Origin of the sequence: Hymenobacter lapidarius (assembly GCF_001816145.1) — a bacterium.
Classification (GTDB): Bacteria; Bacteroidota; Bacteroidia; order Cytophagales; family Hymenobacteraceae; genus Hymenobacter; species Hymenobacter lapidarius.
This window is the reverse complement of the sequence record NZ_MDZB01000095.1, coordinates 1-56,309: the sequence shown is the minus strand read 5'-3', so window position 1 is coordinate 56,309 and position 56,309 is coordinate 1. Positions and strand designations below refer to the sequence as shown.

Sequence of the window (56,309 nt, the reverse complement as noted above, 5' to 3'; positions counted from 1 at the left end):
TCTTCGCCGGGGTTCATTCTGCCTACGCTATTGTAAATGACACCATATATCACAGCCCCTAGCGCCGCCGTGGCTCCCCTTCCCCCGGAGGGGAAGGGGCCGGGGGATGGGGTCCTACAGCTGCAACGTCTTCACCGGCTTATCCCCAATCCCCAGCGCCGCCGCCGTGCTCGTGAGCTGCGCAATGGTGCTGCGCGTGGTGTCATCGCCGGCCTTGTTCATCATTTGCAGCAGCAGGGCCGAAATGCTCAGGGTCTTCATGTCGTCGGAGCTCAGCCCAAACTGGTCCACGAAGCGGCGCAGGTTGGTTTTGAAGTCGCCGCCGTTACCCTCGTGGCCGAAGAAGGCGTCTTTCACCGTGCCCAGCACTTCGGAGTTGTGCACGGCGCGGTCTATCATTTTGCCTTTGGTAATGGCGCCGATAATCTGGTCGAAGAACATGGTTTCGCCGCCCACGATGTCGATTTTGGCCGACTTCAGTGCTTCCGAAATAACGCCGGCCTGGGCGCTGGCAATGTCCTTTTGGATGTTGATTTGGGCCAGTTCCACGGCCTTGTCCTTGTCGAGTCGCAGCTTGAATTCTTCGTGGTCTTTGCCCACGCCGTCGAGCTTCTTCATGGCGTCGGCCTTGGCTTCGATGCCCTTGGCTTCCACCGCAAAGCGCTGCTCGTTCACAGTTACTTCGGCCAACCCTTTCTTCTGGTCAGCATCGGCTTTGGCTTCGATGACGCTGGCTTCGGCCAGGCCTTTTTCCAGGTTCACCTTGGCGGCTACCACGCCCAGCTTTTCGTCGGCTTCGGCCTGGGCTGTGGCGCGTACCTGAATGGACTGCGCTTCGGCAGTGGCGGTGAGCTGCATCACGTTGGCCTCCGACTCGCCTTCCTTCTGGCGGGCGGCGGCTTTGGCTTGCATCACCTGGGCTTCGGCCAGGCCCACGGCGCTGGCTTTGCTGGCCTCCGCTTCGGCCAGAATGCGAATGGCCTGTGAGCGGTGCTCAGCTGACGCTTTCTCGGCCTCGGCGTCAATCAGCGACTGCTTGGCCCGGAATTCGGCGGCCTGCTTCTCCATGTCGGCGTTGCCCACCAGCGTAATGGTGTTCTGTTCCGTTTCCTGGCGGGCCTTGGTCACGGCCACCATCTTTTCGCGGTCGGCCTGGGCCTGGGCGCGGGTATCCTTGATTCGCTCTTCCTCAATTACCGTGGCTTTTTCCACCGTAATCCGCTCGCGGATAATGCCCTGAATGTTCTTGCGCTCTTCTTCCAGCGCCTTTTCCTTCTCAATCTGAGCCAGGGCTACGATGCGCTCCCGCTCGTTCACTTCCAGGGCGCGGGCCTGCTCCACGCGCTCGGTTTCGATGGCGTCGGTGCGCTGCTTGTTGCGCTCGGCCACCAGAATTTGACGGTCGCGGTTCTGCTCCGAAACCTTGATTTCCTCGTCGGCCATAATGCGGGCTTTCTCGCTTTTCTGGCGTTCTTCCTGGCGCACCTTCTCGGTTTCGGCGGCCTCGCGCGACTTGATGTTGGCAATTTCGCGGTACTGTTTTTCCTGGGTTTCGGCCAGCTGCTTTTCGAGCTGCAGGATGGTTTCCTGCGCCTCCACGTCCTGCTTCTTGATGGTTTTCTGCTGGTCGCGCTGCAGCTGGTTGGACTGGATTTTCTGCTCCGACGTCAGGGCAATGATTTTCTTGATGCCTTCCGCATCCAGAATATTATCCTGGTTGAGGGCGTGCAGCGGGGTTTGCTCCAGGTAATCGATGGCGCAGTCGTCGAGCACGTAGCCGTTCAAATCGGTGCCGATGATGCGCAGGATTTCCTGCTTGAACTGCTCGCGGGAGTTGTAGAGCTCAATGAAATCGAAGTGCTTGCCCACGGTTTTCAGAGCTTCCGAAAACTTGGCGTCGAATAGGCCTTCCAGCGCTACGGGGTCGGAGGCGCGGTGGGCGCCGATGCTCTGGGCCACGTTCACCACGTCCTCGTGGGTCTTGTTCACCCGAATAAAGAAGTTGACCTTCACGTCGGCGCGCATGTTGTCCTTACACACCAAGCCTTCGGCCCCGGCCCGGGAAATAACAATGGTTTTCAGCTTGATGTCCATCACCTCCAGCATGTGGAGGATAGGCACTACGATGATGCCGGAAAACGACACTTTGGCGTCGCCCATGCCAGTGCGCAATAAGGCTTCGCCTTGCACGGCTTTTTTATACATCCGGGCCACAACCGCCAGGAAACCAAGTAGAAACAGACCGATGATAATCAGGACTGCCCAGGAAAGGGAAGCTAACATGCGAGTAGGGATGTAGGAATATGAAAGGGTTTGATTTGATTTCGAAGGATGTTCTGAGGTCTGCGGGACCAGGAGTTAAAAAGTACTGTAAGGCTCAATCAAATAGCATTTCCGGGCCGCGTCAAAGTCGATTACCAGCGCTTTTTCGCCCTTGCCCAGCGGCTCGCCGGTGCTCCGTACGTTCAGCATGAGCGGGGCGCCGTCAATGTGCACCGCGGCCTGGCCCAGGCGTTCGGTTGTGGCGGGGAGCAGCACGGTGCACACCTTGCCGATGACGACCGCGCCGCCGTCGTGGTCCTTTTCCATCGCCGTAAACAGCTTTACGAAGGGCAGCGTGAGGAATTTGGCCACAAAAAGGCTGCCGATGAACAGGGGCAGGAAAAACGCCAGCCCCAATAGTAGCGACGTGTTGCCGGTGTAGTAATTGACCAGAATGCTGCCGGCCCAGAGCGGCAGAAACACGAAGCTGAGGAAAATCATCAGCGGAATGCGGCCAAGATTAAAGAAGGCCAGCGCGCCGTTGAGCCAGCCGGTGCCCATGCCTTCGTGGGCGCCGTCGCTGTCGAAGTGCAAGTGGCCGTGGTCCTCAATGCTCAGGTCCACGGTTTTCATGTCCAGCAGCCCCAGCAGCACCGTGAGCCAGTACAGCAACACGAAAACCAGCAGACCCGTGGGCAGCAGATTAGGCGGGGAAATGGCGGCTTGTAAAAGTTCGGTCATGGGCATTGGTCGGGCAGCTGAAAGGTAGGCGTATTAGAATGATTCCAGAGCCAGCCCGGCCTTTTTGAGGCTATTCGGCGTAGCCGAGCTTGGCTTTGAGGGCCTTGAGTTCTTCGCTGGCTTTGCCGGCTCCGCTCGCCCCCAGAGCCTTGTCGATTTCGGCGTCGATGCTCTTGGTGGCTTGGGCAACTTCGCCGTACGATTCGGCTAAGGCTTCCTGCACGGCAATTTTTTCCTTCATGCGCTCCAGCAAGCTCACCGTGCCCGAAGAGTCGAGCTGGGCCAGTTGCTTGTTGATGGTGATGGTGGCGGTGCTCACCGTCACGCGGGCTTTCAGGGTCCGGAGCTCGTTTTCCCACTGGCTGATGGTCGATTTGAGCGTGCTCACATTCTGGTCCATCTGGGCGGCCGAGTGCTCAAACTTGGTTTGGTCGGTGGCGGCGCGGGCGGCCTGGGCGTCGTTTTCGGCCTTTTTCAGCAGGGCTTCGCCGGCCAGCCGGTCGGCTTCGGTGGCGTTCAAGTCGCCTTTGTGGGCGCGCTGGAGCAGGAGCACGGCCTTGCTCTCGTAGTCGGCGGCCTTGGTGCGAAAGCTCTCGCCTTCGTTGCGGGCCCGGATGGCCATGGCCCTCACTTCGGCCAAGCCGTGCAGGCTTTTGTCGAGGTCCTGGCGCAGGTCGCGCAGGCCCTGCTCGGTCATTTTAATGGGGTCTTCGAACTGGTTGACGGCGGCGTGGGCTTCCGACTGGCCGATTTTGAAAAGACGATTGAGGATATTCATGGCTGGTGGATTTAGGCGGTGAGGGGCTTGGAAAACTGAATCAACTCATCCGAAAACTCGCTGAGCAGCAGGCCCAAGGAATTAATGCTGGCATCGAGCTCGGCCAGGCTCAGGGCTTCTATTTGCAGCGTGTCGCGGAAGATGAGCTTGCGGCCGGTTTCGTTGAGGGCGAAGGCACCGTGGATGATGTCGCGGTTCTTTTGCAGCAGGCGCTGGTACACGTCCAGCGAGGGAGCGGGCAGGTCGAGCAGGTATTGCTCCAGTATCAGCAGCGGGTCGCCGCAGCCGATGACGAGGTTCTTAATGGCCAGCTCCGGCTTGTCGACCACAAACACGCCTTCCTGTTCGTCGGCGTGGCAGATATCGAAGCCCAGGTCCAGCAGGTAGCCGTGGATGGTAGCGAAGTAGGAGTTGGTCATGTGCAGGAAAAGGTGAGAAAAGCCAGGTGCTCAAAAAAGTAGCGGCAATGCGAGGAGCTTCGCCGGGTTGGTGGTAGATTTACGATACAATAATACACAAAGTTTTGAATATGCTCAAAGTTTGAGCGAAATAATTTTAAGGTAACATGTCGTACGTCGGAAAGAATATTCGCAAGCTTCGTACAGTTAAGAAGCTGAGCCAGGCGGCTTTTGCCGAATTGTTTGGACTGGCCCGGCCCAGCGTGGGCGCCTACGAGGAGGGACGTTCCGAACCAAAAATGGAAACGCTGATTCAAATTGCTCAGCATTTTGGCTTGTCAGTTGACCTGCTACTTACGAAAGAACTGACGGTAAACGAGCTGTACCATTTCGATATTTTCAAGGAGCAGTTGCAGCCGTCCGCGTCCGCTGCCGAAGAGTTGGCCGAAGCCGACCGCCAGCCGCAAGTGACCCCGCTGGTGCACCGCAACCGGGTCCTGGAATACATCGTGCGCCACCACGACCCCGCTTTCATCGACTTGCTACCTGGCCTCCAGTTGCCCCACCAGCTCACCGGCCCCACGCGCGCCTTCGAGGTGTCGGGGGCCGACATGCTGCTGCATCGCCAGGGCCTGCGCCACCAGGACATCGTGCTGTGCGGCCGCATCGACAAAGCCCGGCCCAGCCTGCACAATGGCCGCGTCTACGTCTTCGTCACCCCAGGCAAAATCCTCATTCGCCGCCTCGCCGCGCGCCTGCCCGACGGCCTCACCCTCAAGCTGCGCCCCGATAACCCCGACTACAGCAGCCAGGACCTGGAGCTGACGCAGGCCCTGGAAATCTGGGAAGTGAAGGGCGTGTTCACCACCCACCTACGGGCCCCCGCCCTGCTCGACGAACGAGTGGCCGAGCTGGAACGCCGGGTAGAGGAGCTAGCCGAACGACTAGGCGCCCAAAACTGAGTAGTTGTTATTGTTCAGCAATGCTAGGTAGAGACGCAATAGTTGGCGTCTCCGTGCGCCTCTGTGAATCGTTCGTGCATCCTCGTTCAATAACAAAACACCAACTATTGCGTCCTCAAACCAAACAGCACCATAGCTTTTGAGGCCAGGGCTACCGCAACCACCCTTGACGCCTCAGATAGTAGTGCCAAACCGTGGCCCCAAGCAGCAGGGCCGCACCCAGGAGCATGGTGCTGGTCATTGCGCGCAAGGAAATAGAGTAGAGCAGGCCGCCGCCGATGACCACGGCCGCGCCCAGCCACCACAGCAGCTCCACCGGCAGCGGGGCAGTGGCCAGGCGCTGGGCCAGCAGAGCGGCCGGGTCGGCGGGCGGGTAGAGCAGCCACTTCAAACGCGGGTAGTCGTGCAGCAGCAAGCCGATGGTTAGCACCAGAAAGCCAGTGGTAAGAAAGGGCGTCCCGGCCCAGTGCTGCGACCAGGTGAGGAAAATGATGTTGAGCCACATGGGCACCAGCAGTACCGCCCCGAACAGCGCAAACCGGCCGGAAAGTAGCAACAGGCCAATAAGCAGCTGCGCCATACCAATGAACTGCCCGAAAATCTCCAGCCCGTTTTTGGCCAGAAAGGCATGGTCCATGGGCGGGCCCATCAGGCCGGGAAGGTGGTTGTCGGACAGCTTATAAAGGCCGCCGCCCAGCATGAGGGCCCCCAGCAGCAGGCGGCAGCCCACCACGTACAGGCGGCGCAGCCGGCCGCCCACTACGAGCGCCACCGCCGTCGCCACGGCCGGAAGTGCAATGCAGAGTCCGTAGAACAAGTTGGGCGAGGGGTTCATGCAGAAAAAGGTGGAATTGGGACGGGATTTTCAGACGCGTAAAGTAATTGGCGTTCTGAGCCGGCGAAGGAAGACAAATGGATTGGATTAATTGGGTTGGGCAATAAATATAAAATGCCCTGTCCACGAAAAAGCCCCGTCAGTAACTGACGAGGCTTTGGGCTGTCGGTGCTTCTCAAAAAAGCCCGCACGAAAAGTTAACCTTCCTTAAAAGGTGAAGCGCAGGCTCACGGCGGCGTCGTTGTAGAAACCGGTGTAGCCATTAAAGACGTCGAAGAACGGCTTGTAGTCCACGGCCACCACAAACGGCAGGTCGGTCAGCTTGTACTCCAGGCCCAGAATAAGGTCGGCCCCGAAGGCGACGTAGGTTTCCTCGTCGGCGCGGTATTCGCGCACCAAATACCTGTCGCCCTTGCGGCCTTTGTAGTAGTAGCGCTCGTCGGCGAAGTAGTAGCGGCCCTGGTACGACCCGGCGTGGAAGCCGGCGCCGTAGTAAAACTGCAGGCCTTTCACGTCGGCCACGCCGTGGTGCTTCTCGCCGAGCACAGTGAGCCGGATGCCGCGGGCTTTGTACTCTGTCGTGAGCAGGCCTTCGATGGCCACGCCCTTGCCGCTGCCCACAAAGTGTTTGACGGTAAGGCCCGAAGAGTATCCGCCACCGCGCAGGCCGATGCCGGTATTGTGCCCTGAGCTGCCGCCGCCGCCTTTTTTGGATTGGGCGCTGGCTGTGAAACCTGGCAGGGCAAGCAGGATGATAAAAAGAATAAACGGTATGCGTTTCATGTAACGACGAAATAGGTGAGGCTAAAAGTTGGACAAAATTAAGCGACCAGCGCTGAACTCTGGCCGGGCCTACCTAACCCGCCGCAATTTCATCGGATAAGTGGATGCAGACGCCGCCGCCATCCTCCCCGGCTGCCCGCAGCATGGCCGCGGCCACGGTAGCTCCCGTCACGGGCCGGTACTTTTCGAGCGGGCCGCGCATGAGCGGCTTCAACACGCCCAGCACAGCCGCCCCAATGCGCTCCCCGAGCCGGGGCTGGGGCCGGTCGCCCAGTAGCAGCGAAGGCCGGAAAATATGAACGGCCCGGAACGGCAATTGCCGTACGGCGGCCTCCATTTCGCCTTTCACCTTGCTGTAGTACACCCCCGATTCGGCATCGGCCCCCAGGCTGGAAACTACCATGAACTGCGAAGCGAAGTTGCCGGCTGTGAGGGCCGCCACCTTCACCACGAAGAGGTAATCAACCCGGTAAAAAGCTTCCTTCGAGCCGGCCTGTTTCATGGTGGTGCCCAGGCAGCAAAATACGTCGTCGGCAATTAGCTGCAGGCGGACATCTTCCAGCTTATCAAGGTCCGTGACCACCTGCGTGAGCTTGGGGTGTACCGTCGGCACCGCCTTTCGGCCCACCACTATCACCTTGGCGTACCGTTCCGATTCGAGCAGCAACGGCAACAAGTGCGAACCAATAAGGCCTGTGGCCCCGGCGAGTAAAGCTGTTTTGCGCATGGAAAAGGGGATATAGAACGATAAACTCCCCTCATTACTAAGGAGGGGATGTTCGAGCCAAGGGCTCGGACGGGGGTGGTTGTGGGCGTTGAAAGATGTAAAAAGAACGACTTGCTAAGAACGACGATTCAAGCTCAGGGTTGACATAGCTGGCCCAACCAGCATCTGCAGAAGTATGGGCTGCTTCGTTCAACGGCACAACCACCCCCGTTCGCGCTGACGCGCGAACATCCCCTCCTTGTTAAGGAGGGGAGCTTTACCATGCTACTTTAGCACCGTGGCTTCCGGCTCCAGCACCACCAGGCCCTGCCGGAACAGCGCGCCAAGGGCCTTCTTGAACACCTTTTTGCTCATGCCCACGCGGCGGTACACGTCTTCGGCCAGGCTTTTGTCGCCGAGGGGCAGGCGGCCGCCGGGGGCGGCCTGAATGGCTTTCAGGAGGGTGTCCGTGGCCGATTCTACCTCACCGTAGCCGTCGCGTTGCAGGCGCACGTCGAGCTTGCCGTCTTCGCGCACCAGGCGCAGGAAACCGGGCAGCTGCTCGCCTACGCGCAGGGGCCGGAACACTTCGTTGTGAAACAGCAGCCCTTGGTGCGTGCCGTTCACGATGACAGGGTAACCCAGCTCGGTTTCGTCGGCCACGAGCAGGCGCACGGCGTCGCCGGGCTCGCCGGGGAAGGGGGAGTTGCCAAGGAACTGCTTCCATTTGGTGGAAGCCACCAGCCGGTCGCTCTCCTCGTCGAGGTACACGTACACAAACACCCGCTCGCCGATGCGCAGGTCGCGGCGCTGGTTGCGGTAGGGCAGGAGCAAGTCTTTTTCGAGGCCCCAGTCAAGGAACGCGCCGGCCGGCCCGTGGTCGCGCACGGTGAGGGCGGCAAAGGAATTGACCAGCGCCAGCGGCCGCAGGTTGGTGGCGATGAGCCGGTCTTCGGAGTCGCGGTACACAAACACGCGCAGCACATCGCCCACGCGGGTGCCGGGCTCCACGTACTTATTGGGCAGCAGCAGGTCGCCGTCGTCGGAAGTGAGGTACAGGCCGACGCTGGTTTCGCGGGCTACTTCGAGGTCGTTGTAATCGCCGAGGAGGAGGCTGGCCATCGGGTAAGGGTAAAGAAGGTGGAGGGCAAAGGTCGGCCCGGAACCGGGAATCCCACGTACGCTTTAGTTCTGCGCGGGCAAGCTTCAGCAAATTGGAGCATTCGCCGGCAACGGCCACCCGGCCACTGCCCCGTGGCCGCGAACCTACCCCAACGGCTCCTCCGCCAAAAAAGCCTTTACCTCTTCCACCGTGGCGCGGGCCGAGCGCCCCACGCCGATGAGCGTGGCGGAGGCAAAGCCCGTCCAGCTGCCGTAGCCCACCAGCCACAAACCCGCCGCAGCGGTGGCGCGGGTGCCCGCGGTAGCCACGCGGCCGTCTAATCTCACCACGCCCAGATTCTCCAGAAAAGACAGCGCCGGCCGGAAACCCGTGCACCAAATCATGGCATCAAAATCTTCGGCGCGGCCGTCGGGCCAGACCACGCCGGTAGGGGTAAATCGGGCAAACGGCCGCACGCTGTGGAGCACGCCGCGGGCGCGGGCTGCTTGCACGGCTTCCACCATCACCACATCGCCGAGGGTGGGCGGCCGGGTGGTGGTTTCGCCCGCGTGGTAGCGCTGCGTGGCCTGCGTGAAGAGCACCCGGCCGTCCACGTCATCGGGCAGAAAGCGCGGCTCCCGCTCCGTGACCCAGACCGTTTCGGCCACCTGCGATACCTCGGCCAGCACCTGCGCGCCGGAATTGCCCCCACCCACAATCAGCACGCGCTGGCCCACGAAGGGCTCGGGGCTGGTGTAGGCACCGGAATGCACCTGCCGGCCCGCAAATGCCGCCCGGCCGGGATAGTCCGGGATAAAAGGCCGCGTCCAGGAGCCCGTGGCGCAGACAAGGGCCCGGCATGTCCACTGGCCGGTGGAGGTGGTGACCACGAAGCCGGCCGGCGTGGCCGCCACCTGCTGCACCTGCACCGGCCGCTGCACGGGCAGCGCGTAGCGGCGCTCGTACTCGGTGAGGTAGTCCATTACCTGCTGCCGGGTGGGATAGCCATCATCGGTGGGACGGGACATGAGCCAGCCGGGCAGGGAACTAGCATCGGCCGGCGAGAAAAGCCGCAGCGAATCCCAGGCGTGCGGCCACGCGCGCCGGGCCCGGCGGCGGCATCCAGCATGGCAAAGGCCCGCCCCGACCGCCGCAGATAATAGCCCACGGCCAGCCCGCTTTGCCCGGCCCCAATAACCAGCACATCGGTGGTGAAAACCTCCATGGTTTAGCAGGTGGCTTTAGCTAAAATACTGGCGCTGGAAATTCTGGGCGTAAGCCTTCACCTGGTCGCGCACGACCCGGAACTGCGCCATGATTTCGGCCTCGGTGCCGGTGGCCTTGGCGGGGTCGGGGAAGTTGTGGTGCAGCTGCGTGGCGCTGGACGGGAACACCGGGCAGGCCTCGCGGGCATTGTCGCACACCGTCATGACGTAGTCGAACGGCACGGCGGCGTACTCGTCTACGTGGTTGCTGGTGTGGTGCGCAATGTCTACGCCGTCTTCCTGCATCACGGCCACGGCGTTGGGGTTGACGCCGTGCGTTTCGATGCCGGCGCTGTACACGACGGCTTTATCGCCCAGCAATTGGGTCAGGTAGCCGTGCATCAGCTGGCTGCGGCAGGAGTTGCCGGTGCAGAGCACCAGCACGTTTTTGGGGTCGGGCATGAAGTAAAAAAAGAGGATTGACAGGAATGGAGCGAGGTGTAGGGAAAAGGCAGGGGCAAACCCGATTATGCCGGCTGCGCCACGCTGCGCCCGCCGTACCAGCGCCGCCGCAGCCAGAACGCCACGTTCACCAGCGCAATCAGGGCCGGCACCTCAATCAGCGGGCCGATGACGCCGGCAAAGGCCTGCCCCGAGTTCAGCCCAAACACGCCGATGGCCACGGCAATGGCCAGCTCAAAGTTGTTGCCGGTGGCCGTGAAAGCAATGGAGGCATTCTCGGCGTAATCGGCCCCCAGCCATTTGCCAGCGGCGAAACTGATGAAAAACATAAGGCCGAAATACAGCGCCAGTGGCAGCGCAATGCGCAGCACATCCAGCGGGATGCGCACAATGAGCTCCCCTTTTAGGCTGAACATCACCACGATGGTGAGCAGCAGGGCAACCAGCGTAACCGGACCGATGGCGGGCAGGAATACCCCTTCGTACCAGGCATCGCCCTTCAGCCGCCGCAGCACCAGCCGCGACAGAAACCCGGCCGCGAACGGAATGCCCAGGTACACCAGCACGCTCTGCGCAATGGCCCCAATGCCGATGTTCACCGCGTAGCCTTTCAGCCCAAAGTACGGCGGCAGCACGCTGATGAACAGCCAGGCCAGCACACTGTAGAAAAGCACCTGGAAAATGGAGTTCAGCGCCACCAGGCCGGCGGCGTACTCCCGGCTGCCGTCGGCTAGGTCGTTCCACACCAGCACCATGGCAATGCAGCGGGCAATGCCAATGAGAATCAGCCCCATCATGTACTCCGGCTTGTCGGGCAGCAGCCAGATGGCCAGGAAAAACATCAGCAGCGGCCCCACTATCCAGTTGAGAAAGAGCGATAACCCAATGATGCGCGTGTTCTTGAAAACCCGCGGCAGCTGCTCGTACTTCACCTTGGCCAGCGGCGGGTACATCATCAGGATGAGGCCCAGGGCCAGGGGTACGTTCACGGTGCCCACCGAAAAGTAGTTCACCGCCCGCTCGACGCCGGGGATGAAATAGCCCAGGCCCACGCCCAGCGCCATGGCCAGGAATATCCACAGGGTAAGGCCGCGGTCGAGGCCCGACAGCTTCTTTTGCGCCAGAACCGTGGGGACCGGCGCGGGCCGTGAGGCCGGGGGATTAATCGTTGACAAAGGAAAGAGTATTTAGGATTTGAACGAGGACGAGACTGCGGCCGTGGCAGCACTACGCCCACCGTCGCGCTCCAGCAACAGGGTGTCGCGCCACACGCCGCGCAGCTGGCCCTAACGCAGCTTAGCAGCAGCCACCACCGGGCGTGCACGCCACCTGCAGCTGGGGCAGCACCGCGAAGGCGCTTGGGATGCCGCAGGCGTCCTGCGCCAGGCAGGCCGTTTGTTTGGCGGTCAGGCTGAAATCCTGGCCATCGAAGGTCAGGCCAAACTTGCCGATGGTGGCCTGCTGGTACTCTACCTCAATGTCCAGGTCCTCGCGGCCCAGTATTTTATCCGACAGGTTGAGGATGTGCAGGAATTTCTCGGGCGCGAGCCGGTGGTCGTAGTCGCCGGCTTCCCACAGTTGGAAGTTGGCCACGGTTTCGCGGCGCTCCACCCCGCCGCAATCAACAAAATGCTTCGTCACCAGCCCCACTTCCGTCACGTGGAAATGGGCCGGCAGGTAGCGGCCATCGGGCAGCTTGAAGTTAATGGCCGTGAGTCCCGCCAGGGATTGCTTCATCTCAGATATTTTCATGGTTTCCGGGTTTTAAAGGGAGTATTCAGCAGGCGCAAGCAGCAGTGGGGGCGGGCAATTCGACTAGCAGGCCGCTCAGCAGGTGGCGGGCGCGGGCCCAGCCGGCCCGGTCAATGCAGTAGCACACCCGCGGGCCGTCTACTTCGCCCTGCACCAGCCCGGCGGTTTTCAACTCCTTCAGGTGCTGCGACACGGTGCTTTGGGCAATGGGCAGCTCCGTCACCAGCTCGCCGCACACGCAGGACTGCCGCTGCGCCAGCAACTGCAGAATGGCTATGCGCGCCGGGTGCCCCAGGGCTTTGGCGATGACGGCCAGCTGCTGCTCGCTGGTGGTAAACTGGTCGCGTTTGTGCAAGGCCATGGCAGTATGTTTCGTTTATCGTCGATTAACGATTGTAAAGATAGCAGTCACATTCATTTGAGCAGCGTGTTTCTGTATAACATTGTTATTATGCAATAAATAATACAAAAAATCAGTAGGCAAAAGAACAGCCTAAGTGCAAAAGCAACAAAAACATAATGTTGCAAAATGCGTTTCTGCCCTATATATTGCATCATCACCAGTGCCAAACGGGCTAAAAGGTGCTTTCATGGTGCTATTAGTCTATTCTGTCTTCTTATTTGGCTATTCCATCGAAAAGACAATTTGTATAAATCCGTTAAGCGGATATACTCGTTATTAAATTTCAGCGTCTTCCGCTTGTTTACTCCTGATTCGTTCACGTAATCCTCTACTGCCGTGCTTAAATCCTTACGCTATCAAGCCGTGCTGGCTTTCGCCCTCTTCACCGGGGCCACTGCTCACAGCCAGACCCTGGCGCAAGCCGGCAGCGAACAGGCAACGCCAGCTACGCCGCGCACGTCGATACCAGCCAGGCCACTGGTTTATCCCGATTCGGTGTACATCAACCCGGAGGTTCGGCCCCAGTTCACGGGCGGCGACAAAGCCTTTGCCGCGTATCTGAGCAAATCCATTCGCTATCCGAAGCAGGCCTTGCAGCGCAACATCTCCGGCCGCGTTTTCGTCAATTTCGTGCTGAACGCCGAAGGCAAAGTACAGGATGCCCACGTGGTGAGCGGCCCTGGCAACGGCCTGAACGACGAAGCCCTGCGCCTCGTGTGGCTGATGCCCCCGTGGCAGCCCGCCCGCGTCAACGGCCTGCCCGTGCGCGTGGCCTGCACCGTGCCCATCTCCTTCAACACCCAGCGCTAAGTGGTAAGAGGTGAGGTGGTGGAATAGTGGGTTTGATGTTCTGTTTGCGCAAGTGGCGCAGTCACAACATCAAACTCACCATTTTACCACCTCACCTCATTGGTAAAGGCCCGTGCCGGGCTGGCCCAGACCAAAATCGGTGAAAGTCACCGTTTCGCGGGCCGTTTCGAACAGGCGTATCCCGTTGGCGGCGGTAATGCCCCGCGGGTAGTAGCCCACGAGTATCTGGAAGGTGCGCAGGGCCGTGAACTCGTTGCGGAACCGCAGGCCCAGGCCAAATCCGGTGTAAGGCGAACCCGAGAAGGGCGTGCCCCCGCGGGGGCGCTCACTCACCCAGGCGGCATCGGCAAAGGCCACGCCAGCCAGCCGGAAGCCCAGCAGCGAGAGCGGCGTAAACAGCGTGGTTTCGTAGTTCACCACAAAGCGGCTGGTGGCCTGAATGGGCTGGCCCGGCGAAAAGCCCCGCAGGCCCCGCTCGTTGGTGATGCCCTGCAGGAATTCGCCCGGCAGGCGGTTGAGTCCCACGGTGGCCTTGCTGCCCAGAAAGTGCCGGTACTGCCAGTTGCCCGCGTTGTAAAGCTTGGTAAACGAGGTGAGCTCGGTGGAAAGCACGCCCTGCTCCCAGCGGCGCGAGGAGTTCAGTAGCTGATAAGCGCCCAGGTCCACGGCGCCGTACAGGTAGCCGCTGCGCGTGCTGAAGCCCGCTGCCGCCAGGCGCACGTCCACGTAGCGGCGCGGCACTGCGCGGTTGAACTCGTAGCCAGCCGTGAAGCTCAGCAGCGTACCCGTGGGCACGTCCTCGGTGCGGCCAAAGCCGAACAGGTACCGGTCCTTATAATAGCGGCGCACGGAGTAGCCCACCGTGCCCAGCGCCGTGGTGCCGTCTTGGAAAGCGGTGGGGGGAAGGGGCACGCCCGCCTCGGGCTGCGGCACGGCGCGGTAATTGGTGTTGAACACCCGTGCCGAGACGATGACGCGGCCGGGGTTTTCGTAGCCCAGGTCGTAGGAGCGCAGCCGCAGGGCCCGGCCCACCCAGGCATCCTGCACCGAGTAGCGCAGCGGGTAGTATACGTAGGGCTCGCCGGGCGCTGGAGCTTGCAGGGCCACGTTTTGGTTGAAGGTGTTGACACTGACGGACCCGGCGTAGCGGACGCTGGGCGAGTAGAAGTCGCGGCGCACCGTGAGGCCACCCGCGCGGTAGTTGTACTCGTTGCGGTAGCGGGCCTGGGCGTAGATAAAATGCCGAAAAGGCGCCGTGTAGCTGCCTTCGTACGACCACTGCTGGGGCTCCTGGTCGTTGCCGCTCTTCAGGCCGCGCCCGTAGCGGTAGGAGTTTCTCAACTGGTGGCCCAGGCCCAGAAAGTTCTGGTCGCCGAGAGTGATGCGCCCCGCGGTGGCCGACCCCAGCTCGAACCCGCCCGTGGTGCTGAACACGTCGGTGGTGAGCACATCAATGTCCACGCTGTCGCGCGTGGTAGTGGCTTCGTTTACCAGCACGCGGGCATCCAGCAGCTCGGGCGTTTGGCGCAGCAGGCGTTCCGACTCCGTCAGGGCCTGGGGCTCCAGCGGCTGGCCGGGCCGGAACAGCAGCACCTGCCGCACCCGCGAGCGGGCCGTTTTGATGTGAAACGTATTGCCCGACTTATCCAGGAAAGAGCGCGGCGCCTTGGTCGAGTCGGTGAGGCTGTAGCCGAAGGCGTCCAGGGTGCGGATGTTCACGCGCCGCACTATTTTGAAGTTGTGGGCGTCGAACTGCCGGTCCAGCAGCACGGCGTCGAGGCCGGCGCGCTCTTCCTGGCGCTTCGTGAAATTGAACAGGGCCGAAACGGCCCGCCCGGCCAGGGTTTTGCGCCGCGAGTAAGCCTTGAGCCGGTTGAGCATCCGCTCCTCGTCGAAGCGCTGGCGCAGGGAGTCGGCCCGGTGGGGCAGGATTTCCCGGCTGGCTCGCAGCGAGTCGGGCGGCACCGCCGAGCGCGGGTCGAACGCCTGCGCCTGCGCCGGCCGCACCCCTAGTCGGAGCAGCACCAGGACCAACAGAATACAAAAGCGAAAGCTCATAATGGGGCGCAACGCTGCAAATTACGAAAAGGAGCCTGCAGCCCATGCGCGCCCTCTCAAAGCGCCCGCCAGCCCGCCAGGACTAGGCCCGGTCCCACGCCGGTGCAGAACAGGCTGCCTTTGCTAAAGAACGGGAAATGGCAGCTCGCTTATTTTTTGATAAAAAGAAACTATTACCAAAAAAATTAGCTTAAGTAATAGCGCCAATTTGGCCGCCGTTTATTACTTTTAAGCCCGAAAGCAAGCCACTTCGCATGAACGAGCGCATTCAAGAGAAACTAAGCATATTAGCTGATGCCGCCAAGTACGATGCGTCGTGCAGCAGCAGCGGGGGCAAGCGCAAAAACGAGAACAAAGGCCTGGGCAATGCCGAGGGCATGGGCATCTGCCACAGCTACACCGAAGACGGCCGCTGCGTGAGCCTGCTCAAGATTTTGCTTACCAACCACTGCATTTTCGACTGCGCCTACTGCGTCTCGCGCCGCTCCAACGACGTGAAGCGTGCCGCCTTCACCGTGGACGAAGTGGTGGACCTGACCATCAACTTCTACCGCCGCAACTACATCGAAGGGCTGTTTTTGAGCTCCGGCATTTTCTCCAGCCCCGACTACACCATGGAGCGCCTCGTGCGCATTGTGAAAAAGCTGCGCACCGAGCACAATTTCAACGGCTACATCCACGTCAAAACCATTCCCGGCGCCTCGGAGGAGCTCATTGCCGAGGCTGGCCTGTACGCCGACCGCCTCAGTGTGAACATCGAGCTGCCCTCGGAGCTGGCCCTCACCACGCTGGCCCCGGAGAAGAACTACGCCGAGATTCTGACGCCGATGGCCCAGATTCGGGACGGCATTATTCAGAATAAAGAAGAAAAGGCGCTGTTCAAGAAAGTGCCTGGTTTCGCCACGGCCGGCCAAAGCACCCAGCTCATTGTGGGTGCCAGCGGCGAAACCGACTTGGAAATCATCAAGCTCACCGACTCGCTCTACACGGGCTACGGTTTGAAGCGCGTGTACTACTCCGGCTACATCCCCGTGACCGACGACGCCCGCCTGCCACAGGTGACGCAGCCGCCCGTTATCCGGGAGCACCGCTTGTACCAAACCGACTGGTTGATGCGCTTCTACGGCTTCCAGGCCGATGAAATCCTCGACCCCGCCCACCCGCACCTCGACCTGGAGATTGACCCCAAGCTGGCCTGGGCCCTGCGCAACCGCCACGCATTTCCGGTGGACGTGAACACGGCCGAGTACGAAATGATACTGCGCATTCCCGGCGTGGGTGCCCGCTCGGCCAAGCGCATTGTGGCTGCCCGCCGCTTCGCTTCGCTCAACATGGAAACCCTGCGCCAGCTGGGCGTGGTGCTCAAGCGCGCCAAGTACTTCCTCACCTGCCAGGGCGAGCACCGTCCTATCATCGGCGAGCTGAGCGAGCAGCAGGTGCGCCGCCAGATTTTGTTCGGGGGCGCTTCGGTGCGCTCGGCACTGGTCACCCAGCAGCTGGATTTATTCGCCCAAGCCTCTTAAAGCAGCTATGAACTACGACGCTCACTTCCCGCAAAGCCGGTCCCGGTTGCACACCAGCAGCCTGGGCGGTGTGCAAAACGACATTTTATTCTCGGTTATGAAAATCATCCACCGCCAAAACGTGCCGATGCCTGTCGTCGCACCCTCCGACAAAGTCACGCGCCTCTCCTGCTGCTGCCGCATCAGCGAACTGGTGCCCCTGGTGCGCCAATTGCACGACGACGCCCGCGCCCGCGCCCTGGCCCAAATGAGCACGGAAACGCAGCAGGCGGCGTAGTTTGCGGCCCGTCTGGTAGCATTTCAGCGAATACCAGGCAAATACCTTTGCTGAAAACTACTCTATGATTAGGCTCAGCCCTTTGCAACGGGAAGACGTTGCGCACTTTCACAGATGGATTGCCGACTCAGAAGTCATCGATTTTTCGATGTCGGTTTTCCAGACTATGAGCACGCTTCAGCAAATAGATAGCTGGTTTGCGGCCACCTTGCAGGACGCGAAAAGCCTCAACCTGGGCATCTACACCACAGATACGAACGAGCTGATTGGCTACGCGGGGCTGTCGGGTATCTCAACCGTGAATCAGTCGGGTGAATACTTCATTCTGATTGGCGAAAAAGCCTTTTGGGGGCAGGGAATCGGCACCGCAGTGACCGCGCAGGTAGTAGCCATCGGCTTCACCAGGCTTGGTCTCAACCGGATTATGCTCACTGTTTCGGAACCCAACACGGGCGGTTTAAAGGCGTACGCTAAGGCTGGTTTTACGGTGGAGGGCCGTATGCGGCAGGCCTGCCTTCGGCGGGGTTCATTTCACGATAAAATCATGATGTCTGTGCTGAAATCAGAATGGCAACATTAATTTTTGCCCTAACCAAATCTGGTTAGCTCCGCTTAACTACTCCCGACTTTTATTGCCTTTGCGACCTGTACGCCGCCCGCCTTCCGCTGTTAGTGTCGCGCCTGCCCGCCGGGCTGGCGCTCCCGAACTCACCGCGCCACCCCGCGACTATACCTACGACGGCACATTTGAGGGCTTGCTCACGGTGATTTTTACGGTGTACGACTGGCGGGCGGCCCCCAACAGCATTCAGCCCGAGGCCACGGCCCAGACCGGTCTGTTTGCCCAGTCCGCGCACCGCGAAACCGACGAGGCCCTGGCCGCCCGCGTGTGGGAAGGGCTTCTGAAAACGATGGATTCGGAGGCCCGTGCCCGCCTCTACCACGTGTTTCTCAGCGAAGACGCCGAGCGGGAGATGCTCATCTTTCGGTACGTGGACTTGGCCTTGCGCGCCGGCCGCGACATTTCGGAGAACTACGCCAATGCCGACGTGCGCCGCATCCAGCGCCTGGCCCAGCAGATGTTCCGTGAGAAGCACCGCATGGAAGCCTTCGTGCGCTTCGAAAAAACCACCGACGAGCTGTTTCACGCCACCATCGAGCCCGATTTTGACGTGCTGCCGCTCATCGCCGCGCACTTCACCAAGCGCTACGCCGACCAGCGCTGGCTGATTTACGACAGCCGCCGCCACTACGGCCTCTACTACGACCTGACCCGCACCGACGTGGTGCGCTTCGAAGCCGACAAGCCGCAGAAAGCCTCCGACCTTTCCGCCACGGTACTCGATGAGCGCGAGCCCCTGTTTAAGCTGCTCTGGCAGTCGTATTTCGACCACGTAAACATCCCGGAGCGCAAGAACCTAAAGCTGCACCGCCGCCACATGCCCCTTCGCTACTGGAAATACCTGAGCGAAAAGCAGCCGCGCGAGATGCGTTTCGAGCCCATCAAAAACAAGCAGGCCATTGCGGGCAAGGAAGTATTGGCGGGCCAGAAGCAGCTGCCGCCGCCGAAACAGGCCCTGTAGCATATGCTTTAGCCACAAGCTAAAGCAGGCGTTACGTTGGACTTCCGTAGAGCATCATAGAACAGAACTAAGCTTACGGCTTGCAGCTTGTGGCTAAAGCCTAACTTGCGGTCTAATCCGAGGTTTAGCAATGAGTACGACACTGATTTTTGGGGCCTCCGGGCAATTGGGGCAGTGCCTGGCGCACGTAGCGCAGGAAAGAGGCACGCCTAACCTGGTGTTTCTGGCTGAGGCGCAGGGTAATATTCTCAATAAAGAGGGGCTGGCGGCGCTTTTTGCCCAGCACCGCCCGGCCTACTGCATCAACTGCGCGGCTTACACCGCCGTGGACAAAGCGGAAGACGAAGTGGATCTGGCCCGCAAAATCAACCGTGACGGCGTGGAAAACCTGGCCCGCCTGTGCGGCGAGTACGGCACCGTGCTCATCCAGATTTCGACCGATTTTGTATTTGCCGGCACCGGCAACCTGCCGCTGCTCGAAACCGATGCCACCGAGCCTATCAGCGTCTACGGCCTAACCAAGCTGGAAGGCGAACAGGTGATTGAGGCCCACACCGACCGGTTTTTTGTCCTGCGCACCAGCTGGCTGTACTCCGAATACGCCAACAACTTCGTGAAAACCATGCTGAAGCTGGGCCGCGAGCGCGAGGAGCTGCGCGTTATCTGGGACCAGGTGGGCACGCCCACCTACGCTATCGATTTGGCGGGCTGCATCCTCACCATCATCGAAACCCAAAACCAGCAGTTTGGCCTCTACCACTACAGCAACGAAGGCCTGACGTCGTGGTACGATTTCGCCGTGGCCATTTTTGAGCTGAGCACAACGCCCGTGCGCACCGTGGCCATTCGTACGGCCGAGTACCCCACCAAAGCCACCCGGCCCATGTACTCGGTGATGGACAAGACCAAGGCCAAAACCGAATTAGGCGTGGCTATTCCGCACTGGCAGGCCAGCCTGCGGACGTGCATGGAGCGGCTAGCCGCCGCGCAGTAGCGAGGGGACTACTCCCGGCCGTAATTGACCCCAAGTTGCGGAGTATATGCACAAGCCCTAGCGGGGTCGTACCCGGAGGGCGACATATTGGTAGAAAATCAAGCGCAAAAATGCTAAAGCCCCCTCGGGGTCGTACCCGGAGGGCGACACTTATTGAATGAGTGCCGCCCTCCGGGTACGACCCCGAGGGGGCTTGAAAAACGACTTCCCAGAAACTCTACTACCGATATGTCGCCCCGCTGGGGCTAAGGCTCGATATTCCTAAACATAGGTTAATTAATTAATCAGTTGTTAAGCCCCAATGAGCTGAATGTAAAGAAGAAAGCTATTGGCTTACTACTTGCTCCCGGCCGTAAAACCGATTCGCGCAGTAGGCCAGCGCCACCAGCCCTAGGCCCACAGCGCACACGCCGGGCCACTGGAAATGGTCCCAGGCGAGGCCGCCCAGGAAGGAGCCAGCCGAAGCCCCGATGAAGCAGGCCGTCATGTACACGGTGTTGAGGCGGCTGCGCGCTTCGGGGAGCAGGCTGAACACACGGGTTTGGTTGGAAATATGAGCCATCTGCTGGCCTACGTCCACAATTAGCACGCCCACGATGAGGCCGGCCAAGTGGTAGCCGCCAAAGCCCAGCAGCAGGAAGCCGCCCAGAAACAGCAGAATGCCCAGCGTGAGGGCGTAGTCCGGCCCCTTGCGGTCGGCCGATTTGCCGGCGAAGGAAGCCGCGAAGGCTCCGGCCGCGCCCACCAGGCCAAAGAGGCCGGCCACGTCGCTGTGGTAATGGTAGGCGTCACTTTCCAGAAAAAATACCAGCGTGGTCCAGAACGCGCTGAAGCCCCCGAACAGGCAAGCCCCCACCAGGGCCGAGCGGCGCAGCACCGGCAGCTGCCGGGCCAGGGTGCCGAGGGAGCGGAGCAGGCTGCCGTAGCTGCCCGCGTAGTGCGACTGGTTGCGCGGCAACATCCGGGCCAGCACCAGTGTGAGGAGCACCATCAAGGCGGCCCCCACCCAAAACATGGCCCGCCAGCCGAAATGCAGCCCCACGTAGCCGCTGATGGTGCGCGAGAGCAAAATGCCAATCAGCAGCCCGCTCATCACCTTGCCCACTACCCGGCCCCGCTGCTCCTCAGAAGCCAGGGAGGCCGCCATTGGAATCAGCAGTTGGGGCACCGACGAGAACACCCCAGCCAGCAAGCTGGCCGCTACCAGCAGCGCGAAGCTGGGCGCATAGGCTGCCCCGGCCATGCAGACAGCAGCGCACAGAAGTAGCGTCAGGGTGAGGCTTTTCCGTTCCCGTTTGTCGCCGAGGGGTACCACCAGCAGCAGGCCCAGCGTGTAGCCCACCTGCGTAACGGTGGCCACCAGACTCACGCGGCTCTCGGAAAGACCAAACGTGCGGCCGATTTCGCCCAGCAGCGGCTGGTTGTAGTAGAGGTTGGCCACCACCAGGCCGCAGGTCACGGCCATGAGCCAAACCAGGGCCTTGCTGAGCGGCGGCGGTACCGCGTGGATTGACAGGGCAGGAGTGAGCGAAGAAGGACGCGTATCGAAAGCGGTACTGGGCATGGAGGGAAACGGCGGCGCGGTGGCCAGGGCACAAAGCCCCTTCAACAGCGCAATGCTGCCGATGGTTGCGCCCCACGCGGCTTATTACAACCCCGGGTGGCTGGGGCCAGCTGCAAAGGAGCCCACAAAAACGCCGTGGCGCCGGGAATGCGCGGGCCGCAACGCGGCAACCCGACTCATGTGCCTGCGTTCAACCACCTATGAGCCGAGGATTTACCAAAGAGGACGATGCCCAGACGCCGCCCATCATTCCGCCCCGCGCGGCGCTGCCGCCCGGCACGCCCAACTACGTGACGCCGCAAGGCCTGGAGCTGTTGCGCGCCGAGCTCAGCGCCCTCGAAGCCGAGCGCGCCCTGGCCGAAGCCAACCACGACAACGACACAGACCGCACCCACCAGCTGTCCTACTACAACGGCCGCATTGCCCTGCTCGCCGAGCGGCTGGGCAGCGCCAAACCCGTGGACCCCGCCGGGCAGCCCCCCAAGGAAGTGCGCTTTGGTGCCACCGTCACGCTGCGCACCGTGCGCGGTGGCAGGGTGGGGCAGGAGCGCACCTTTACCATTGTGGGGGTCGACGAAGCGGATATTGCGGCTGGTAAAGTCGCGTTTGTGGCGCCCATTGCGTGGGCCGTGCAGGGCCAGAAGCTGAAGAAGCAAGTGTCGCTGAAGCTGGGTTCGCAGGAAGAAGTAGTAGAAATCACGGCCATTGAGTACTGGGCCCCTGACCTGTAGGAACGCGCCTTGGCGCGTTCGGCGCCTGAACGGTGCCCCGCTCAACAATTAAACACACCCTGACCAATGCCGCCCCAACGATTAAACGCGCCAAGGCGCGTTTCTACACTTGCTTCTTGTAAGCGCCCGGCGTCATGCCTTCGTGCTTTTTGAAAAGGGCCTGGAAGTAGGAGAGGTTGTTGAAGCCGGCCCGCAGGCACACCTCGGCCACGCTGGCAAGGGGGTGGCGCAGCAGGCGCTTGGCCTCGCCCAGCCGCTCCCGGATGATGAACTCGACCGGTGTAATGCCAAACTCGCGCTTGAAGACGCGGAAGAACGTGGCCTTGCTCATGCAGGCCAGCGCGCTGAGCTTGTCGATGGATAAGTTCTCAGCTAAGTGCTGCTTGATATAGTCCACCACGGCTGCAAAGCGGTGGGTGGTGACGTAGCGAGCGTAGTCGTGGGAAATGAGCTGGCGGGCCTGGGTTTGCATGAGGCGCACCAGCAATTCCTGCAGGGTGAAGCCGGCCAGCACGTCCTTGTTGGCGTGGGAAGTGCGCGCCACGGCCACCAGGCGGCTTAGGGTGTCGGTCAGCTCGGGGGTGTTGGTGAGGTGGGCGTAGTCGGGCTGCTGTAGGGACCAGGGCTGGTGGGCTTCGGCGCGGGGGTATCGCTCGTTGAGCAGGTCCAGGGTGTGGCGGATGGTGTCCGGCGCGATGGCCACGGCCAGGCACTGGGTGGGCTGGCAGAGGCAGGCTTCGGGGAAATCAATTTCCATCAACTCGTCCTTTTCTACCACCACCGACTCGCCGGGCAGGTAGTCGAAGGCGGCGCGGCCGGGCAGGTGCATCACTTTTTTGCCGCGCAGCATGGTGGTCAGGGCCAGGCCATCGAGACGCAGCCGGACGCGGTGGGCGGCCTGGTGGGTTTCGAACACGTTCAGCTCAAAACCATTGAGGGCGTACACGGTGCGGTTTTCGACGAGGCTGTGCAGGCGCTCGGGGGCTAGCGGGGCAATGGCGGCGGGCAGGTGAACGCGGGACGGCATGGGTGGGAATTTGCAGGAATATGCCTCGGCGCGTTCAGGCAGGCGCGCCGGCCTGGTCGTGGAAATGGCAATGAGCAACGCAGGGGGGCGTCGTTCAACGGTCAAACGCGCTGAGGCGCGTTCCTACAGCAAGTTGCGATTATTCCCGCATACTTTAAGACAATACCACAACCCGTGGAAAGGTTATTCAGGGAACTTTACCACCTGATAAACGCTCTCAACCTTTACTTTTTACAACGTCATGGCTGAAACCCTCGAAGCAACCTCCACCGTGGTAGCACGTCCCAGATTCAAGTCCCATTACGACAATTTTATTGGGGGCAAATGGGTGGCCCCGGTCAAGGGCCAGTACTTTGAAAACCCTTCGCCCATCGATGGCAAGGCTTTCTGCAAAGTGGCCCGCTCTACTAAAGAAGACATTGAGCTGGCCCTGGACGCCGCCCACGAAGCCTTCAAAACCTGGGGCAAGGCCTCGCCCACCACGCGCAGCAACGTGCTGCTGAAAATCGCCGACGTCATGGAGGCCAACCTGGCCCACCTGGCGGCCGTGGAAACCGTGGAAAACGGCAAGGCCATCCGCGAAACCATGGCGGCTGATTTGCCGCTGGCCATCGACCACTTCCGCTACTTTGCGGGCGTGATTCGGGCCGAAGAAGGCTCGGCCACTGAGCTGAACGAAACCACGCTCTCGCTCGTGATTCAGGAGCCGCTGGGCGTGGTGGGCCAGATTATTCCCTGGAATTTCCCGCTGCTGATGGCCACCTGGAAAATTGCGCCCGCCCTGGCCGCCGGCTGCTGCGTGGTGGTGAAGCCCGCCGAGCAAACCCCGGCCAGCATCATGGTCCTCATGGAATTGCTGCAGGACGTGATTCCGCCCGGCGTGCTCAACGTCGTGAACGGCTTCGGCCTGGAAGCCGGCAAGCCCTTGGCCAGCAACAAGCGCGTGAACAAAGTAGCCTTCACCGGCGAAACCACCACCGGCCGCCTCATCCTGCAGTACGCCGCCGAAAACATCACTCCCGTGACCATGGAGCTGGGCGGCAAGTCGCCGAATATCTTCACCAAATCAGTGATGGACGCCGACGACGACTTCCTGGATAAGTGCCTGGAAGGCGCGGCTATGTTCGCGCTCAACCAGGGCGAAATCTGCACCTGCCCTTCGCGCCTGCTCATCCACGAGGATATTTACGACGCCTTCATGCCCCGCCTCATCGAGCGCGTGAAAGCCATCAAGCTCGGCCATCCGCTCGACCCCGACACCATGATGGGCGCGCAGGCCAGCAACGACCAGTACGAAAAAATCCTGAGCTACTTGGAAATCGGCAAAGCCGAAGGCGCCGAAGTCCTTACTGGCGGCGAAGCCCACACCCACGACCACCCCGAGCTGGGCGACGGCTATTACATTCAGCCCACCATTTTCCGCGGCCACAACAAAATGCGGATTTTCCAGGAGGAAATCTTCGGCCCGGTGCTGTCCGTGGCCACGTTCAAAGACAACGACGAAGCCATTGAAATGGCCAACGACACGCTCTACGGCCTCGGTGCCGGCCTCTGGAGCCGCGACGCCCACGAGCTCTACACAATGCCGCGCGCCATTCAGGCCGGCCGCGTGTGGGTGAACTGCTACCACGACTACCCTGCCGGCGCCCCATTCGGCGGCTACAAGGCCTCGGGTTTTGGCCGCGAAAATCACAAGATGATGCTCGCCCACTACCGCCAGACCAAGAACATGCTCATCAGCTACAGCAAGCAGAAGCTGGGCTTCTTCTAAGCCAAAACCAGGCTGATTCAGTTCAACCAGAACGTCATGCTGAGCGCAGCCGAAGCATCTCTACCGCGCAACTTATTAAAGTTAGTATTGCAGTAGAGATGCTTCGGCTGCGCTCAGCATGACGTTCTGGTTTGGGCAGGATGGAAACCTAACGCTTCGGCAAAGCGGCGTTCCGTCGGATTTTGCGTAGATTCGGCTATTCCCGTTCCTAACAGTTTGACTGCCATGCAAGCAAAAAATAACTGGATTTTCGCCTTGAGCGTCATGTTAATTTCGCTAGGAGCCCAAGGCCAAAAGTTGCCGGTGCCTGGGGTAAAGAACCCAGATTGGGTGCTGCGCGAAATACCTCTGCAGCACGGCATGCCAACCTTGCGGGTGTACGCAGTCCCCCAGCCCGGCCGGCCCCTACGGGTAGACCAGCGCAATGCCGAGACGGGCGAAATTACGCGGCTTGCCGACCCGGCCCACGGTCTCTTTTACGACCTTGAAAACCATATAATAGAAGACCAGCGCGATGGAAAGCGGTACGTTTTTTATCGCAAGGGCAGCGTACCTAAAGCACCTCGCCCCGAAATCAGATTTTTGTAAACAGCGACTTTCTGCAGTGGCCCATCGGCTGGGAATAGCGCTCACTCATCCAGCCATTCACCCATTGAAAACATGCCCACTCCAAGAGTCCTAGTCACCCAAGCCGCCGAAGCCACCATTGGCCTGCTGCGCGACGAAAACGGCCCGCTCATGTTCCACCAGAGCGGCGGGTGCTGCGACGGCTCTTCGCCCATGTGCTTCCAGAAAGGGGAATTCCGCATCGGTGGCAACGACGTGTGGCTGGGCCAGATTCACGGCTGCGACTTCTTCATGAGCACCAGCCAGTTCGAGTACTGGCAGCACACCCAGCTCACCGTGGACGTGACCAAGGGCCGGGGCGCCAGCTTCTCGCTGGAAATCCCGCTGGGCGTGCGGTTTCTAATTCGCTCGCGGCTGTTCACCGAAGAAGAATCGAAGGATATGCTGCCGGTGCGGGAAGGCGAGGAATATTTGGAGGAGCAGGCCGCTGCATAGGTTTCGATTAAACGAAACCCAGAAACCCAGAACGTCATGCTGAGCTTGCCGAAGCATCTCTACCGCAACAGTAATTCAGTTACTACTGCGGTAGAGATGCTTCGGCAAGCTCAGCATGACGTTCTTTTTCTTGTTCTTACAACAACGCCTTACGCCGGTTCCTGGAAATGGTACAGAAAGGTGATGACACCGGTGTAAGCGGGCTTTTTCTGACCTTCAATTTCCAGCGTCACGGCCAGGCGCGCTTTGGCAATGCCGCGCAGGTTGGCCACCGACAGCAGCGAGGCGCGCAGGCGCACCTCGCTATCCACAGTCACGGCCTGGTTGAAGCGCAGGCTTTCGATTTCGTAGTTCACCTGCATTTTCAGGTTCTCGATAGCCACAATTTGTTGCCAGAGGTAGGGCAGGAGCGCCACCGTGAGGTAGCCGTGGGCAATGGTGGCCTGAAACGGCGACTCGGTGCGCGCGCGCTCGGGGTCGGTGTGAATCCACTGGTGGTCGAGGGTGGCGGCTGCAAACTGATTGATTTGCGCTTGCGTGATGGCGTGAAGGGCCGAAACGCCCATTTCCTGGCCCACGTAGCTTTCCAGTTCGGCCAAGCTACGGATGGTAAGAGTGCTCATATAAATAAAGGTGGCGTACGGTTGCGGTAAGGGGCCGCAAACATACGCCACCCGGCCACGCAATCAATCCAGGGCGTTTTAGCTGTTGCGGCCAAATACGCGGCGCAGCAGTTCGGTGGTGCGGGCCACGGGGTTCTCGCGGATGTTGGCTTCTTCCTGGGCGATGAGTGTGAAAAGGCCGTCTACGGCTTTGCCGGTGGCGTACTGCGTGAGGTCGGTTTGCACGGGCTTGCCCAGCGGCAGCTGGTTGTAGGTGGTGGCCAGGTCGGTGTAGTAGCGGGTGGCGCCTACTTTGCTCAGGCTCTGCTGCATGATGGGGGCGAATGCGCTGGTGAGCTGGCTGCTGGTGGTGCGCTTCAGGTATTGCGTAGCGGCATCGGGCTGGCCCGTGAGGATGTTCCAGACATCCGAAAACGTGAGGCTTTTGATGGCGGAGAGGAAAATGGGCTTGGCGCTGCGGGCGGCGTCTTCGGCCCCGCGGTTCAGGCTCAGCTCAAATTCATCGACCTGGCTGCCCAACCCGATGCTGCGCAGCGTGGTGGCCACGCGCTGGGCATCAGGCGGAAACGGAATGCGGATGAGGCGGTTCAGGTAGAAGCCGTCGGTTTGGGAAGCCTGGTCGGCGCCCTTGCCAATGCCTTGCATCAGGGCGGCTTTCAGGCCGTTGGCGGCTTCGGTATTGGAGAGGCCGCCGGTGGGGGTTCTCATCCCGGTGGGCAGCTTGATATTCCTGAAATCGGGAAAGCGAAACTGCGCCGACGCGCTGAAAGAGAGGCTTCCGAGGAAAAGCAGGGCGGCGATGAAAGTGCGGGTTTTCATAGGTGGGCGAGGCAGCGGGAGTAAGGCAGGCCGCCTGCTTGCCCATTTTGCAAGCGTCGTGCCACATCTGCCCAGGCAGGCTCGTCGGGCCGGTTTTGCGACTCGCCACCAGCTGGCTCGTTATTCGGCGGGGGCAGTATTGGCTTCGGCCGTGTCTTTATCGGCGTTGGCTTTCTTGGCGTGGGCTTCCTGCTGCTGGGCCCAGAGGCGGTGGCTTTCCTGCGGCATCACGATGGGCACCTGCAGGCAGATGCTGTGGGTTGGGAGCACATGGTCCCAGTCGGCGATGAGCTGCTTGTAGGCCTGGCCCACGGGCCGGATGTTGCGGTTCAGGTCGTAGAGGCCCAGCGGGTTGAGGTTGCCGTTGTCTTCGCGCAGGGCGGTGTCCCAATCCACTTGGTCGGTGAGGGAATACCAGGTGAAGCCCACCACGGGCACACCGTCGTTGCGCACGCGCAGCACGTTGGCCCATTCTTTCCAGAGCCAGTTCACGGCTTCGTCGCCGCAGGGGCCCTGCCAGAGGTTGGTTTCGGTGTGCATTACCGGCAGGCGGTAGCGGTCGTGGTACTGATTGGTGATGACGTGGTAGCCAAAGATTTCGCCCGAAGCGCGGGTGTGGCCGTTGGCCGACACGCGGTGTTCGTTGGTTTTGTAGTAGTCATTGCCCATGATGCAGTGGTGCTTCATGGTGTTGTGCATGAAGAAGTGGTATTCCTCGCGCGTCATGCCGCTGTCCATCAGGTACTCGTACATCTCGGAGTCCACGCGCCGGCCGTAGTTCAGGTCCAGCGACAGAAAGCGGCGGGCATTCATGATTTCGGCCGGGCGAATGGCGGCCGGATTCTCGGCGTGGAAGTACTCCGACGACTCGCTCTGGATAAAAATGGCATCGGCCCGCACTCCCAGAATGGCGCGCATGGCCAGCACATTGGCCTTCACAATGTGCTTGAGGGCCGTCACGAAGGCTTTGTCGGAGCTTAGCTGCTCGTTCCACCAGCCATACAGGGCCGAAAACTGCGCGCAGATGTACATCTCATTCACCGGCGTGTAGAGCTGCACCCACGGAAACCGCTCGGCAAAGGCGCGGGCGTACTGCGCAAACAGCTCCGGAAAATCAGGGTTCTGGAAATTGCCTATCCAGTCGGGTACGCCGAAGTGGCACAAGTCCACGATGGGTGCAATGTTGCGCCGCAGCAGGTCCTGAAACGTGTCATCGGCAAACGTCCAGTCGTATTTGCCCGGCCCCAAAAACGTGGTGTGAATGGGCGGCCCGTAGCGCAGAAAGCAGATGCCCAGCTCCTGCACCAAGTCAAAATCCTTCTGCCAATGCTTGTAATGCCCGCATTTAGCCATCTCGTCCACGCGCACCGTGCCGTTTTGGATGGTGGGATTGCTGTTTTCGATACCCGTGGCAAAAAGGAACTGGGGACCCATGGCGAAGAATTATAGGCAGCAAAAGAGAAGAAACATGGGCCGCGCGCCGGCCCGGCCGTATCAGGGGTACTGCAGTAGTGTCCGTCGTGTTTTGACCGGCGGCCAGCGGTAGGTTTTCGCTTCGGGTGCGATGGTGCGCCGGGAAGTATTCTAACCCGCTTTCCGCAATCTACGTTGTCGGAGGGCAGCATTCCTTCACGCATTCTTTCAAACCGGCTATGACAGCGTTAGCGCACCTATTGGAACACAAGCTGGTGGCCATCGTCCGCGGGGCCCATCCGCCGGACCTGGTGAAAATGGCGCAGGCCCTGCACGCGGGCGGCGTTCGGACCATGGAAATCACCCTGAACTCGCCCGGCGCGCTGGCCTCCATCGCAGAGCTTGCGGGCGCCATGGCGGGCAACATGCTGGTGGGCGCCGGCACCGTGCTCGACGCCGAAACGGCCCGCGCCGCCCTGCTCGCCGGCGCGCAGTTCATCATCTCGCCCACGCTCGATAAAAAGACCATTCGGATGACCAAGCGCTACGGCGCCGCGAGCATCCCCGGCGCGTTCACGGCCACCGAAATACTGAAGGCCTACGAACACGGCGGCGACATCATCAAGGTATTTCCCGCCTCGGTGGGGGCCACCTATTTTAAGGACATTGCCGGGCCGCTGCCCTTTATCCCGCTCATGCCCACCGGCGGCGTGTCGCTCGATAACGTCCGGGATTTTCAGAAAGCCGGCGCCGTGGCCTTCGGGCTGGGCAGCGCGCTGGTGGATACCAGCCAGCCCGTAACGGAGAACTACCTGCGGCAGCTGACGGAAAAAGCGCGGCAGTTTGTGCAAGCCGTGGCCGGGTAGCATGACGTGTTTTTACAAATTGATTCAACTATGAAAATCACCCGCTTCACATTATACCAGGTGCCGCCGCGCTGGCTGTTTCTCAAGCTAGAAACCGACGCCGGCCTTGTGGGGTGGGGCGAGCCCGTGATTGAGGGCAAGGCTGCCACCGTAGCCGCGGCCGTAGCCGAGCTCATGGAAAATCTAATCGGCAAGAACCCGCTCAACATAGAAGACCATTGGCAGGTGATGTACCGCGGCGGTTTCTACCGGGGCGGGCCCATTCTGATGTCGGCCATTGCCGGCATCGACCAGGCGTTGTGGGACATCAAGGGTAAGTATCACAATGCCCCCATTCACCAGCTGTTGGGCGGCCGGGTGCGGGAAAAGATGCGCGTGTATTCCTGGATTGGCGGCGACCGGCCCCACGAGGTGGGCCAAGCCGCCGCCGATATGGTGGCCAAGGGCTTCACGGCCGTGAAGATGAACGCCACCGACGAGATGGAATACATCGATTCCTACGTTAAGATTGATGCGGCGCTGGCCCGTATTGCGGCCGTGCGCGAGGCCGGCGGGCCCGGCTTGGGCATCGGCATCGATTTCCACGGCCGCGTGCACAAGCCCATGGCCAAGGTGCTGGCCAAGGAGCTGGAGCCCTACCGCCCCATGTTCATCGAAGAGCCGGTGCTGTCGCAGAACAACGAGGCCCTGCGCGAAATTGCTCGGCACACGTCCATTCCTATTGCCACCGGCGAGCGGATGTTTTCGCGCTGGGACTTCAAGCAGCTGCTCATTGATGGCTACGCCGACATCATCCAGCCCGACCTCTCGCACGCCGGCGGCATCACGGAGTGCAAAAAAATCATCAGCATGGCTGAGGCTTTTGATGTGGCGGCGGCCCCGCACTGCCCGCTGGGGCCCATTGCGCTGGCCGCCTGCCTGCAGGTAGATGCTACCTGCCACAACGCCTTCATTCAGGAGCAAAGTCTGGGCATTCACTACAACAAGGAAAACGACCTGCTCGACTACCTGACGGATAAAACGGTATTTGACTACGAAAACGGCTTCTGCAAAATCCCGGAAGGGCCGGGCCTGGGCATCGAAATCAACGAAGAATACCTGCTGAGCCGCGCCGCCATTGGCCACAACTGGCGCAACCCCATCTGGCGCAACGCCGACGGCAGCGTGGCGGAGTGGTAGGAGCGAAACTCCCCTCCTCAGCCGAGGAGGGGACGCGGCCGCGTAGCGGACGCTGGGGTGGTTGACCTCGTTGAACGATACCCGAACGAAGCGGCTGCGAGTCGTTCAACGAAGTCAATCACCCCCGTTCGAGCCCTTGGCTCGAACATCCCCTCCTCGGCTGAGGAGGGGAGTTTACGTTCTTGTAAGCCCATGGACTCACAAACCACTTTTCTCAGCTGCGATTGGGGCACCTCATCTTTCCGGTTGCGGCTGGTGGAGCGCGCGGGGCTCAAAGTCTTGGCCGAGGCCAGCTCCAAAGAAGGCAACGCGGCCACGGCGGAGCTCTGGCAGCAAGCCAACCAGCCCGCTGAGCAGCGCGTTGCGTTCTACTTTGGTATTCTGCGCAAGCACCTCAAAACGCTGGAAAAGGCTGTTGGGACTTCCCTGAACGCGGTTCCCGTGGTTATGTCGGGCATGGCTTCGTCTACCATTGGCATGCTGGAACTGCCGTACAAGGCGCTGCCCTTTGCCACCGATGGCTCGGACCTGGCCATCAAAATGCTTGCGCCAAACCCTGATTTCACCAACCCGGTCCTGCTGATTTCTGGCGTCAAAAGCGAAGTCGACGTGATGCGCGGCGAAGAAGTGCAGCTCGTGGGCTGCGGCTTTGAAACCAGTGATAAGGAGCAGCTTTTCCTGCATCCCGGCACGCACGCCAAGCACGTGCGGGTGCGCGCCGGGCAGGCCGTGGCGTTCGAAACCTACATGACGGGGGAGATTTTTTCGCTTCTGTCAAAGAAGAGCATTCTGGCAGCCTCGGTGGAAGAGGGCGGTCAGTTGGAGGAGGCCAACCACCGGCACTGGTTTGAAATGGGCGTGCGCGCCAGCCAGCACGCCAACCTGCTGCACAACGCGTTTCTGGTGCGCACCAACGACTTGTTCAAAAAGGCCAGCAAACGGGAAAACTATTTTTACCTGAGTGGGCTGGTGATTGGCAGCGAGTGCCGGGACCTGCTCAGCAACCTGCCCGCCAGCATCATACTAGCCGGAGAAGCCGTGCTAATTGACCATTACCGCGCCGCGCTGGGCACGCTGGGCATTGCCGACCACTGCCCCATCGAGACGAAAACTGCCGTAGAAGTAACACTGCGGGGGCAGCTGGCCGTGCTCAACCACAGCGCCCTCACCCAGCCCCACTGATGCCGTTATGCATTATGCAACGTATTGTTGATGAACCCAAAAGATAATGGTTGGCAGCTAAGAGCTGATGGCTAAACACTCATTATGGAAGCACACGCCATTCTGCACGCCCAAGCAGCCCTGGGCGAAGGGGCCCTGTGGAACCCCGCCACCCAGCAGCTGTATTGGGTTGATATTGAAGGCCGCTCCTTTCATGTGTTCGACCCGGCCACCCGACAGGACGTCTGCTTTCCGACGGGCGCGCGGGTGGGCACGGTGGTGCCCATGCGCAGCGGCAACGTGCTGCTGGCCCTGCAAACTGGCATTCACGAGCTCGACCTGCGCACCGGCCACCTCAAGCTGCTGGCCAACCCGCTCACCGACCCCAACCTGCGCTTCAACGACGGCAAATGCGACCCGGCGGGCCGGTTTTGGGTGGGCACGTTCCACATGGAGCAGCGGCCCCACGCCGGTACCCTCTACCGCTACGACCCCGATGGCCGCCTGCACGTGATGCTGCGCGGCATCACCAACTCCAACGGCATCGCCTGGTCGCGAGACCAGGCCACGATGTACTATATCGACACGCCCACGCTTACGGTGCAGGCGTTTGACTACGACAACGCGACCGGCAACATTGCCAATCCGCGGGCCATCATCCGCCTTCCGAAAGACGAAGAAGGCCTACCCGATGGCATGACCATTGACGCGGAAGGCAAGCTGTGGGTGGCGCTGTGGGGTGGCGGCGCCGTGCACCGCTACGACCCCGGCACCGGCGCACTGCTCCAGAAAATAACCGTGCCCGCGCCGTTCACTTCCTCCTGCGCCTTCGGTGGCCCCGGATTAGCAACCCTTTACATCACCACGGCCCGCCACGGCTTCACACCGGAGCAGCATGAGCAGTTCCCGCTGGGTGGAAACGTGTTTGCGGCGGAGACAGGCGTGGCGGGCGTGCCGGCGTGTTTTTTTGGGGATAAATAGCGGCAGCCCTACAGCTCGGCCACCTGCAGCTGAATGTCCACGTTGCGGCCGTGGTCGTCGGCGCAGGAAATTTTCACGTTGCCCGTGGGCGGCCTGATGAATACCCGTTCAGTGGCCGAAGCGGCGCGCAGAAATTGGTCGTTCACGTACCAAAACACTTGGCGCACCTCGCTGCCCGCCGCGCAGCTCAGCAGCAGCTGTTGCTTTTCGGCGCGGTTGAGCAGGTATTCGGCATTGGCCAGGGGCGAGGTGATGGCCAGCGCCGCGCCGGTTTCGTCGGTGCCGCGCACGAGGCGGCAGACCACGTTGTGGGCCGGCAGCCGGGTGGCGGGCAGCCCCTGCGACTCGCGAAAAGCCAACACCTCGGGTGCCGGGTTGAGAAATAGCTGACGGCGAAACCCCGCCTCGGGCACGCAGGCCCGGCAGTAGGAAATAGCGCCATCGGCCGATACCAAGGCTTCGCGCTGGTGCTCGCAGCGCCGGGCGCTGGATATCCCCGGCAGGTAGTAGTCAATCAGCTGATTGGGGCAGTGCTCGCCGGGCACGAGCCCGCTTTCGGCGCATACCAGCCGGAAATCGAGGCTGGCGGGGGGCGTGGCCCAGTTGTTGGGCGAATTGTAGGCCAGGGCGTTGAATAAGTCGAACAGTAGGGGCGTGGCAATGTCGGTGCCCGTCAGGGCGGGGCTGCCTTCGCCGCTGAAGTTGCCCACCCACACCCCCACGGTGTAATCCTGGTTGTAGCCAATGCTCCAGGCGTCGCGGCGGCCGTAGCTGGTGCCGGTTTTCCAAGCAATTTTGGGCAGGCGCGCGCTGCCCTGGTAGCCCAGTGGCAGGTCGGGCCGGGTGTGCTGGGCCAGAATGTCGGTGATGAGGAAGGCGGCGGCGGGGGAGACCAACCTCGCGTCTCCAGCCGTCAACCTCACCCCCCGGCCCCCCTCTCCAAAAAAGAGGGGGGAGCCTGACGACTTTTGCCGTCTGCGGTCGTTTGGCTCCCCCTCTTTTTTGGAGAGGGGGCCGGGGGGTGAGGTTGACGGCAGAGGGGCGGTGAGCCGCACCGCGCAGTACCGCCCCTTATCCGCCAACGCCGCATACAGCGCCGTGAGCTCTTCCAGCGTGGTGCCGCAGCCGCCCAGAATCGTGCTTAGCCCCAGCCGGGGCGCATCGTGGGCCACGCGCTGGAAGCCGGCATCGCGCAGCTTATCCGTAAAGGTGACCACGCCTATCTCGCTGAGCACACGCACGGCCGGGATGTTGAGCGAGTAGGTCAGGGCCCGCTCCACGGTTACTTCACCGCTGAAATTCTTATCAAAGTTCTCGGGGCGGAAGCCGCTGAAGTTGCTGGGCACATCGGGCAGCTTCATTTTGGGCGTGACGAGGCCGCGGTCCAGGGCCAGGGCGTAGAGGAAGGGCTTGAGCGTGCTGCCCGGCGAGCGCACGGCCCGCACGCCATCGACCTGCCCGGCGCGGGTGGCATCCGCAAAGTCGGCCGAGCCCACGTAGGCTTCCACGGCGCGGGTGCGGTTGTTGAGCACCAGCACGGCGGCTTGCGAAATGCCCAGCTCGTGCAGGCGGCGCACGTAGTTTTTGGTCAGGTCCTCGGCCTGGGCCTGCGGGCCGCGCCGCAGCGTAGACCGGATGATGGCCTGGCCGGGGAACTGCGCCACCAGCCGGCGCGCTAGGTGCGGGGCCAGCGCCGGGGCCGCGTGCCGCCGCACGTCCAGCGGCTCGGCCAGGGCATCGGCAATGTCCTGGTCCGGAAACAGGCGCCGCTGCCGGAACTGCCGCAGCCAGCGGTTGCGCTCGGCCAGAATCAGGGCGTTGTTCTTGCCCAGCACCAGCAGGCGCGGCTGGTTGGGAATGATGGCCAGCGTCACGGTCTGGGCCAGCGAGAGGTAGTCGGGCGGCTGCTGAAAGTAGAGCAGCGCCGCCGACTTCACGCCTTCAATGTTGCCGCCGTAGGGCACCAGGTTGAGGTACAGCTGCAGAATCTCGGCCTTGCTGTAATGCGCTTCCAACTGCATGGCCCGCAGCATTTCCTTCAGTTTGTTGGCCACGGTGCGCTCCTTGGGCTCCAGCAGGCGGGCCACCTGCATGGTAATGGTGCTAGCCCCGGTGGTGCGTCCCCGGCCGAACAGGTTGCGCCCGGCCGCCTGTAGAATCGCGACCGGGTTCACCCCAAAGTGGTAGCGAAAGTACCGGTCCTCCTTATGGATGATAGCCTGCTGTAAGGCCGGGGTAATCTCGGCCAGCTCGGTTTTCATGCGCCACTTCTGCGTGGCGTTGAGGTAGGCGTGCAGCACGGTGCCATCGGCGGCCAGCACCATGGGGGAATATTGTGGGGCCGGGGGCAGCGGGAATGTCCAATTGAGGCCCAGCAGCACAATCACTGCAACCAGCAAAATCCCCCCAAATCGTATTCCGGTCCGCCGATTCATTCTCAAAGATATCCGTCAAATAACGGCACGCCCCCAACGGCCTAAAGCGCAGTCACTGAAGGCAGCAGCTCTGAAAAAGGAAGCGTAGTGAAGACATGCACACTGCCATGAAGCAAACAAGATTAAGAAAAAAGCACGAAACGGCGGCATGTAGAATGAAAATTTCAAGAGGTGTGAATTAAATGACCAAAAGTTTTATTGATTTTTTATGAAAATGGCCATTTATAAAAAAAATCAATAAATGTAAAATCCGGACGCGACACCTCTCCGTAGGTTTATTTATGGCCAGTTAAGACGGGCGTCACTCGTGATTCTCTTCTTTCTGTCCACAATGTTCACCAACCCATTTCCATATTCTCACACAGCTACATGAAAAAAACTTTCCTAGCGACCTTCCTCATGGTGGGTCTCAGCGCCGTCGCTTCGTTTGGCCAAGCCACGGTCGACCCCGAACTGCGGACCGCCCTTGCCACCAGCCCCACGACTCAGGTAATCGTTACATTCAATGGAAGCGGTGCCCCGCAGGCTTCGCAATTGGCCTTGCTCCAGGAATTGGGCATTACCAACGGCATCACCTTCAAAGCCCTGCCAGTAGCGGGTGTGATGGCTACTGCTGCGCAAATCGACGCCCTGTCCATGAACCCGGCCGTGCGTTCGCTTTATAGCAATAAACAGCTTGACTTTTACAACTTCGACGACACCAACCTGACGGGCGTGAAGCGCCTGCGTACCGACCGTGAAACCACGACTCGCAACAACGGCACGCCGGTTTCGGGCCGTGGCATTGGCGTACTCATCAACGACAGCGGTGTAGACGGCACCCACGAGGATATCAAGTTTGGCTCGCATCTGGTGCAAAACGTGCTGGGTACCACCAACCTGAAAGGCGTGAATGGTATGTTGCCCTTCACTCCAATTGAGGGTGTGCTCAACACCGACACCAATTCGGGCCACGGCACGCACTGCACCGGCACGGTGGGCGGCAACGGCGCCCGCTCGGGTGGCAAATACGAAGGCGTAGCGCCCGGCGCTTCGCTGGTGGGCTACGGCTCAGGCGGTGCCCTGTTCGTTCTCGACGCCATCGGCGGTTTCGATTACGCCCTCACGCACCAGTTCCAGTACAACATCCGCGTTATCAGCAACTCCTTCGGCTCCAGCGGCGCCTTCAACCCCAACCACCCCATCAACGTGGTGACCAAGAAGTGCTACGACCGTGGCATGGTGGTGGTATTTGCCGCCGGCAACTCCGGTCCCGGTGCCGACACCCACAACCCCTACGCCATTGCACCCTGGACCATTTCGGTGGGCGCTGGCGACCGCAACGGCCAGCTGGCTGGCTTCTCTTCGCGCGGTGTGAAGGGCGAGCAGGGCACCTTCGTGGTAGACGGCGAAACCTGGACGTTTAAAAACGAGCCCGTGATTGTAGCCCCTGGTGTTGACGTAGTGTCGACCCGTGCCGTGGCTCCGATAGCTGCCCTGGGCACCCCCACCGACGTGGCCGTACTCACGCCGGCCCAAATTCCGTTCTATACCCATAGCAGCGGCACTTCCATGGCTACGCCCCACACGGCCGGTGTGATTGCCCTGATACTGGAAGCCAAGCCGTCGCTCTCGCCGGCTCAGGTGAAGGATTTGATTCAGCAAACCGCCACCAACATGCCCGGCCGCGAGTCGTGGGAAGTGGGTGCCGGCTACGTGAACGCCTTCGCCGCCGTGGACCAGGCCTTCCGCTCCACTACCTATGGTTCGACGGTGAATGCCGCTCGTACCTTCAAAAGCAGCGTGAATTCGAGCGCTGCCGTTACACCCTTCACCATCAACTTCGACCCCGCCATTACGGCTGGTAACCAAATCACCTTTTTGGTGGGTGCCGGCGTCAACAGCCTGGAAGCTAAAATCTCGTCACCCGGCCTGCTGGGCGAAACCGGCAACCCTACCGCCCTGGTGTTGCTCGACCCCAACGGCGTGCGGCGCAGCTCGGGTACCCCTGTTACCTTCACCATCTCCTCCGACCGCAGCGTGGCTGTGACCTCGCCTATCCCCGGCACCTGGACCCTGCGCGTAGAAGGGCTGCGCGGCGTGGCCCTGCCCGAAACCATTAAAGGCAAAATCACGCTGCAAACCCCTGCTGGTACCTCAAACCTGAACGACATCGCCGGCCATCCCGCCGAAGCTGCCATCAAAATGGCTGTGACCGAGCGCCTCGTCGACGGCTTGTCCAACGGCTTCAAGCCTGATGCCCTGCTAACCCGCATTCAGTTGGCCGACTACCTGCTCATGGGCCAGGGCATCCGCCAGTTTCTGCCCACTAACGGCACCCGCACCTTCTCTGACGTAGCCGCTAGCGAAGTGTTGCTGACGGAGGCTGTAGCCGCCCGCGGCGCTGCCCAGCGCGACCGGTTCCACACCAACAATGGTGTGATGCTGGCCAGCGAAAACGGTAAGTTCTCGCCCAACACTTCGGTGAACCGTGCCGCTCTGGCTTACTCGCTGGTGCAGAGCCTCGGCTTCCAGCAGCAGGCTATGGCCCGCACCGGCAAGGCCGTAACCGTGAATTTTAACGGCCAGGCTATATCTATAGACGATGCCGACAAGATTCCGGCTGGCATGGAAGGCTACGTGAGCATCGCTCTGGAGCTCAACCTTATCAATGCCTTCTTCAGCATTACGCAGGGTCCTTACGATTTGCAGCCCACCATCACGGCTACATTCAAGCCCACGCAGAACGTCACCCGTGGTGACTTTGCTGTCATCGTGACCCGCACCTTCCAGCAGTACAACGCCCAGACCCAGCCCGCTGTGCAGGCTCGCAACGGCGCTGGTACTTCGGCGGCCCTGGCTTCGCAGGAAGTGGCTGCTTACCCCAACCCTTTCACGGGTACTACCACCATCACCTACGCCCTGGCTCAGGATGGTCCCGTAAGCGTAGAAGTGTTCAACACGATGGGTGCTAAAGTGCAGACCCTGGTGCTTGGCAACGAAACCGCTGGTTCGCACCAGGTGAAGTTCGACGCCGCCAAGCTGGCCCGTGGCACCTACCTCTTTAAGGTAAAGACCGGCGAAACGGTAACCGCCAAGCGCCTGGTAGTGCAATAAGCACCGCCGGAAGCTCGCTAACAAAAAAAGACCTGCTCCATTTGGAGCAGGTCTTTTTTTGTTAATGAAGCAGTGTGAAAAGTCACAGGGCGGTCAGCATGACGGGCTGATTGAATTTTCAGCCTTACTAAACAGCTTCAGTAGCAGAAAGCGAAGGCCGGGGTCAAAGTCTTCTGCGGCTTCTGTCAGACTCTCTGTACCGGCGAAGCCCATATGCCCGCACCTCAGTTCCGGCGCATTCAGTAACGCTTTGCGACCAAGCTTGCCTAGGTTAGCGCCGCAAATCGACTCAGAGGTGGCCTACTTAGATAACACTTGCTGTGGGTCAATTACAATATTCGAAAAAAAATATTTAGTGGCATTCAATCCGCACCTGTGTTCCCATGCTGAAAACGTATTTCTGTATAAATTAAATACAACTTTTTATTTTAATAAAATTATTTTTTTAAAAATTATTTTTTTTTTCGTGTTTTGATTTCGATATTTATATCAGTAAAACAGTCAAAAAAAAATAATCAAACTCCTAACCAACCAAAACCAATCAATTTTTATGAAAAATTTTAATAACCTCTCTATTGCTGCCCTGATGGCCGGTACTACGCTCTTCGCAACGGGTTGCGAAAAAGCCACTGTAGCTCCTGAATTGGCTACTTCTACTTCCCAGGATGTTGCCCGTGTTAAGGACCGCGCTATTGAAACGCGTGTGCAAGGCACTTACTATGATGCCGTTACGGGTACGACTTCTCGCTTTACTGCAACCCTGCGCATCGACGAGTTTGTCACCAGTGGAGGCCAACTGTTTGCAAAGGCTAGCCTAAGCCAGATTGGTGGAGGCTTGAGCCGTGACGCGGTAGCGCTGTTAGAAGGTCAGTCAAGCATTACCTTCAGTGGTGTTTCAACCACAAGTTGGTCTCCAACATCATTGTCCCTATCTGTTTATGGTACGGGATTTATCGTGGGCACCAATTCTTATCTGACATTGGACAAAAGCTACATCATTACGGTTGACGAGAACACCCGGGGCTACAGAAATGCAGGGGAGATTCTGATGGACATCAACAATTATCTTGCATCCGGCGCATACACTGATACCACGATATCCGCTACTGGCCTGGAGTATCTGGTATCTCTGTATAATAAACTGGCTGACGTTGTAGGCCGTTTCTAAGCTGGCCAATAGCTTGCCAAGCGGGGCACAAGGCGAAGATGTATTTCGCGTTGTGCCCCGCTTTTTAGTTTAGGTTCAGAACAAAACAGGTGTGTAAGCGCAGTCTAGCTCTGGCAAGCCACTGTAGATTGATATGCGTGGCCATGCAAGCTGGTAGGCCATCCCGCCCACTGCGTACGTAATGGCATTCCTTACGTAGTTTTTGATAACAAGTGAACTCATCAGTACAAAAGGGCTGCTCAAAGAGCAGCCTTTTTGCGTGCAGTAACGCACTGTGGAAACACCGTCTTTAATCATTTCACCCGCACCACGCCGGCGCCATTGTAGGAGTGGTATTCGGCGTTGTACATGGCGTCGGCGTTCACCGGGCCCAGCTTGAAGGTGCCTTTGCTCACGGCGCGGCATAGGTAGTAGAAATACTTGGGAGTGCCGGTGGCCGTGGTGAACATGTTAATTCGGTCGTCGCGCACGTCGAGGTAATCGGGGGTGCTGGCGTTGGTGGCCCAGTTCAGGTCGCGCACGGCACCGAGGCGGGCATTTTCGATTTCCAGACCGGCGGGCAGCAGGTCGGTGATGGCCACGTTCTTCACGGTGCCGGCCGCGTCGCCGGCTTCGATGGTGATTTTGACCACCACCAGGTCGTTCTGGCGGAAGGTGGGCGTGCCCAGGGGCTGGCCGGTGCGGTTCAGGAACTGGCGGCGCACTTTCAGGTAGCTGTCTTCCTCCTTCACCTGCCCGCTGGCCGAAACGCCCTCCGTTTCCCAGAAATAGTAAAGGTTGCCGCTGCCGGCAGTGCGCAGGTTCAGGGGCCGATTGGCCACGTTGGGAATGGTTAAATCCTTGCCGGTGAAGCTGCCCAGGACTTTGCCGCCTGCCGAGACAGTGGCCGTGGCGGTGCTGCGGGCGTCGCGCTTCGCGATTTTGCCCAGGGCCAGCAGAGCAAAGGCACGCACCTGGCGGCTGAGCTGCCGGGCCAAGGCCAGCACCTGCGGGTTGTTGGGGTCGGCTTCGATGAGGGCGTTCAGCACCACGGCCGCGTCGCGAATGGGGGAGTAGAACGAGCCGTCCTGGGCCCGCTTGGCGGCGGTTTCGCCGCCGAACTTGGCGGGCAGCAGCGCCTGAAACTGGCGCTGGTTGCCGAGCAGGGCCTGGGTGCAGGCCAGCAGGTATTTGGAGTCCTGGGCCAGCAGCTGGCGGTTGGCTTTGTAGTAGTTCAGGGCCACGGCGTCCTGGCGGCCGGCCAGGGCCAGCACGTAGAGCGAATAGGCAATTTCCTTGCTGGCAATGGTTTTCTCGCGGGCCAGGTTGTTCACGTCGAAGTACTGGTAGGGCTCGGTTTCGCGCTTTTTGAGGCGAAATTGTAGGTAGCGCAGGGTTTTGTCGAGTACCGACTTGTTCACGGCGAAGCCGGCGCGCTGGGCTTCCTGCAGGAAGTGGGCGGCATAGGCCGTGGACCACCAGTTGTCGTAGTCGCCGCCGGGCCAGTAGCTCAGGCTGCCGTTGTAGAGCTGCATCGCCTCAATCTTGCGAATGGCCTCCTGCACGTGGTAGTTGGGGTTGTATCGCTGGTTTTTGGCCGCAGCACCGATTTTCTGCTGCAAGGTGGCGGCCAGGTCGGCGTAGTACAGCTGCGGGAAAGCGGCCGACACGGTTTGCTCCAGGCAGCCGTAGGGGTATTGCAGCAGGTAGCGCAAGTCCTTGCTGAACTCCGTGAGCGGCGAGCGGCTGATAACCAGCCGGCTGCTGAGCGAGGCGGGCAGGAAGTCGGTTTTCAGGTTGAGCGGGAGCGAAGCGCCGCCGGCTAGCACGCCGCTGCCGGTGCGTTTCTCAAGTGAAGAAGCAGGGCGAACGGGAATGTCGATGGTTTCTGTGAAGGTTGCGTTACCGGCGTGGAAGCTAACCTCCACCTTTGCATTGCCGATTTTTGACTTAGCGAGTAAGTAGAATACTACACGCTTCTCAGCGTTTGGCTGTAATAGAGCACCATATGAATCGGTATGAGCAAAGTTCTTTTGGCTGATTTGAACCACACTCAACGGTTCTTGTGGATTCACTGAAATGATGGCAGTACCGCTGATGGGTTTTCCCGTCGTATTCGTCAGCGTCACCGACACGTCAATCGTGTCGCCCGGACTCATAAACCGAGGCAACGCCGTTGAAATAACCACCGGGTCGGCCACCTTCATCGTGGCCTCGGCCGAGCCGAATGCATCGTCCTTATACGCCACGGCCATGATGCGCAACGCCCCGCTGAACTGCGGCACGCGCAATTTGTAGCGCACTTTGCCGGCGGCATCGGCGGTGAGCACGCCGCTCCATTTGGCCACCAGTTTCACGCGGCGGTTGGGGATGGGGTTTGTGCGGCGGCGCAGGTCGGCGGCATCGCCGCCGCTGCTGCTGGTGCCCAGCTCGGGCAGCAGAAAAGGGTACATGTCGAAGGCCGACACTTCGAGGGCGCGCTTCTGGTAGAAGTAGCCGTAGGGGTCGGGCGTGACGTAATTTTTGATTTGCAGGATGCCCTCGTCCACCACGGCCAGCGTGACCTGCGCGCGCGGCGCGGTAGTGATTTCCACGGTCTGGAAGGTCTGCGAGCGGCTGGCGGCGGGCGCGGCAATGGCCACCGCGAGGCGGGCGCCGGGCTTTTCCACGGTGAGGGGCACGAAGCCGCGGGCCACCGTGAGCGGCAGGCGGTTGTCGGAAATGGCGCGGATGGCCGTGGCCGTCACGTACACGTTGGGCACGTGCTCGGCGGTGATGGGGACTTTGACCTGGGCCGATTTCTGGTCGGTGGTCACGTAGAAATGGCTGAGCACCTTGCCCCGTTCCACGGTCACGAGCACGCGGCCGGCGAAGGGCGTTTTCAGGAGCAGGGTGGCGGTTTCGCCGGGCTCATACCTGGCCTTGTCGGCCTCAATGGTCACCTCGCCCTCGTTGTTCACCTCGAAGGAATTGGCCTGGGTATCGCCGTAGCCATAGGCGTAGAAGCGCTGCGCCACGTAGCTCACGGCGCCCGGCCGGCTGATGCGCACCTCGTATTCGCCCGAACTCAGTGGCGTAAAGCTGAACGGCGTGCCGTTGCCCACGGCCTGCGTGCGCGTCGCGATGGTTTGCTCGCGCTGCTGGGAGTTGTAGACGTAGCGGCCGCCCTGGCGCTCCAGCACGGTTTCCCAGAGCAGGCGTACCACCTTCACCTGGGCCTGGGCTGAGGTAACTTTGCCCTGCGGCGTGAGGGCCAGTAGGCGTACGGTGGCGGCCTGGCGCGTGCTCAGCAGCTCCGGCAGGTCCTGGATGCCGAACACGGTGGCCTGGGTTTGCACGTCGAAGGTGGCGAGGCGGTTCACGGGCCGGCCGGTTTCGTCGAACACCGTGGCGAAGGCCACGCCTTCCAGCGTGCCCAGGTCGCGCACGTCGGGCACGTCGAAGGTGGTGGTGGCCTGGCCGGCGGCATCGGTCACGCCCTCGCGGGTGGTTTTTTCGAAGCGCGAAGTGGGCGTGGCGGTGGTTTCGCCGTCGTTGTTCGACGTGGTTTTGCGCCGCTCGCCGCTGTTGATGTCGAAGGAATAGCCGGGGAAATTCTTGGGCTGGAAGGTCTTTTCTTTCAGCGAAAATTCCACCTCAAACTTCCGGTCGGCTGCGGGCGGGCCAAACAGGTTTTGGGCATTAATGGTGGCCGTCACGGTCTGTCCGGGCTTGAGCACGGCGGGTGCGGCGGTCACCGTCACCTTCAGGCGGTCGGGAATGAACTCCTCCACGCTGATTTGCTTGGAAGTCAGCAGCACGTCGTTGCCGGTCAGCACTTCCAGCGTGTAGCGGCCGGTCATTACGGCGGGCGGCAGAATGAAGCGACTTTCGAACGAGCCGGCCGCGCTCAGCTTCTGGCGCAGGCTGCTGTATTCCCGGCCGGTGGGCAGCAGCAGGCGGATTTTCACGGGCAGGTTGGCGGGGGGAGTTTGCCAGTCTTCGGTGCGTACCACGGTGTTGGTGCGCACGGTGTCGCCGGGCCGGTACAGGTTGCGGTCGCCGTAGAGGAAGGCCTGGTAGCGGGCCGCGTTGCTGGTTAGCCCGCCCACCTCAAAGCGGGAAGTTTCGACGCGGCTTTTGGTGAGGTCCAGGAAGGTGAAGTCGGCGTCTTTCACGGCCGTCACCATGCCCAGCTTGAAGCGCTTCATGCTGGCGGCGGAGTCGAACGCGGCCACGCCGGCCGCGTCCGTCGTCACAGTGCCGATTACCTGATTGTTCGAGCTCACCAGGTTCACCGTCACGCCGCTCAGCGGCTGGGCCGTGCGGATGGAGTTGGCGAATACCAGCGTGCCGCCGGTGGCGCCCTGCTTCACAATGAGGCCCACGTCGGTCACGGCCACCAGCTTGCTCACTTGCAGCCACTGGCGCTCGGTGTCCTGCACGCGCACCACGTACAGCCCCTTCATGGCGCCCTGGAATTCCAGCTCCTTCAGGTCGAGGTTCAGCAGGCGCAAGCCGCCGGATTTGGGCAGCCCGTTCACCGAAATGGTGCGCTTGGAAAGCACGCTGCCGATGTTCTCCGTGTCGTAGTAGCGGAAGCTGCGGTCGATGTATTCGCCGTCTTCGTCGCGGTTGCTCCCTTCGTCATATTCTCCTTCATCGCCGTCGGAGCCGGGGTAGCCGTAGTTGGCCTCGCCGCGCAGCAGCTGCTGGATGTTGTTGGCGTAGACTTTGGCGATGGTCACCTTCACCTTCTGCACCTCGTTGATGCGCAGGCCCAGGTTGCGGGTGCCCAGCGCGTCGAGGTACAGGGCCTTTTCGCCGCTGGCAAAGCTGATGCTGGGCCGCTCGGCCGCGAAGGAAACCGACTGGCTGTAGGTGTCGAACAGCTGCCCGCCCAACAGCCCGCGCGTGCCCGAGGCCAGCGTCACCTGGTAGGTTTTACCCACCACGAAGTTGCCCTTCAGCGCAAAGCCGCTTTCCAGCGCCTCAATGGCAAACGGCGCGCTTGGCGACACCTTCAGCGCGGTTTGAATGTCGGGCACCGACACTGGCTGGTTGGTGAGCACCGTCACCACGGCCTCGCCGTTTACCAGCGTGCCCACCAGCTCGCACACTTCCAGAATTTGCGGTTCGGGCACTTCCAGCTGGGCCAGGAGCGGTTTGTCGGTGGCTTTGCCGCCCACGGCGGGAACCAGGCCAGGCGCAATTTCCACGGTCAGGGCCGCGCCGGGCTTCACGTCCTGCGCGAAGCTGATGCCCAGAATCTTGTCCGGCTCGGCCGAAATGAGCTGCACGGCCACGGGCTTGCCGTCCTGGCTCACGCGCAGCAGGGGCCGCAGGTCCACCGGCCGCACGGGGTAGTTGAACACGAGGTTGGCGCGCAGCTCGGCCGTGCCCGCGGCCTTAGTCGAGCGGCCGTAGAACACCTGCGGCGCGGCCATGCTTAGGTAAGGCGTGTGGAAGCGCTTGCGGTTCAGGGCCAGCTTGTCTTTGCCGCTGGGCAGGTTTTCGGGGCGCAGCGCGGCGTCAAACACGGTGCTGGGGCGGAAGGGCTCGGCGGGTGAAAAGGTCAGCTCCCGGTCGCCGGTCCATTTGAACTTGCCGCGCACGGCCGGCGAAAACCGCACGTACTGCGTGGTGTCCCAGCGGTTGAGCTGAGCATCGGTCACCACGGCGTCATCAAAAGTGAAGACTAGGTTGGAGTACGGGTCGATTTCTTCGCCGTCGGTCTGGGCCAAGTCGGCGGCCTGTTCCTTAGCGGTTTTTTTGGAGCACGACGAAGCAGCCAGCAGCGCAAGCAACAGCAGCGGCAACAGGGACCTGAAGAAGCGAAAAAGCATGGTGCAGAAAGGCAGGTGAAAGGGCAGGGTAAGGTATGGCAAAAGTGGGAGTGGTTCACCAGTACGACTTCACTCCACCAATTCCAGCACCTCCCGCCGCGCCACCACCCGAAACTCCAGCCCTGCCAGTGGCTCGGCGGGCACGTGCATTGTCGGGAAACCCAGCCGCACCACCGGCAGAATGTCGGATTTCAGCGAGCCGATAATCATTAAGAAGTTTTTGGGCGTGATGCGGAGACGTGCGAACAGCCCACGGATGCATCTTTGCGCATGCTTTCCCACCCGCACGAAGTCTTTCTCGAAGTTGCCCAGCGCTTGAGCTTCACCAAGGCCAGCCAGGCGCTGTTCATCAGCCAGTCGGCGGTGAGCAAGCAGGTGAAGGCCCTGGAGGAGCACTACAAAACCGGCCTGTTTGAGCGCCTGGGGAGCAGCATTCAGCTCACGCCGGCCGGCCTCAAGCTCTACCAGAAGCTGCTGCAGGCCAAGCAGCTGCAGCACGAGCTGCACCAGGAAATGAGCGAGCTGAGCACGGAGTTTGCGCCGAGCCTGAATTTGCTCATCGGGGCCAGCACCACCATCTCGCTCTACGTGCTGCCGCCCGTGGTCTCGGCTTACCTGCGCTTGCACCCCAACCGCCAGCTCAGCCTCAAAAACCGCAATTCCGACAACATCTTGCGCGCCCTGCTCGACCACGAAATCGAGCTGGGCATCATCGAAGGCATCCACAAAGTGAGCAACGTGACCTACACGCCCCTGCTCACCGACGACGTGGTGGCCGTGTGCGCCGCTCGCAATCCCCTCGAAAACCGCACCCTCGAAGTGCACGACCTACTCAGCACGCCGCTGGCCCTGCGCGAGGCCGGCTCCGGCACCCTGGCCGTGCTGGAGGAGGCCCTGGCCCACCACCGCATCAAGCTGGCGGCCCTGCCCGTGCGCGTGCGCATGGGCGGCACCGAAGCCCTCAAGAATTTCGTGCGCGTAGACAGCTGCCTGGCCTTCCTGCCCCGCCAGGCCGTAGTAAAAGAGCTGGCTTCGGGTGAGTTTTCAGAGGTGAAAATCAACAACTTCCCACTCAAACGCGAGTTCAATTTCATCCAGCGCAAAGGCACCGAAAACAACGCGCCCTACAAGGATTTTCTGCTTTTTACCAAGCGCTACTATTCCGGAAAGGCATAGGCTATTCCAAAATCCCATCCCCATAAGGCATACCACGGCTGCTGCGCTGCCGTACTTTGCCCCATGAACCTTGTAGCCTCCGAATCCCTTTCGCGCCTCGCCACCCTGCATTGCTCGGCGTGCGGCACGTCCTATTCTGCTTTCGAATTGCAGCGCGTTTCCGCTTGCTGCAGCCTGCCGCTGGTGGCCGGCTACGACCTGCACGAGGCGCTGAGCCGCGACGTTATCGACCAGGCCGATTCGTCTATGTGGCGCTACGGGGTGCTGCTGCCGCTGCTCCACGAAAAAAACAAAGTGACCCTGGGCGAGGGCATGACTCCCATGCTCCACCTGCCGCGCTTGGCCGCGCGCCACGAGTTGTCTTCCCTTCTGCTAAAGGACGAAGGCCAAAATCCCACCGGCTCGTTCAAGGCGCGCGCCTTGGCATGGCCATCTCCAAAGCCAAAGAACTGGGCGTAGATGGCTGCATTATTCCCACCGCCGGCAACGCCGGCGTGGCCATGGCCGCCTACTGCGCCCGCGCCGGCCTCCAGGCCGTGGTAGTCATGCCGCGCCACACCCCGCAGGCCTTCAAGGAGGAGTGCTACTGGTACGGGGCCGAAGTGGAGCTGGTCGATGGCCTCATCAGCGACTGCGGGGCCCGCGTGCGCCAGCGCAACGCCAACGGCGCCCTGCTCGACATTTCCACCCTCAAGGAGCCCTACCGCCTCGAAGGCAAGAAAACCATGGGCTACGAAATTGCCGAGCAGCTGAACTGGACGCTGCCCGACGTGCTGCTGTACCCCGCTGGCGGCGGCACCGGCCTCATCGGCATCTGGAAAGCCTTCCAGGAAATGAAGCAGCTCGGCTGGCTGGCTCCTGATGTGAAACTGCCCCGCATGGTGGCCGTGCAGGCCGAAAACTGCTGCCCTCTGCTCGAAACCTACGAGGGCCGCCAGCTCAACTGCCACAGCTACCAGGGCCGCGCCACACTGGCCAACGGCCTGGCCGTGCCCCACCCGCTGGGCGAAAGCATGATGCTACGCGTGCTCCGCGAGTCCAAAGGCACCGTAGTGGCCGTGAGCGACGAAGACATGCTGGCCGGTATGCGCGACCTCGGCAAAGACGAAGGCCTGTTTGTAGCCCCCGAAGGCGGCGCTGTCTGGATGGCCGCCCGCCACCTGCTGGCCACCGGCTGGCTGCACCGCGACGAAAACGTGCTGCTGCTGAATACCGGCAGCGGCCAGAAATACATGGACAACGTGGCCGGCCGCGCCGCTGGGTAGTCGTTCGAAAGTAAACGCGTTGCCCCTTGCCAGTCCAGCGACTATCAGCCATCTAACAACTAATGCCTAACGAATTAAATAGTACCACGCCAACCCATCGCATGATCAACGGGCAGTGCATTTCAGGCCGTCATGCGAAGCCCAGCCTGCGGCAGGCTCGGCGAACCGCATTCTATTTGTTGAGCTAAAATTTTGCCTGTTCGGTTGCAACAGCACCGGGCATTTGCCAGCCGCGCCCTACTATTTTGAGCAGCGTTCGGCGCCACGACGGCAGGCTACGGTACCTCATTTCGGTTTCGTGCAATTCCTTGATGTTCAAATCTGTCACCCGGTCGTAAAATTCTTCCAGGGACTGCCCGGCGTGTTGGCGGAACACGCGGGCCAACAGCGGGCGCGCCGCCTTCAAATTCCAATAGTGCACCACGTACGGAGCTGCTTCAACCACCGCGCGGTCGGCGCCAAACCACAGACTAAAAGCCAGTTGCTCCATTATGTGTTTGTTGTAAGTGGCGTACAGCTGGTCGGCCAGGTCTACCACTTCCGGCAGTCTCTCGGCCGCCACAAATGTCATTCCAATAACCCCGGAGTTATACAATATCGTCCGTTCATCAACGAAGTAGCGCTGGGTGCCAACCGGAAATACGTGTCCTTTCAGGTGCCTGTAAACTTTGCGGCTCAGCAGATTCCCCGCCGCTAACCGGTCTTCGCTCACATGCATGACGTACTTCCCCTGCTGTACTTGCCTAAACAGCGGCTCAGGGTCGGCTTGCCAGATGGTATCGGTATCAACGAAAAGCAGGTTGCCGGGATAGTGCTGCGCAGCGTGGCCCAACACACCTATTTTTAATAGGTAGACCTTATTACTGCTGCCGCGCCAGTTTTGCCATTGGGCGAAGGAAACGGCCGGATACACAACTCCGTTCCGTGCCCCGAGCACTTGCCGGAATGCAGCAGGCGAATCGGTGTAAATCAGCACCTGGGCCGCCTTATGAGCAACCTTATAATAGGAAAGCAGGCTATAAAGGGCCTCCGCATGCAGCTCCTTCGAGCCGTAGGCAAGATAAATCAGGGAGCAGGGCACCTCTGGCATAATTCACTTGGTCTGGGGTTGCGTCCTGTAATATAGACAGTTACGCATGTAGAGCTTAAAACGACCGTGCTGGTTGGTCAAAAGTACAAGTTCGCCAAAGGAAAGACTCTTCGGGATACGATTACAGTGCGGTGGTGAACTCTCTTTATTTATAGGTAATGAGCATGCTGATTGACCGTGTCAAGTCATAAATAAAGTATAAATTACTTAGACGGCGCTATGGACTTGTGAGCGAAATTATCGGTTATGAAATTACTCGCCGCGCTTAATAAGGGCTTCATTTCCCGACGCGGGATTAACTAAATTTGCTTTGAAAACACCTGTAGCTGTCTTTTTCCTGTCGTGACTCATCCTTTTCCCATCTCGTTGTTGTGCCTGTCAAGCAGTTGGGGAGGGTTGGAGTTGAATACCGTCCGCTTTGCAAGCTGGATGACGCAAAGAGGCTGGCAGGTGCAACTCATAACCCTGCCGAACTCGCCAATTGCGGCTCGGGCGCAGGAACTAAATCTGCCGGCGGCTTTACTCCGCAATCCCTGGAAGGCAGTCGATTTACCGGCCGCAGTTCGCCTCAGCAGCATCCTAAAAAAAAATAAGACCGAGGCACTTATCGTCACCCGCAACGGCGATTTGGGGCTGGCGGTGCTGTGCAAAAAACGGCATTTGCCCACGCTGCGGCTGCTCTACCAGCAGCACATGCAGCTGGGGCTGGCCAAGCGCGGCCTGGTGCACACCTTGCGCTACCGCGCCCTCGATGCCTGGCTGACGCCCTTGCACCGGCTGGCTCAGGAAGTGCTAGAAAAAACCCGTCTGCCGCCCGCCCGCTTGCACGTGGTGCCGCTGGGCATCGAGTTGGAAAAGTTTGCCCGCCCCGCGTTTACCCAGGCCCAGGCCCGCGCGCAGCTGGAACTCACGTTGCCGCCGCAAGCAGTGCTCCTCGGGTTGATTGGCCGGTTCGATGACGGAAAAGGACAGGACTTTGTGGTTGAGGCAGTGGCGGCGCTACGCCAGCGCCATCCGCAAGTGCACCTGCTTTTTGTGGGCGAGTCGACCCGCAACGAGGGCAACGCCTACCGCGAAGCCGTACTGGCGCGCGTGCAGGCCCTGGGCCTAGCCGAGGCCGTGCACGTGCGGTCCTTCGCGTCGCAACCCGCAGTGGCCTACCGCGCCCTCGATGTTTCCATCACGGCCTCCGTCAACGAAACCTACGGCATGGTAACCATCGAAGCCATGGCCACGGGCTTGCCCGTGGTGGCTTCGGCCACCGGCGGTACCCTTGAAATTGTGGACGACGGCCGCACCGGCTTGCTGTTTCCGTTGCGCGACAAGCCTGCCTTTTGCGCCGCTATCGAACGGTTGCTCAACGACCCCGCCCTGGCCCGGCAGCTGGGCCAGCAAGCTCAGGCTGAGGCGCTGCGTATGTATTCCCACCATTACCAGTGCGAATTGACGGAGCACGTGTTGTTCGATGCGGTGCGGTAGCCACTTTTCTGCGCCTCGGTGCGGCAGGGTCACTGGCCCGGTTCTGCCACCGCGCACGCGGCCTTCACGGCCGCTTGGCTGGCCTGCTCGCTCACCCCCGCCCCGCCCACTTTCTTAAGCGCCGTGGTGTACCCGCTCAATAAAGTGACGTGGCTTTGAGGCGAAGAATGAATGCGAACGAAAAACGAAGGCTACGCTTCGCCAAAGAGGGTAGGAGCGCGGGGACTCACCCGGGCCTGCCCAAATGGGCACTGGTCCAGCACTACGCAGCGGCCACAGGCGGGGGCATGAAAGTAGCAACATTTCTGCCCGTGGAACATGAGTGCCTCGTGGTGGTCGTACACCTGCTGGGCATCCCAGTTGGGCGGTAGCAGGGCTTCCAGCATCTTGTGGGCGGGGCCTTCGCCCACTTTGGGGCCAATGAGCGCCAGGCGCTGGGCCACGCGGTGGTGGTGGCTGTCCACGGGCATGGCCGGAATGCGCAGGGAGCTGAAAAGCAAGGTGGCCGCGCTGGTTTTCGGCCCCACGCCGCTGATGCTTTCCAGCCACGCCCGCGCTTCCGGGATGGGCATTTCGGCCAGGAAATCCAGCGAGCACGGCACCTTCGTGCCGCAGCGCTCCCTGATTTCGCGCAGCACTGCCTGGATGCGCGGCGCCTTCTGCTCGGGCCACGTGCACGCCCGAATGGCGTGCTGCACGTCCTCGGCCGGCGCTTCCAGCACGGCCTCCCAGGTAGGGAAGGTGGCGCGCAGCGTCTGGTAGGCGCGGTGCGAATCGGCGTTTTTGGTGCGGTGCGAGAGCAGGGCACTCACCAGCTCGCTCAGCGGGTCTTTGGTGCTGAAGAAGGGGAACGGTGCCCCGTACTCGGCGCACAGGCGGGCGTGTACCAGCAGGGCCTTGGCCTGGCGTACGGTAAAGTCCGTGGCCAACGCCTCGGTAGTGAGAGGGGGAGCGGCTGCTTTCATGCTACGCCTACGCGCGCAGCGAGTGTGCAGGTTGCCTGCAGCCCTAAACCGGTTGAAGGTCGTTCCAAAGTAAGAGGGTTGTCAGTTGCGCGTTGTTCGTTATCAGCCAATATTTTACCAACAACCAACAACCAACAACCAACAACCAACAACCCAGTCCCGCATTTACCGAACCGAATTGTACAGGCTGATGGCCTGGCGCTGATTGCTGGCCTGCTTGCCTTGCAGCACAATGGGCACAATGAGCACCGGCAGCGCCGCGTACACCAGGGGCGAAATAGTCTGTCCCGAGTCAGAGGGCCGCAACGATTGCAGCACGCCGGCCGCCATCAGGCCGCCGCCCACAATGTAGCTGGCCACGGTGAGGCGCTGGTACCGGCGCGAGTCAAAAAGCAGCTGCTGGGCGCCGGCGTTGTCGGTGGTGGCCAGCATGAGGTTGCGGCTGTTCAGGCTTTGGATGGGCCCGTTGTCCTTGGAGAAATACTCCGTTTTCACGGTGCGGTAGCCGCCGTAGGGGTAGCCGCCCATGCCGTAGCCCCCGTATCCGTACCGGCCGTAGCCGGGGTTGCCAAAGCCGCCGGGCCCCGAGTTGTACTGCGATGAGGTGATGGAATAGAGGCTGATGCGACCCGTTTTATCCCGCCGCAGCGTGGCCTCACGCGAGGAGTTGGGCAGCGTAGTGCGCACGTAGTGGCCCGTCTCGTCTTCATAGAAACCCACTTCGCCCAGGTCAAGCTTGCGCTGGCCGTCCAGCAGCAGGTACGACCGCCCGAACAGCGGCGATTTTATCTCCACATCGGAAGCGTTATAGAGCATGCCGTTCTTCAGGCCCACCTGAAACCGGGTGGGTTGGGAGTTGTTGCCGGGCAGCTGGCCCGCCCGTGCGGGCGCATACACCGGGGCCGGGGCTGCCATGGGAGCGGGCAGCGGGGCCGTCACGGTGGCGCGGCGGGTGGTGTCGGGGGCAGGTGCCGGCACGGCGTCGAGCTGGCGGGGAGCCGGGGCCGGCCGGGGCCTAGCCGGGGCCGGCAGAGACGGGGGCGCCCCCAGCTGGCGGGGGGCTTCGTCCTGGGCCTGCGCGGCCGACCCTGCGAGCAACACCAACAGCGCCGGAAAAAGAACGGGGAACTTCATAGAAAGGACCGAAGGAATGGGAAGGGAACTGGACAAGGTACCAACGCCCGGCAAATATGGGAGGCCCGCCCCAAAAAGCGTGCCCGCATACCGGCACGGCCCCAACGCAAACCATCGGCAGGAAGTGTGAATTCCAGTGCCCAACACCAAAATATCCTTCCCGAACGCACCTGCGCGGCTCCCGTCCATACCAAGCCTGCGCAGGCGACGCCTCTTGCCGCGGGAACTACCAAATCGGAGCAAGCAGAAAAACGCCCCAGCCGTTTCCTGTAAGGACCGGTGAGGCGTTCAGTTGCTTATTTGCGGGCTAATTGAGTAGTTTTTCGAGCAGGCTCAGGCTATCGGCTAGGTCGGTGGTGCTTTCAAAATCCAGCGGCTTCAAAATGTAGCCGCTCACGCCCAGCTCCTCAACACTGAGGCGGTCCACGTCCATGCTGGATGTGGTGGTAATGAACACCGGAATGTGATGAAATTCGGGGTTGCCGCGCAGCTCCGTCAGGAACTCAATGCCGTTCATGCGGGGCATGTTCAAATCCAGCAGAATCACCTCGGGCAGGGGGCGCAGGGCTTCGGTGCCGTTGCGGCCCAGCAGCAAATCCAGGGCTTCTTCGCCGTTGAATGCCGTGTGCAGCTGGTGCGGTACGTTAAACTTGGCGAAGGATTTCTCCGCCGTCATGGTATCAAAAATATCGTCTTCAACAAGTAGAACAGAACGCATACAATACAAAAAAAGGTAAGGTTCGCACGGAACCTGCCACAACCGTGGTCAGAACAAACAAGGCCAAACCTCAACCGTTGGGTTCCCTCCCAGCCAAGTTTACTTTGGCCAGGTAAAGATAAAGCCCGCCCCCTGGCCCGATGCCGACTCGACCCGAATGGCGCCGTGGTGCTCGTCAATTATCTTTTGCACAATGCTCAAGCCAATGCCCGTGCTTTCGGCCGTGTGACGGTCGCGCAGGGTTTGAAACAATAAAAAAATCTTGTGATGGTACTCCGGGGCGATGCCCGGGCCGTCGTCCTGCACCCGAAATTCGTAGAAGCGGCCGGCGTCGCGGCAGCTCACTTCCAACCGGCCGGCGCCGCGGTGGTGGTACTTCACGGCATTGCTGAACAGGTTGGTAAACACCTGCTGCAGGCCCAGCCGGTCGGTCAGAAAAACCGGCATCTCCGGGCTGGTGCGCAGCGTGAAGTCGGGCGGAATCACGAGCTCTGCTACTTCGCTCAGCAGTTGGCCCACGTCGACGAGGGTGGCAGCCTGGGCGGTGCGGCCCACGCGGGCATAGGCCAGCAGGCCGTTTATGAGGTCTTCAAGGCGGCTCAACCGGCCCTTCATCTGGTCGAGGTAGGTGCGGAGCTTGGGCGAGAGCTCCGCCGACAACTCGTCCTCAATCCATTTCACAATGGTGGTCACCCCGCGCAGGGGCGCCTTGAGGTCGTGCGAGGCCACGTAAGCAAACTGGTCGAGCTCCTGGTTGCGCTTTTCCAGGGCACTGAAGCTGGCATCCAGCGTCTGGGTCATCCGGTTGAGCGAAGCAGCCAGGCCCCCGAGGTTGTCTTCGGCCGTATCGGTGATTTTTACGCTGTAGTCGCCCTGCACCACCTTCTCGGCCAGGGCCCGGATTTGGGCAATTCGCAGGCTGACCTCGGCGTTGATATCGGCCAGTTCGCTTTGCAGCCGGCGGTTATCGGCCAGCTCCTGCACTATTTTCACCACCAGCCACACCACTATCAGCACCGCGAGCACGGCCGATACCAGCACCACAATGGGGGTGGCTTTTGCGAACAGCTCCTGCGACGCGCTGCGTTGCGCGAGCACGGCCATTTCCTGCGCCTGAATCCGGTTGTAGAGGGTGCGTACCTGGCGCAGGGTCTGGCGGTCGGTGTCGAGAGATGTCTGCATGGCCGACTTGCTCATCGAGCTGCTTAACTGCGTCAGCGGCCGCAGAATGCGGAATTCCTGCTCCACCAGCCCACGCAGCGAATCGAGGCGGGCCTGCTGGGTCGAGTTGTCGGCGGTTAAATTATCTAAGCGCTCCAGGCTATTGGGCAGCTCGTCGGTGGCCAGGCTGAAGGGGCGGAGGTAAGCCGTGTCGCCGGTGAGGATGTAGCCGCGCACGCCTGCCTGGGCGTCCTTGAGCACCGCCGTCACGCTGGCTACTTGCTGCATTACCTGATAAGTGTGCTCCACCTGCCGGGTTTGAACCTTTAGGCCGCGAATGCTCCAGAACGAGGCCGCGGCGGTGAGCAGCAGAATGCCCACGGCCAGTACCAAGCCGGCAATAATTTTGGGGTCAATTTTTGACTTCATTGTGTTGCGAAGGTAGTGGGCCGCCCTACGCGGGTGCCGGGGGTAGGGTTGGGGCCGGCGGCTCCGCCCGTATCTTCGTGCCCATGCCGTTTGCTCCTTCCGACCGCCTCAGTAGCCCCCAAAACCTGCGCATCAAGCAACTGCTGCGCCTCCAGCAGAAGTCGGCGGAGCGCCGCGCCCTGGGCCTTACCCTCGTCGAGGGCCTGCGCGAGCTCACCATTGCCGTGGAAGCCGGCGTAGCCGTTGCTGCCGTGTATTCGTGCGCCGAGCTGGCCGATGAAACCGGGCAGCAGGACTTGCAGAAGCTGTTTTCTGGTTTGGATAGTGCGCCTGAGTGGTTTGAGGTGACCAGGCCCGTTTTCGAAAAAGTAGCGTACCGTGAGGGCTCCGACGGCCTGCTGGCCGTGCTGCGCACCCCCGCCCGCTCCCTCGCCGACCTGCGCCTGCCCGAAAACCCACTCGTCATCGTGCTCGAAGCGGTGGAGAAGCCCGGCAACCTCGGCGCCATCCTCCGCACCGCCGACGCCGCCCCGGTCGATGCCGTGCTCATCGGCGACCCGCGCACCGATTTATTCAACCCCAACGTCATCCGGGCCAGCATTGGGTGCGTGTTCACGGTGCCCACCGTGGCCGCGCCGGTGGCCGATATTTTGGCCTTTCTACGGGAAAAAGGCATCCGCACCTACGCCGCCGCGCTTGCCCCCGATGCCCGCGACTACACCGCCTGCGACCTCCGCGGCCCCACCGCCCTGGTGATGGGCACCGAGGCCGACGGCCTCACGCCCCAGCTGCGCGCCGCCTGCGACGAAACCATCATCGTGCCCATGCGCGGCCGCATCGACTCCCTCAACGTGAGCGTGGCTACCGCCGTGCTCACGTTTGAGGCGGTGCGGCAGCGCGGGTAGCCTAGCGCGCCGCAGGCGGCATTTCGCCCAGCAGCACTTTCAGGTAGGGGCGCAGGGCGGCGGCGGGCACGCTTGCCGGCAGCCGCCGGGTAGCGCGGTACTGCCGGATAACCGTGTACAGCTGCCGGCGATTGTATACGGTGGCTTTGATGAAGCCAAACGTCGAAACGCCCAGCAGGCTGAACGCCACCGGCGCCACCCACGGGTCGTAGTAGTACTTGCTGTAGTTGGGCGCGGCCCCGTAGGTGCGCGGGTCGGGCTCGTAGTGCCGGCCCAGCGCGGTGGCTACTGGCACAGGGTACCCGGCGTACTTCATAATATTGAGGCCGGTTTTCCACTTCGCATAGTACAGTTGAATGACCGCGCGGGCCGTGTCGTTGAACCCGTAAGCGTCCTCAAAGCCCCGCGACGAGAGCCGATAGTCGCTCGTGGCCGGGTGCTCCGTCATGGCCGCCGCCGCGTCCTGCCCGCGCGCTGCCGGCGCGCCCGCCAAACCCAACCCAATAATGACGGCAATGGTAGTAGAAGTAGTCAAAGAATAAGTTTTTTAAGAAGAAGCTGTTTAGAAAGTCGGTTTTGGGTTGATTTTTCGCAAAAAGAGGACGACAAAGGCCAGCCAGTGCCAGGCCAGCCAGTTGCCGACGCTGGTTTCG

The 56,309-nt window shown here is 61.0% G+C and carries 50 protein-coding genes and 1 pseudogene; 22 read left to right on the top strand and 29 right to left on the bottom strand.

Going from position 1 to position 56,309, the window contains the following annotated elements:
• Positions 1–114: 114 nt before the first annotated feature.
• The 4 genes from BEN47_RS07690 to BEN47_RS07675 all read right to left on the bottom strand — a co-directional run bounded on the left by BEN47_RS07690 (position 115) and on the right by BEN47_RS07675 (position 4,200).
• The gene (locus BEN47_RS07690; protein ID WP_070726896.1) at positions 115–2,283 is read right to left on the bottom strand and encodes a flotillin family protein; all 2,169 of its coding nucleotides are present in this window, start codon (positions 2,281–2,283) and stop codon (positions 115–117) included.
• A 75-nt stretch (positions 2,284–2,358) separates the two neighbouring features.
• Complete coding sequence (locus tag BEN47_RS07685; protein ID WP_125921567.1) at positions 2,359–3,003, bottom strand: hypothetical protein; 645 nt, start codon at positions 3,001–3,003, stop codon at positions 2,359–2,361.
• 70 nt (positions 3,004–3,073) lie between these two features.
• On the bottom strand, positions 3,074–3,781 hold the full coding sequence (locus BEN47_RS07680) for a PspA/IM30 family protein (protein WP_070726891.1): 708 nt from the start codon (positions 3,779–3,781) through the stop codon (positions 3,074–3,076).
• 11 nt (positions 3,782–3,792) lie between these two features.
• Positions 3,793–4,200 (bottom strand): YbjN domain-containing protein, encoded by a 408-nt coding sequence (locus BEN47_RS07675; RefSeq protein ID WP_070726889.1) that lies wholly within the window; start codon positions 4,198–4,200, stop codon positions 3,793–3,795.
• 146 nt (positions 4,201–4,346) lie between these two features.
• Between BEN47_RS07675 and BEN47_RS21765 the strand changes: the two genes are divergently transcribed.
• A complete protein-coding gene (locus BEN47_RS21765; protein WP_070726887.1) occupies positions 4,347–5,141 on the top strand; it encodes an XRE family transcriptional regulator in 795 nt (264 codons plus the stop codon).
• A gap of 151 nt (positions 5,142–5,292) precedes the next feature.
• Here BEN47_RS21765 and BEN47_RS07665 read toward each other — a convergent pair whose 3' ends face one another.
• The 10 genes from BEN47_RS07665 to BEN47_RS07625 form a co-directional block, all read right to left on the bottom strand.
• Entirely contained in the window at positions 5,293–5,976 is a 684-nt protein-coding gene (locus BEN47_RS07665) for a DoxX family membrane protein (RefSeq protein ID WP_070726884.1), read from the bottom strand.
• 207 nt (positions 5,977–6,183) lie between these two features.
• A complete protein-coding gene (locus BEN47_RS07660; RefSeq protein WP_070726882.1) occupies positions 6,184–6,759 on the bottom strand; it encodes a hypothetical protein in 576 nt (191 codons plus the stop codon).
• A gap of 73 nt (positions 6,760–6,832) precedes the next feature.
• A complete protein-coding gene (locus BEN47_RS07655) occupies positions 6,833–7,486 on the bottom strand; it encodes an NAD(P)H-binding protein (protein ID WP_070726880.1) in 654 nt (217 codons plus the stop codon).
• 264 nt (positions 7,487–7,750) lie between these two features.
• Entirely contained in the window at positions 7,751–8,587 is an 837-nt protein-coding gene (locus tag BEN47_RS07650; protein WP_070726878.1) for a CvfB family protein, read from the bottom strand.
• Between the two features lie 144 nt (positions 8,588–8,731).
• Positions 8,732–9,610: an NAD(P)-binding domain-containing protein gene (locus BEN47_RS07645; RefSeq protein WP_317039486.1), complete on the bottom strand. Its 879-nt coding sequence runs from the start codon at positions 9,608–9,610 to the stop codon at positions 8,732–8,734.
• The gene (locus tag BEN47_RS22625; RefSeq protein WP_317039485.1) at positions 9,550–9,792 is read right to left on the bottom strand and encodes an NAD(P)-binding protein; all 243 of its coding nucleotides are present in this window, start codon (positions 9,790–9,792) and stop codon (positions 9,550–9,552) included. The genes BEN47_RS07645 and BEN47_RS22625 overlap by 61 nt, the downstream gene beginning before the upstream one ends.
• A gap of 16 nt (positions 9,793–9,808) precedes the next feature.
• The gene (locus tag BEN47_RS07640) at positions 9,809–10,234 is read right to left on the bottom strand and encodes an arsenate reductase ArsC (RefSeq protein WP_070726875.1); all 426 of its coding nucleotides are present in this window, start codon (positions 10,232–10,234) and stop codon (positions 9,809–9,811) included.
• 65 nt (positions 10,235–10,299) lie between these two features.
• Complete coding sequence (gene arsB, locus BEN47_RS07635; protein WP_317039484.1) at positions 10,300–11,409, bottom strand: ACR3 family arsenite efflux transporter; 1,110 nt, start codon at positions 11,407–11,409, stop codon at positions 10,300–10,302.
• A gap of 121 nt (positions 11,410–11,530) precedes the next feature.
• Positions 11,531–11,986 (bottom strand): DUF6428 family protein, encoded by a 456-nt coding sequence (locus BEN47_RS07630; protein WP_070726873.1) that lies wholly within the window; start codon positions 11,984–11,986, stop codon positions 11,531–11,533.
• Between the two features lie 25 nt (positions 11,987–12,011).
• Positions 12,012–12,347, bottom strand: a complete 336-nt coding sequence (locus tag BEN47_RS07625; RefSeq protein ID WP_070726871.1) for an ArsR/SmtB family transcription factor — start codon at positions 12,345–12,347, stop codon at positions 12,012–12,014.
• A 378-nt stretch (positions 12,348–12,725) separates the two neighbouring features.
• Here BEN47_RS07625 and BEN47_RS07620 point away from each other — a divergent pair, with 378 nt between their 5' ends.
• On the top strand, positions 12,726–13,199 hold the full coding sequence (locus BEN47_RS07620; protein WP_070726869.1) for an energy transducer TonB: 474 nt from the start codon (positions 12,726–12,728) through the stop codon (positions 13,197–13,199).
• A gap of 96 nt (positions 13,200–13,295) precedes the next feature.
• Here the strand turns inward: BEN47_RS07620 and BEN47_RS07615 are convergent, their stop codons facing one another.
• Positions 13,296–15,257 carry a BamA/TamA family outer membrane protein gene (locus BEN47_RS07615; RefSeq protein WP_125921566.1) on the bottom strand — a complete coding sequence of 654 codons (1,962 nt, stop codon included), beginning with the start codon at positions 15,255–15,257 and terminating at the stop codon, positions 13,296–13,298.
• Positions 15,258–15,511: 254 nt separating this feature from the next.
• Here BEN47_RS07615 and BEN47_RS07610 point away from each other — a divergent pair, with 254 nt between their 5' ends.
• The 5 genes from BEN47_RS07610 to rfbD all read left to right on the top strand — a co-directional run bounded on the left by BEN47_RS07610 (position 15,512) and on the right by rfbD (position 19,634).
• A complete protein-coding gene (locus tag BEN47_RS07610; RefSeq protein ID WP_070726868.1) occupies positions 15,512–16,780 on the top strand; it encodes a putative DNA modification/repair radical SAM protein in 1,269 nt (422 codons plus the stop codon).
• A 7-nt stretch (positions 16,781–16,787) separates the two neighbouring features.
• Positions 16,788–17,057, top strand: a complete 270-nt coding sequence (locus BEN47_RS07605) for a hypothetical protein (RefSeq protein WP_070726866.1) — start codon at positions 16,788–16,790, stop codon at positions 17,055–17,057.
• Positions 17,058–17,121: 64 nt separating this feature from the next.
• Complete coding sequence (locus tag BEN47_RS07600) at positions 17,122–17,637, top strand: GNAT family N-acetyltransferase (RefSeq protein ID WP_070726863.1); 516 nt, start codon at positions 17,122–17,124, stop codon at positions 17,635–17,637.
• A gap of 58 nt (positions 17,638–17,695) precedes the next feature.
• Entirely contained in the window at positions 17,696–18,640 is a 945-nt protein-coding gene (locus BEN47_RS07595) for a TIGR03915 family putative DNA repair protein (protein ID WP_193427134.1), read from the top strand.
• Positions 18,641–18,770: 130 nt separating this feature from the next.
• Positions 18,771–19,634, top strand: a complete 864-nt coding sequence (gene rfbD / locus BEN47_RS07590; protein WP_070726860.1) for a dTDP-4-dehydrorhamnose reductase — start codon at positions 18,771–18,773, stop codon at positions 19,632–19,634.
• A gap of 325 nt (positions 19,635–19,959) precedes the next feature.
• Here the strand turns inward: rfbD and BEN47_RS07585 are convergent, their stop codons facing one another.
• Positions 19,960–21,198: an MFS transporter gene (locus tag BEN47_RS07585; protein ID WP_083322231.1), complete on the bottom strand. Its 1,239-nt coding sequence runs from the start codon at positions 21,196–21,198 to the stop codon at positions 19,960–19,962.
• A gap of 200 nt (positions 21,199–21,398) precedes the next feature.
• Here BEN47_RS07585 and BEN47_RS07580 point away from each other — a divergent pair, with 200 nt between their 5' ends.
• Complete coding sequence (locus BEN47_RS07580) at positions 21,399–21,929, top strand: GreA/GreB family elongation factor (protein WP_070726858.1); 531 nt, start codon at positions 21,399–21,401, stop codon at positions 21,927–21,929.
• Between the two features lie 103 nt (positions 21,930–22,032).
• Here BEN47_RS07580 and BEN47_RS07575 read toward each other — a convergent pair whose 3' ends face one another.
• Positions 22,033–22,956: an AraC family transcriptional regulator gene (locus tag BEN47_RS07575; RefSeq protein WP_070726855.1), complete on the bottom strand. Its 924-nt coding sequence runs from the start codon at positions 22,954–22,956 to the stop codon at positions 22,033–22,035.
• A gap of 241 nt (positions 22,957–23,197) precedes the next feature.
• Here BEN47_RS07575 and BEN47_RS07570 point away from each other — a divergent pair, with 241 nt between their 5' ends.
• The 3 genes from BEN47_RS07570 to BEN47_RS07560 all read left to right on the top strand — a co-directional run bounded on the left by BEN47_RS07570 (position 23,198) and on the right by BEN47_RS07560 (position 25,789).
• Complete coding sequence (locus BEN47_RS07570) at positions 23,198–24,727, top strand: aldehyde dehydrogenase family protein (RefSeq protein ID WP_070726853.1); 1,530 nt, start codon at positions 23,198–23,200, stop codon at positions 24,725–24,727.
• A gap of 225 nt (positions 24,728–24,952) precedes the next feature.
• A complete protein-coding gene (locus tag BEN47_RS07565; RefSeq protein WP_070726851.1) occupies positions 24,953–25,315 on the top strand; it encodes a hypothetical protein in 363 nt (120 codons plus the stop codon).
• Between the two features lie 72 nt (positions 25,316–25,387).
• Entirely contained in the window at positions 25,388–25,789 is a 402-nt protein-coding gene (locus BEN47_RS07560) for a DUF779 domain-containing protein (protein WP_070726849.1), read from the top strand.
• 149 nt (positions 25,790–25,938) lie between these two features.
• Here the strand turns inward: BEN47_RS07560 and BEN47_RS07555 are convergent, their stop codons facing one another.
• The 3 genes from BEN47_RS07555 to BEN47_RS07545 all read right to left on the bottom strand — a co-directional run bounded on the left by BEN47_RS07555 (position 25,939) and on the right by BEN47_RS07545 (position 28,665).
• Entirely contained in the window at positions 25,939–26,412 is a 474-nt protein-coding gene (locus BEN47_RS07555) for a MaoC family dehydratase (RefSeq protein WP_070726847.1), read from the bottom strand.
• Between the two features lie 78 nt (positions 26,413–26,490).
• On the bottom strand, positions 26,491–27,231 hold the full coding sequence (locus tag BEN47_RS07550) for a DUF4197 domain-containing protein (RefSeq protein ID WP_070726845.1): 741 nt from the start codon (positions 27,229–27,231) through the stop codon (positions 26,491–26,493).
• Positions 27,232–27,351: 120 nt separating this feature from the next.
• On the bottom strand, positions 27,352–28,665 hold the full coding sequence (locus BEN47_RS07545) for a family 1 glycosylhydrolase (RefSeq protein ID WP_070726843.1): 1,314 nt from the start codon (positions 28,663–28,665) through the stop codon (positions 27,352–27,354).
• Between the two features lie 218 nt (positions 28,666–28,883).
• Here BEN47_RS07545 and BEN47_RS07540 point away from each other — a divergent pair, with 218 nt between their 5' ends.
• From BEN47_RS07540 to BEN47_RS07525, 4 genes are all read left to right on the top strand, one after another.
• Positions 28,884–29,510, top strand: a complete 627-nt coding sequence (locus tag BEN47_RS07540; protein WP_070726842.1) for a bifunctional 4-hydroxy-2-oxoglutarate aldolase/2-dehydro-3-deoxy-phosphogluconate aldolase — start codon at positions 28,884–28,886, stop codon at positions 29,508–29,510.
• Between the two features lie 30 nt (positions 29,511–29,540).
• Entirely contained in the window at positions 29,541–30,689 is a 1,149-nt protein-coding gene (gene dgoD, locus BEN47_RS07535) for a galactonate dehydratase (RefSeq protein WP_070726841.1), read from the top strand.
• A 192-nt stretch (positions 30,690–30,881) separates the two neighbouring features.
• Entirely contained in the window at positions 30,882–31,871 is a 990-nt protein-coding gene (locus BEN47_RS07530; RefSeq protein ID WP_083322230.1) for a 2-dehydro-3-deoxygalactonokinase, read from the top strand.
• Between the two features lie 84 nt (positions 31,872–31,955).
• Positions 31,956–32,831 (top strand): SMP-30/gluconolactonase/LRE family protein, encoded by an 876-nt coding sequence (locus BEN47_RS07525; RefSeq protein ID WP_070726836.1) that lies wholly within the window; start codon positions 31,956–31,958, stop codon positions 32,829–32,831.
• Between the two features lie 8 nt (positions 32,832–32,839).
• Here BEN47_RS07525 and pbpC read toward each other — a convergent pair whose 3' ends face one another.
• Positions 32,840–35,266, bottom strand: a complete 2,427-nt coding sequence (gene pbpC, locus BEN47_RS07520) for a penicillin-binding protein 1C (protein WP_070726833.1) — start codon at positions 35,264–35,266, stop codon at positions 32,840–32,842.
• A 369-nt stretch (positions 35,267–35,635) separates the two neighbouring features.
• Here pbpC and BEN47_RS07515 point away from each other — a divergent pair, with 369 nt between their 5' ends.
• Positions 35,636–38,362, top strand: a complete 2,727-nt coding sequence (locus BEN47_RS07515) for a S8 family peptidase (RefSeq protein WP_070726831.1) — start codon at positions 35,636–35,638, stop codon at positions 38,360–38,362.
• A gap of 550 nt (positions 38,363–38,912) precedes the next feature.
• Complete coding sequence (locus tag BEN47_RS07510; protein WP_070726830.1) at positions 38,913–39,530, top strand: hypothetical protein; 618 nt, start codon at positions 38,913–38,915, stop codon at positions 39,528–39,530.
• A gap of 293 nt (positions 39,531–39,823) precedes the next feature.
• Here BEN47_RS07510 and BEN47_RS07505 read toward each other — a convergent pair whose 3' ends face one another.
• Both BEN47_RS07505 and BEN47_RS21375 read right to left on the bottom strand, forming a co-directional pair.
• Positions 39,824–45,334 carry an alpha-2-macroglobulin family protein gene (locus BEN47_RS07505; RefSeq protein WP_070726907.1) on the bottom strand — a complete coding sequence of 1,837 codons (5,511 nt, stop codon included), beginning with the start codon at positions 45,332–45,334 and terminating at the stop codon, positions 39,824–39,826.
• A gap of 69 nt (positions 45,335–45,403) precedes the next feature.
• A complete protein-coding gene (locus tag BEN47_RS21375; RefSeq protein ID WP_158010905.1) occupies positions 45,404–45,544 on the bottom strand; it encodes a hypothetical protein in 141 nt (46 codons plus the stop codon).
• Between the two features lie 60 nt (positions 45,545–45,604).
• Between BEN47_RS21375 and BEN47_RS07500 the strand changes: the two genes are divergently transcribed.
• Positions 45,605–46,510 carry a LysR family transcriptional regulator gene (locus BEN47_RS07500; RefSeq protein ID WP_070726828.1) on the top strand — a complete coding sequence of 302 codons (906 nt, stop codon included), beginning with the start codon at positions 45,605–45,607 and terminating at the stop codon, positions 46,508–46,510.
• A gap of 63 nt (positions 46,511–46,573) precedes the next feature.
• Positions 46,574–47,775: pseudogene (locus tag BEN47_RS07495) on the top strand (threonine synthase).
• Positions 47,776–47,959: 184 nt separating this feature from the next.
• Here BEN47_RS07495 and BEN47_RS07490 read toward each other — a convergent pair.
• Positions 47,960–48,865: a hypothetical protein gene (locus BEN47_RS07490; protein WP_070726826.1), complete on the bottom strand. Its 906-nt coding sequence runs from the start codon at positions 48,863–48,865 to the stop codon at positions 47,960–47,962.
• A gap of 342 nt (positions 48,866–49,207) precedes the next feature.
• Here BEN47_RS07490 and BEN47_RS07485 point away from each other — a divergent pair, with 342 nt between their 5' ends.
• Together BEN47_RS07485 and BEN47_RS21370 are read left to right on the top strand one after the other, a co-directional pair.
• A complete protein-coding gene (locus tag BEN47_RS07485; protein ID WP_262490384.1) occupies positions 49,208–50,344 on the top strand; it encodes a glycosyltransferase family 4 protein in 1,137 nt (378 codons plus the stop codon).
• An 18-nt stretch (positions 50,345–50,362) separates the two neighbouring features.
• Positions 50,363–50,503, top strand: coding sequence for a hypothetical protein (locus BEN47_RS21370; RefSeq protein WP_158010901.1), 141 nt, complete (start codon positions 50,363–50,365; stop codon positions 50,501–50,503).
• Positions 50,504–50,535: 32 nt separating this feature from the next.
• Here BEN47_RS21370 and BEN47_RS07480 read toward each other — a convergent pair whose 3' ends face one another.
• The 4 genes from BEN47_RS07480 to BEN47_RS07465 all read right to left on the bottom strand — a co-directional run bounded on the left by BEN47_RS07480 (position 50,536) and on the right by BEN47_RS07465 (position 54,751).
• Positions 50,536–51,309, bottom strand: coding sequence for an endonuclease III domain-containing protein (locus BEN47_RS07480; protein ID WP_083322228.1), 774 nt, complete (start codon positions 51,307–51,309; stop codon positions 50,536–50,538).
• Positions 51,310–51,474: 165 nt separating this feature from the next.
• Positions 51,475–52,443, bottom strand: a complete 969-nt coding sequence (locus tag BEN47_RS07475; RefSeq protein ID WP_070726823.1) for a hypothetical protein — start codon at positions 52,441–52,443, stop codon at positions 51,475–51,477.
• Positions 52,444–52,750: 307 nt separating this feature from the next.
• Positions 52,751–53,161, bottom strand: a complete 411-nt coding sequence (locus BEN47_RS07470) for a response regulator (protein ID WP_070726820.1) — start codon at positions 53,159–53,161, stop codon at positions 52,751–52,753.
• Positions 53,162–53,260: 99 nt separating this feature from the next.
• The gene (locus BEN47_RS07465; RefSeq protein WP_070726817.1) at positions 53,261–54,751 is read right to left on the bottom strand and encodes a sensor histidine kinase; all 1,491 of its coding nucleotides are present in this window, start codon (positions 54,749–54,751) and stop codon (positions 53,261–53,263) included.
• A gap of 83 nt (positions 54,752–54,834) precedes the next feature.
• Between BEN47_RS07465 and BEN47_RS07460 the strand changes: the two genes are divergently transcribed.
• Positions 54,835–55,656, top strand: a complete 822-nt coding sequence (locus BEN47_RS07460) for a TrmH family RNA methyltransferase (RefSeq protein WP_070726815.1) — start codon at positions 54,835–54,837, stop codon at positions 55,654–55,656.
• A gap of 1 nt (position 55,657) precedes the next feature.
• Here BEN47_RS07460 and BEN47_RS07455 read toward each other — a convergent pair whose 3' ends face one another.
• On the bottom strand, positions 55,658–56,191 hold the full coding sequence (locus BEN47_RS07455; RefSeq protein ID WP_125921565.1) for a hypothetical protein: 534 nt from the start codon (positions 56,189–56,191) through the stop codon (positions 55,658–55,660).
• Positions 56,192–56,309: the final 118 nt, after the last annotated feature.

Excerpts from the sequence above, each read along its gene's own strand:
- BEN47_RS21765 (WP_070726887.1), top strand. The coding sequence starts at position 4,347 with ATGTCGTACGTCGGAAAGAATATTCGCAAGCTTCGTACAGTTAAGAAG.
- BEN47_RS07540 (WP_070726842.1), top strand. The coding sequence starts at position 28,884 with ATGACAGCGTTAGCGCACCTATTGGAACACAAGCTGGTGGCCATCGTC.
- BEN47_RS07605 (WP_070726866.1), top strand. The coding sequence starts at position 16,788 with ATGAACTACGACGCTCACTTCCCGCAAAGCCGGTCCCGGTTGCACACC.
- BEN47_RS07480 (WP_083322228.1), bottom strand. The coding sequence starts at position 51,309 with ATGAAAGCAGCCGCTCCCCCTCTCACTACCGAGGCGTTGGCCACGGAC.
- BEN47_RS07505 (WP_070726907.1), bottom strand. The coding sequence starts at position 45,334 with ATGCTTTTTCGCTTCTTCAGGTCCCTGTTGCCGCTGCTGTTGCTTGCG.
- BEN47_RS07560 (WP_070726849.1), top strand. The coding sequence starts at position 25,388 with ATGCCCACTCCAAGAGTCCTAGTCACCCAAGCCGCCGAAGCCACCATT.
- BEN47_RS22625 (WP_317039485.1), bottom strand. The coding sequence starts at position 9,792 with ATGGAGGTTTTCACCACCGATGTGCTGGTTATTGGGGCCGGGCAAAGC.
- BEN47_RS07585 (WP_083322231.1), bottom strand. The coding sequence starts at position 21,198 with ATGCCCAGTACCGCTTTCGATACGCGTCCTTCTTCGCTCACTCCTGCC.
- BEN47_RS07565 (WP_070726851.1), top strand. The coding sequence starts at position 24,953 with ATGCAAGCAAAAAATAACTGGATTTTCGCCTTGAGCGTCATGTTAATT.
- BEN47_RS07655 (WP_070726880.1), bottom strand. The coding sequence starts at position 7,486 with ATGCGCAAAACAGCTTTACTCGCCGGGGCCACAGGCCTTATTGGTTCG.
- BEN47_RS07600 (WP_070726863.1), top strand. The coding sequence starts at position 17,122 with ATGATTAGGCTCAGCCCTTTGCAACGGGAAGACGTTGCGCACTTTCAC.
- BEN47_RS07500 (WP_070726828.1), top strand. The coding sequence starts at position 45,605 with ATGCTTTCCCACCCGCACGAAGTCTTTCTCGAAGTTGCCCAGCGCTTG.
- BEN47_RS07610 (WP_070726868.1), top strand. The coding sequence starts at position 15,512 with ATGAACGAGCGCATTCAAGAGAAACTAAGCATATTAGCTGATGCCGCC.
- BEN47_RS07515 (WP_070726831.1), top strand. The coding sequence starts at position 35,636 with ATGAAAAAAACTTTCCTAGCGACCTTCCTCATGGTGGGTCTCAGCGCC.
- rfbD (WP_070726860.1), top strand. The coding sequence starts at position 18,771 with ATGAGTACGACACTGATTTTTGGGGCCTCCGGGCAATTGGGGCAGTGC.
- BEN47_RS07470 (WP_070726820.1), bottom strand. The coding sequence starts at position 53,161 with ATGCGTTCTGTTCTACTTGTTGAAGACGATATTTTTGATACCATGACG.
- BEN47_RS07640 (WP_070726875.1), bottom strand. The coding sequence starts at position 10,234 with ATGCCCGACCCCAAAAACGTGCTGGTGCTCTGCACCGGCAACTCCTGC.
- BEN47_RS07580 (WP_070726858.1), top strand. The coding sequence starts at position 21,399 with ATGAGCCGAGGATTTACCAAAGAGGACGATGCCCAGACGCCGCCCATC.
- BEN47_RS07510 (WP_070726830.1), top strand. The coding sequence starts at position 38,913 with ATGAAAAATTTTAATAACCTCTCTATTGCTGCCCTGATGGCCGGTACT.
- dgoD (WP_070726841.1), top strand. The coding sequence starts at position 29,541 with ATGAAAATCACCCGCTTCACATTATACCAGGTGCCGCCGCGCTGGCTG.
- BEN47_RS07490 (WP_070726826.1), bottom strand. The coding sequence starts at position 48,865 with ATGCCAGAGGTGCCCTGCTCCCTGATTTATCTTGCCTACGGCTCGAAG.
- BEN47_RS07615 (WP_125921566.1), bottom strand. The coding sequence starts at position 15,257 with ATGAGCTTTCGCTTTTGTATTCTGTTGGTCCTGGTGCTGCTCCGACTA.
- BEN47_RS07465 (WP_070726817.1), bottom strand. The coding sequence starts at position 54,751 with ATGAAGTCAAAAATTGACCCCAAAATTATTGCCGGCTTGGTACTGGCC.
- pbpC (WP_070726833.1), bottom strand. The coding sequence starts at position 35,266 with ATGAATCGGCGGACCGGAATACGATTTGGGGGGATTTTGCTGGTTGCA.
- BEN47_RS07660 (WP_070726882.1), bottom strand. The coding sequence starts at position 6,759 with ATGAAACGCATACCGTTTATTCTTTTTATCATCCTGCTTGCCCTGCCA.
- BEN47_RS07570 (WP_070726853.1), top strand. The coding sequence starts at position 23,198 with ATGGCTGAAACCCTCGAAGCAACCTCCACCGTGGTAGCACGTCCCAGA.
- BEN47_RS07680 (WP_070726891.1), bottom strand. The coding sequence starts at position 3,781 with ATGAATATCCTCAATCGTCTTTTCAAAATCGGCCAGTCGGAAGCCCAC.
- BEN47_RS07575 (WP_070726855.1), bottom strand. The coding sequence starts at position 22,956 with ATGCCGTCCCGCGTTCACCTGCCCGCCGCCATTGCCCCGCTAGCCCCC.
- BEN47_RS07555 (WP_070726847.1), bottom strand. The coding sequence starts at position 26,412 with ATGAGCACTCTTACCATCCGTAGCTTGGCCGAACTGGAAAGCTACGTG.
- BEN47_RS07475 (WP_070726823.1), bottom strand. The coding sequence starts at position 52,443 with ATGAAGTTCCCCGTTCTTTTTCCGGCGCTGTTGGTGTTGCTCGCAGGG.
- BEN47_RS21375 (WP_158010905.1), bottom strand. The coding sequence starts at position 45,544 with ATGATTATCGGCTCGCTGAAATCCGACATTCTGCCGGTGGTGCGGCTG.
- BEN47_RS07545 (WP_070726843.1), bottom strand. The coding sequence starts at position 28,665 with ATGGGTCCCCAGTTCCTTTTTGCCACGGGTATCGAAAACAGCAATCCC.
- BEN47_RS07530 (WP_083322230.1), top strand. The coding sequence starts at position 30,882 with ATGGACTCACAAACCACTTTTCTCAGCTGCGATTGGGGCACCTCATCT.
- BEN47_RS07675 (WP_070726889.1), bottom strand. The coding sequence starts at position 4,200 with ATGACCAACTCCTACTTCGCTACCATCCACGGCTACCTGCTGGACCTG.
- BEN47_RS07625 (WP_070726871.1), bottom strand. The coding sequence starts at position 12,347 with ATGGCCTTGCACAAACGCGACCAGTTTACCACCAGCGAGCAGCAGCTG.
- BEN47_RS07550 (WP_070726845.1), bottom strand. The coding sequence starts at position 27,231 with ATGAAAACCCGCACTTTCATCGCCGCCCTGCTTTTCCTCGGAAGCCTC.
- BEN47_RS07650 (WP_070726878.1), bottom strand. The coding sequence starts at position 8,587 with ATGGCCAGCCTCCTCCTCGGCGATTACAACGACCTCGAAGTAGCCCGC.
- BEN47_RS07460 (WP_070726815.1), top strand. The coding sequence starts at position 54,835 with ATGCCGTTTGCTCCTTCCGACCGCCTCAGTAGCCCCCAAAACCTGCGC.
- BEN47_RS07665 (WP_070726884.1), bottom strand. The coding sequence starts at position 5,976 with ATGAACCCCTCGCCCAACTTGTTCTACGGACTCTGCATTGCACTTCCG.
- BEN47_RS07685 (WP_125921567.1), bottom strand. The coding sequence starts at position 3,003 with ATGACCGAACTTTTACAAGCCGCCATTTCCCCGCCTAATCTGCTGCCC.
- BEN47_RS07690 (WP_070726896.1), bottom strand. The coding sequence starts at position 2,283 with ATGTTAGCTTCCCTTTCCTGGGCAGTCCTGATTATCATCGGTCTGTTT.
- BEN47_RS07525 (WP_070726836.1), top strand. The coding sequence starts at position 31,956 with ATGGAAGCACACGCCATTCTGCACGCCCAAGCAGCCCTGGGCGAAGGG.
- BEN47_RS07630 (WP_070726873.1), bottom strand. The coding sequence starts at position 11,986 with ATGAAAATATCTGAGATGAAGCAATCCCTGGCGGGACTCACGGCCATT.